At 62.9% G+C, this 57671-nt stretch carries 50 protein-coding genes (1 of these 50 running past the window's edge); 30 read left to right on the top strand and 20 right to left on the bottom strand.

Annotated elements, in window-relative coordinates; genetic code table 11:
- The 17 genes from CSC76_RS19020 to CSC76_RS07745 form a co-directional block, all read left to right on the top strand.
- On the top strand, positions 1 to 285 hold a 285-nt coding region (locus CSC76_RS19020; protein ID WP_238394907.1), incomplete at its 5' end, for a hypothetical protein.
- Between the two features lie 27 nt (positions 286 to 312).
- Positions 313 to 2049: a PHA/PHB synthase family protein gene (locus CSC76_RS07670; RefSeq protein ID WP_162109442.1), complete on the top strand. Its 1737-nt coding sequence runs from the start codon at positions 313 to 315 to the stop codon at positions 2047 to 2049.
- 1 nt (position 2050) lies between these two features.
- Positions 2051 to 2815 (top strand): enoyl-ACP reductase FabI, encoded by a 765-nt coding sequence (gene fabI / locus CSC76_RS07675; RefSeq protein WP_162109443.1) that lies wholly within the window; start codon positions 2051 to 2053, stop codon positions 2813 to 2815.
- Positions 2816 to 2911: 96 nt separating this feature from the next.
- Positions 2912 to 4297: an efflux transporter outer membrane subunit gene (locus CSC76_RS07680; RefSeq protein WP_274382090.1), complete on the top strand. Its 1386-nt coding sequence runs from the start codon at positions 2912 to 2914 to the stop codon at positions 4295 to 4297.
- Positions 4298 to 4311: 14 nt separating this feature from the next.
- A complete protein-coding gene (locus CSC76_RS07685) occupies positions 4312 to 5394 on the top strand; it encodes an HlyD family secretion protein (protein ID WP_162109445.1) in 1083 nt (360 codons plus the stop codon).
- A gap of 9 nt (positions 5395 to 5403) precedes the next feature.
- On the top strand, positions 5404 to 8157 hold the full coding sequence (gene rbbA / locus CSC76_RS07690; protein ID WP_162109446.1) for a ribosome-associated ATPase/putative transporter RbbA: 2754 nt from the start codon (positions 5404 to 5406) through the stop codon (positions 8155 to 8157).
- 1 nt (position 8158) lies between these two features.
- Positions 8159 to 9289 carry an ABC transporter permease gene (locus tag CSC76_RS07695; protein WP_162109447.1) on the top strand — a complete coding sequence of 377 codons (1131 nt, stop codon included), beginning with the start codon at positions 8159 to 8161 and terminating at the stop codon, positions 9287 to 9289.
- Positions 9289 to 9816, top strand: coding sequence for a phasin family protein (locus CSC76_RS07700; RefSeq protein ID WP_238394908.1), 528 nt, complete (start codon positions 9289 to 9291; stop codon positions 9814 to 9816). The genes CSC76_RS07695 and CSC76_RS07700 overlap by 1 nt, the downstream gene beginning before the upstream one ends.
- Positions 9817 to 9822: 6 nt before the next feature.
- A complete protein-coding gene (phbB, locus tag CSC76_RS07705) occupies positions 9823 to 10566 on the top strand; it encodes an acetoacetyl-CoA reductase (RefSeq protein ID WP_162109448.1) in 744 nt (247 codons plus the stop codon).
- A 65-nt stretch (positions 10567 to 10631) separates the two neighbouring features.
- Positions 10632 to 11810: an acetyl-CoA C-acetyltransferase gene (locus CSC76_RS07710; protein WP_162109449.1), complete on the top strand. Its 1179-nt coding sequence runs from the start codon at positions 10632 to 10634 to the stop codon at positions 11808 to 11810.
- Between the two features lie 11 nt (positions 11811 to 11821).
- A complete protein-coding gene (locus tag CSC76_RS07715; RefSeq protein WP_162109450.1) occupies positions 11822 to 14125 on the top strand; it encodes a DUF3141 domain-containing protein in 2304 nt (767 codons plus the stop codon).
- A 35-nt stretch (positions 14126 to 14160) separates the two neighbouring features.
- Complete coding sequence (locus tag CSC76_RS07720; RefSeq protein WP_162109451.1) at positions 14161 to 15579, top strand: bifunctional enoyl-CoA hydratase/phosphate acetyltransferase; 1419 nt, start codon at positions 14161 to 14163, stop codon at positions 15577 to 15579.
- A 76-nt stretch (positions 15580 to 15655) separates the two neighbouring features.
- Entirely contained in the window at positions 15656 to 16444 is a 789-nt protein-coding gene (locus CSC76_RS07725; protein ID WP_162109452.1) for an SDR family NAD(P)-dependent oxidoreductase, read from the top strand.
- Between the two features lie 120 nt (positions 16445 to 16564).
- Entirely contained in the window at positions 16565 to 17317 is a 753-nt protein-coding gene (locus CSC76_RS07730; RefSeq protein ID WP_162109453.1) for an SDR family NAD(P)-dependent oxidoreductase, read from the top strand.
- Positions 17318 to 17341: 24 nt separating this feature from the next.
- Positions 17342 to 18562 carry an acetate/propionate family kinase gene (locus CSC76_RS07735; protein ID WP_162109454.1) on the top strand — a complete coding sequence of 407 codons (1221 nt, stop codon included), beginning with the start codon at positions 17342 to 17344 and terminating at the stop codon, positions 18560 to 18562.
- 31 nt (positions 18563 to 18593) lie between these two features.
- Positions 18594 to 18788: a hypothetical protein gene (locus tag CSC76_RS07740; RefSeq protein WP_162109455.1), complete on the top strand. Its 195-nt coding sequence runs from the start codon at positions 18594 to 18596 to the stop codon at positions 18786 to 18788.
- Between the two features lie 147 nt (positions 18789 to 18935).
- Positions 18936 to 19943 (top strand): Lnb N-terminal periplasmic domain-containing protein, encoded by a 1008-nt coding sequence (locus CSC76_RS07745; protein ID WP_162109497.1) that lies wholly within the window; start codon positions 18936 to 18938, stop codon positions 19941 to 19943.
- A gap of 102 nt (positions 19944 to 20045) precedes the next feature.
- On the opposite strand, the gene CSC76_RS07750 is transcribed toward CSC76_RS07745, so the two are convergent.
- From CSC76_RS07750 to CSC76_RS07765, 4 genes are all read right to left on the bottom strand, one after another.
- A complete protein-coding gene (locus CSC76_RS07750; RefSeq protein WP_238394911.1) occupies positions 20046 to 22049 on the bottom strand; it encodes an esterase/lipase family protein in 2004 nt (667 codons plus the stop codon).
- Between the two features lie 794 nt (positions 22050 to 22843).
- Entirely contained in the window at positions 22844 to 23323 is a 480-nt protein-coding gene (locus CSC76_RS07755) for a glutathione peroxidase (RefSeq protein ID WP_162109457.1), read from the bottom strand.
- 24 nt (positions 23324 to 23347) lie between these two features.
- Positions 23348 to 23833 carry a MarR family winged helix-turn-helix transcriptional regulator gene (locus tag CSC76_RS07760; protein ID WP_274382088.1) on the bottom strand — a complete coding sequence of 162 codons (486 nt, stop codon included), beginning with the start codon at positions 23831 to 23833 and terminating at the stop codon, positions 23348 to 23350.
- Positions 23830 to 24255, bottom strand: a complete 426-nt coding sequence (locus tag CSC76_RS07765; RefSeq protein ID WP_162109459.1) for an organic hydroperoxide resistance protein — start codon at positions 24253 to 24255, stop codon at positions 23830 to 23832. The genes CSC76_RS07760 and CSC76_RS07765 overlap by 4 nt, the downstream gene beginning before the upstream one ends.
- Before the next feature lie 390 nt (positions 24256 to 24645).
- On the opposite strand from CSC76_RS07765, the gene CSC76_RS07770 reads away from it, so the two are divergent.
- Positions 24646 to 24867 (top strand): transposase, encoded by a 222-nt coding sequence (locus tag CSC76_RS07770; RefSeq protein WP_162109498.1) that lies wholly within the window; start codon positions 24646 to 24648, stop codon positions 24865 to 24867.
- 168 nt (positions 24868 to 25035) lie between these two features.
- Here the strand turns inward: CSC76_RS07770 and CSC76_RS07775 are convergent, their stop codons facing one another.
- The 7 genes from CSC76_RS07775 to CSC76_RS07805 form a co-directional block, all read right to left on the bottom strand.
- The gene (locus CSC76_RS07775) at positions 25036 to 25461 is read right to left on the bottom strand and encodes a hypothetical protein (RefSeq protein WP_162109460.1); all 426 of its coding nucleotides are present in this window, start codon (positions 25459 to 25461) and stop codon (positions 25036 to 25038) included.
- Positions 25462 to 25518: 57 nt separating this feature from the next.
- Complete coding sequence (locus CSC76_RS07780; RefSeq protein ID WP_162109461.1) at positions 25519 to 26529, bottom strand: hypothetical protein; 1011 nt, start codon at positions 26527 to 26529, stop codon at positions 25519 to 25521.
- Between the two features lie 184 nt (positions 26530 to 26713).
- Positions 26714 to 26986 carry a DUF4282 domain-containing protein gene (locus tag CSC76_RS07785; protein ID WP_056879360.1) on the bottom strand — a complete coding sequence of 91 codons (273 nt, stop codon included), beginning with the start codon at positions 26984 to 26986 and terminating at the stop codon, positions 26714 to 26716.
- Between the two features lie 68 nt (positions 26987 to 27054).
- Positions 27055 to 27360 carry an LPS-assembly lipoprotein LptE gene (locus tag CSC76_RS07790; RefSeq protein WP_162109462.1) on the bottom strand — a complete coding sequence of 102 codons (306 nt, stop codon included), beginning with the start codon at positions 27358 to 27360 and terminating at the stop codon, positions 27055 to 27057.
- A 1-nt stretch (position 27361) separates the two neighbouring features.
- Complete coding sequence (locus CSC76_RS07795) at positions 27362 to 28180, bottom strand: hypothetical protein (protein WP_162109463.1); 819 nt, start codon at positions 28178 to 28180, stop codon at positions 27362 to 27364.
- Complete coding sequence (locus CSC76_RS07800) at positions 28158 to 29108, bottom strand: hypothetical protein (protein WP_162109464.1); 951 nt, start codon at positions 29106 to 29108, stop codon at positions 28158 to 28160. The genes CSC76_RS07795 and CSC76_RS07800 overlap by 23 nt, the downstream gene beginning before the upstream one ends.
- 58 nt (positions 29109 to 29166) lie before the next feature.
- Positions 29167 to 29373: a hypothetical protein gene (locus CSC76_RS07805; protein WP_162109465.1), complete on the bottom strand. Its 207-nt coding sequence runs from the start codon at positions 29371 to 29373 to the stop codon at positions 29167 to 29169.
- A gap of 256 nt (positions 29374 to 29629) precedes the next feature.
- On the opposite strand from CSC76_RS07805, the gene CSC76_RS07810 reads away from it, so the two are divergent.
- The 5 genes from CSC76_RS07810 to CSC76_RS07830 all read left to right on the top strand — a co-directional run bounded on the left by CSC76_RS07810 (position 29630) and on the right by CSC76_RS07830 (position 35873).
- Positions 29630 to 32365: a protein kinase domain-containing protein gene (locus CSC76_RS07810; RefSeq protein ID WP_162109466.1), complete on the top strand. Its 2736-nt coding sequence runs from the start codon at positions 29630 to 29632 to the stop codon at positions 32363 to 32365.
- Positions 32366 to 32720: 355 nt separating this feature from the next.
- Positions 32721 to 33644: a hypothetical protein gene (locus CSC76_RS07815; protein WP_162109467.1), complete on the top strand. Its 924-nt coding sequence runs from the start codon at positions 32721 to 32723 to the stop codon at positions 33642 to 33644.
- A gap of 209 nt (positions 33645 to 33853) precedes the next feature.
- Positions 33854 to 34135, top strand: coding sequence for a helix-turn-helix transcriptional regulator (locus CSC76_RS07820; RefSeq protein ID WP_162109468.1), 282 nt, complete (start codon positions 33854 to 33856; stop codon positions 34133 to 34135).
- The gene (locus CSC76_RS07825) at positions 34132 to 34440 is read left to right on the top strand and encodes a hypothetical protein (RefSeq protein WP_162109469.1); all 309 of its coding nucleotides are present in this window, start codon (positions 34132 to 34134) and stop codon (positions 34438 to 34440) included. The genes CSC76_RS07820 and CSC76_RS07825 overlap by 4 nt, the downstream gene beginning before the upstream one ends.
- Complete coding sequence (locus CSC76_RS07830; protein WP_162109470.1) at positions 34437 to 35873, top strand: YfjI family protein; 1437 nt, start codon at positions 34437 to 34439, stop codon at positions 35871 to 35873. Before CSC76_RS07825 ends, CSC76_RS07830 begins: the two co-directional genes overlap by 4 nt.
- Before the next feature lie 140 nt (positions 35874 to 36013).
- Here the strand turns inward: CSC76_RS07830 and CSC76_RS07835 are convergent, their stop codons facing one another.
- The 4 genes from CSC76_RS07835 to CSC76_RS07850 form a co-directional block, all read right to left on the bottom strand.
- On the bottom strand, positions 36014 to 36724 hold the full coding sequence (locus CSC76_RS07835; protein WP_162109471.1) for a MobA/MobL family protein: 711 nt from the start codon (positions 36722 to 36724) through the stop codon (positions 36014 to 36016).
- Between the two features lie 405 nt (positions 36725 to 37129).
- Complete coding sequence (locus CSC76_RS07840) at positions 37130 to 37684, bottom strand: hypothetical protein (RefSeq protein WP_162109472.1); 555 nt, start codon at positions 37682 to 37684, stop codon at positions 37130 to 37132.
- 98 nt (positions 37685 to 37782) lie between these two features.
- Entirely contained in the window at positions 37783 to 38136 is a 354-nt protein-coding gene (locus CSC76_RS07845; protein ID WP_162109473.1) for a hypothetical protein, read from the bottom strand.
- A 44-nt stretch (positions 38137 to 38180) separates the two neighbouring features.
- A complete protein-coding gene (locus tag CSC76_RS07850) occupies positions 38181 to 38408 on the bottom strand; it encodes a hypothetical protein (RefSeq protein ID WP_162109474.1) in 228 nt (75 codons plus the stop codon).
- Positions 38409 to 38705: 297 nt separating this feature from the next.
- Between CSC76_RS07850 and CSC76_RS07855 the strand changes: the two genes are divergently transcribed.
- Positions 38706 to 38930, top strand: coding sequence for a helix-turn-helix domain-containing protein (locus CSC76_RS07855; protein ID WP_162109475.1), 225 nt, complete (start codon positions 38706 to 38708; stop codon positions 38928 to 38930).
- Between the two features lie 95 nt (positions 38931 to 39025).
- On the opposite strand, the gene CSC76_RS19255 is transcribed toward CSC76_RS07855, so the two are convergent.
- From CSC76_RS19255 to CSC76_RS07870, 4 genes are all read right to left on the bottom strand, one after another.
- Entirely contained in the window at positions 39026 to 39508 is a 483-nt protein-coding gene (locus CSC76_RS19255; RefSeq protein WP_379606268.1) for a JAB domain-containing protein, read from the bottom strand.
- Positions 39509 to 39534: 26 nt separating this feature from the next.
- Positions 39535 to 40488, bottom strand: a complete 954-nt coding sequence (locus CSC76_RS07865; protein WP_162109477.1) for a DUF932 domain-containing protein — start codon at positions 40486 to 40488, stop codon at positions 39535 to 39537.
- 86 nt (positions 40489 to 40574) lie between these two features.
- A complete protein-coding gene (locus tag CSC76_RS19260) occupies positions 40575 to 40697 on the bottom strand; it encodes a hypothetical protein (protein ID WP_274382089.1) in 123 nt (40 codons plus the stop codon).
- A 561-nt stretch (positions 40698 to 41258) separates the two neighbouring features.
- Entirely contained in the window at positions 41259 to 42068 is an 810-nt protein-coding gene (locus CSC76_RS07870; protein ID WP_162109478.1) for a hypothetical protein, read from the bottom strand.
- A gap of 1133 nt (positions 42069 to 43201) precedes the next feature.
- On the opposite strand from CSC76_RS07870, the gene CSC76_RS07875 reads away from it, so the two are divergent.
- The 4 genes from CSC76_RS07875 (at position 43202) to CSC76_RS07890 (ending at position 52639) form a co-directional block, all read left to right on the top strand.
- Positions 43202 to 45292, top strand: a complete 2091-nt coding sequence (locus CSC76_RS07875) for a tellurite resistance TerB family protein (protein ID WP_162109479.1) — start codon at positions 43202 to 43204, stop codon at positions 45290 to 45292.
- Complete coding sequence (locus CSC76_RS07880) at positions 45289 to 46629, top strand: ATP-binding protein (protein WP_162109480.1); 1341 nt, start codon at positions 45289 to 45291, stop codon at positions 46627 to 46629. The genes CSC76_RS07875 and CSC76_RS07880 overlap by 4 nt, the downstream gene beginning before the upstream one ends.
- A complete protein-coding gene (locus tag CSC76_RS07885; RefSeq protein WP_162109481.1) occupies positions 46604 to 48973 on the top strand; it encodes a DEAD/DEAH box helicase in 2370 nt (789 codons plus the stop codon). The genes CSC76_RS07880 and CSC76_RS07885 overlap by 26 nt, the downstream gene beginning before the upstream one ends.
- 108 nt (positions 48974 to 49081) lie before the next feature.
- The gene (locus CSC76_RS07890; RefSeq protein WP_162109482.1) at positions 49082 to 52639 is read left to right on the top strand and encodes an AAA domain-containing protein; all 3558 of its coding nucleotides are present in this window, start codon (positions 49082 to 49084) and stop codon (positions 52637 to 52639) included.
- A gap of 198 nt (positions 52640 to 52837) precedes the next feature.
- On the opposite strand, the gene CSC76_RS07895 is transcribed toward CSC76_RS07890, so the two are convergent.
- Entirely contained in the window at positions 52838 to 55450 is a 2613-nt protein-coding gene (locus CSC76_RS07895) for an AAA family ATPase (RefSeq protein ID WP_162109483.1), read from the bottom strand.
- A 449-nt stretch (positions 55451 to 55899) separates the two neighbouring features.
- Here CSC76_RS07895 and CSC76_RS07900 point away from each other — a divergent pair, with 449 nt between their 5' ends.
- Positions 55900 to 56796 carry a BRCT domain-containing protein gene (locus tag CSC76_RS07900; RefSeq protein ID WP_162109484.1) on the top strand — a complete coding sequence of 299 codons (897 nt, stop codon included), beginning with the start codon at positions 55900 to 55902 and terminating at the stop codon, positions 56794 to 56796.
- 245 nt (positions 56797 to 57041) lie between these two features.
- Positions 57042 to 57671 carry the 5' portion of a hypothetical protein gene (locus CSC76_RS07905; RefSeq protein WP_162109485.1) on the top strand. Its footprint extends 210 nt past the window's final position, so 630 of the gene's 840 nt are visible here — the first part of the coding sequence; it begins with the start codon at positions 57042 to 57044; its stop codon lies off the right edge, out of view.

The raw sequence follows: 57671 nt of genomic DNA on the forward strand, positions 1-57671 counted from the left end.
AACCCGGCCCTCCCGACAAACAGGCAGAACGAAACGAACGTCGAGTCGTTAAGGTGTGATATGCTCTCTAAAACGACCAAATGGTCGTTTTATGCTTGGCCGGGCGCCGAACCTGAACGGCTCGATCCCCCAGTCATGGCCGTTGGCGGACTGGCATGCATGCGCGGACACCTTCTGGAGCAGCACATCCAGCACGAAAGCACCATCCTTTACAGCATAAAACATACGACCATTCGTTTTTTTGATCCAAATCAATGCCTGGGCTGTTCTGAGTTGCGAAGCTGATTTTTCTTGGACAACAAGGGTCTGGAAATGCCCCCACAAACTCAGGCCCCCAACCCGCTGGACATACAGGCACGCGCCGCTTTGGCGGACGCGGCCGCCTCGATGTCGCCCCAGTCGGCGTTGCTCGCCTGGGCCGATTGGGCCTCTCATCTGGCCATCTCGCCCGGCAAGCAATCCGAGTTGGCTGCGCTGGCCCTGGAACAGGCCGCGGCCCTGGCCGGATATCTGCGCGAATGCCTGATGACCGGGCCGGGCGAGGCCCGCGACTGCATCGCCCCCCCTGCCCAGGATCGCCGCTTCGCCGAACTGGAATGGCGCCGCTGGCCATTCAACCTCTGGCACCAAGGATTCCTGCTGAACCAGCGCTGGTGGGAGGCAGCCACCCACGGCGTGGCGGGGGTGGAACGCCACCATGAGAACGTCGTCGCCTTCGCCGCGCGCCAGTGGCTGGATCTGTTCTCCCCCGGGAACCAGTTAGCGACCAATCCCGTGGCGCTGAAACGCACGGCCGAGGAGGCGGGCGCGAACTTGGCGCGGGGCCAGGCCATCCTCGCGGAGAACCTGCAACGGGCGCTCGCCGGGATGCCGCCAGCAGGCACGGAGAACTTCGTGGTCGGCCGCGACGTGGCCGCCACGCCCGGCAAGGTGGTGCTGCGCAATCGCTTGATCGAGCTGATCCAGTACGCGCCGACGACGGCGCAGGTGCGTGCCGAACCGGTGCTGATCGTCCCGGCCTGGATCATGAAGTACTACATCCTGGACCTGTCACCGCACAACTCGCTGGTGAAGTACCTGGTCGACCAGGGCCACACGGTGTTCTGCATCTCGTGGAAGAACCCCGGCGCCGGGGATCGCGACCTCGGCATGGACGATTACCTGGACCTGGGCTTCCGTGCTGCGCTCGGCGCGGTCAACGCGATCGTGCCCAAACGCAAGGTGCACGCAACCGGCTATTGCCTGGGCGGCACGTTGTTGGCGGTGGCCGCGGCGGCCATGGCCCGCGATGGCGATGACCGCTTGGCCTCGATGACCTTGTTTTGCGCGCAAACCGATTTCAGCGAACCGGGTGAACTGGGCCTGTTCGTCGACGAGAGCCAGGTCGCGCTGCTGGAGGCGCAGATGCAGCAGAAGGGATACCTGAGCGCCGAACAGATGGCGGGCGCCTTCCAGATGCTGCGCTCCTACGACCTGCTGTGGTCGCGCATGGTCAGCGAGTACCTGCTCGGCGAACGCAGGCCCATGAACGACCTGATGGCCTGGAACGCCGATGCCACGCGCATGCCAGCGCGGATGCATTCGCAGTACCTGCATCGACTGTTTCTCAACGACGATCTGAGCGAAGGCCGCTATCCAGTAGACGGTCGACCAGTGTCGCTAGGCGACATCACCCTGCCCGTTTTCAGCGTCGGCACCCTCAGTGACCACGTCGCGCCCTGGCGCTCGGTCTACAAACTGCACTACCTCTCTCCGGCACGGATTACTTTCGTCCTCACGAGCGGCGGCCACAACGCCGGCATCGTCAGTGAGCCAGGGCACCCCAACCGCAGCTTCCGCATCGCCACGCGACCAGCGGGCGGCAACTACATCCCCCCCGACCAATGGCTCGAAACCACGCCTTCGAAGGACGGCTCGTGGTGGCCTGCCTGGGTCGCGTGGCTGCGCAAACATTCCGGAGCGTCCGTCCCGCCTCCGCCCATCGGCGCGCCGCGCAAGGGCTACCAACCCGCCGGCGATGCGCCGGGTTGCTATGTGCTGGAGAACTGACATGGGCATACTCAAAGACAAGAAGGGTCTAGTCATCGGCATCGCCAACCAACGCAGCATCGCCTGGGCCTGCGCCAGGGCGTTCTACAAAGCCGGCGCGACGCTCGGAGGCACTTGGCTCTCAGACAAGTCCCGCCCACATGTCGAACCACTGCTCGATGCTTTGGGTGCGGACATTCGCCGGCCGCTCGATGTATTGGACGATAGCCAGATGCAGGGGCTGTTCGAGGAAGTCCAACGCCGCTGGGGTCGCCTGGACTTCCTGCTCCATTCCATCGCTTTCGCACCCAAGGCTGATCTGCTCGGCCGTCTCGTCGACAGCTCACGTGATGGTTTCGGCGTGGCCATGGATGTCTCCTGCCATTCCTTCATCCGCCTGGCACGCCAAGCCGAGCCGCTCATGACCGAGGGCGGCAGCCTGATCACCATGAGCTATTTGGGAAGCAGCGAAGTCGTGCGGAACTACGGAATCATGGGACCGGTCAAGGCCGCACTGGAATCGGCTACGCGCTATCTCGCCGCCGAACTCGGCCCTGCCGGCATACGCGTCAACGCCATTTCGCCTGGACCGATCCCGACCCGCGCCGCTTCCGGACTGAGCGACTTCGACGCCTTGGTGGCGGACAGTGCGGCACGCGCGCCGATGCGCGGGCCGCTGACCATCGACGACGTCGGTCCGCTGTGCGCGTTCCTCGCCAGCGACGGCGCCCGCGCCATGACCGGCTCCACGCTGTTCGTGGACGGCGGCTATCACATCCTCAACTAGCAGACGGATCTTCAGCCAGTGGCCGCGCAAGCCCCAATCACGCCTTCTCCCGACACGCATGCGGAATCCCATCGTCTCGGCATCGCAGCAGGACTGCTGGCCGTTGCGCTGTCCGGTTGCGCGTCGATGGCCCCCCCTCATGCCACGCCACCGCCTCCCGTACCCGACCACTGGCTCGGCTATGTCGCCGCGGATGCATCGGGTGCCAATGCCGCGGAACTCTCATGGCAGGCGTACTTTCGCGACCCGGGGCTCCAGCGGCTGATCGAAACCGCGCTGGTCAACAACCGCGACCTGCGCGTCGCCGCACTGCGAGCCGAGGAAGCGCGGGCCGCCTTCCGCATCCAGCGGGCCGACCAGTTCCCGGGCTTCGGCATCGACGCGCAGAGCGCGCGGGCGCGGGTGCCGGGCGACCTCAGCGCCACCGGCCAGTCCGTCGTCGCAGGCGAATACCGCGCCGAAGTCGGCCTGAGCAGTTGGGAGCTCGACCTGTGGGGTCGCGTCCGCAACCTGAAGGAATCGGCCCTGCAAAGCTGGCTGGCCACCGACGCCGGGCGCCGCGCGGCCGAGCTCGCATTGATCGGACAGGTCGGCGACGGCTATCTCGGCCTGCGCGAGTTGGACGAGCGTGTCGCCCTGGCGCGTCGGACGGTGCAGACCCGCGAGGAGTCCTACCGCATCTTCAGCCGTCGCCACGAGGTCGGCGCGACCTCCAAGCTGGAACTGACCCAGGTCCAGACCCTGTTGACCCAGGCACAGGCGCTGCTTGCGCAGCTGGAACTCGCGCGAGCCCATCAGCTGCATGCCCTGGGGCAATTGCTGGGAACCCATCCAGGAGCGTTGCCAGAGGCGACACCCTTCGACGAAACCCTGATGCTCGCCGAACTGACGCCGGGACTGCCTTCGGCGGTACTGGCGTCACGGCCGGACGTCGCCGCCGCCGAGCATCTGCTTCGCGGCGCCAATGCGAACATCGGCGCGGCGCGTGCCGCGTTCTTTCCACGCATTGCACTCACCGGCAGCTGGGGCAGCGCGAGCGCGGAACTCGATGGCTTGTTCGAGTCTGGCAGCCGGACCTGGACTTTCATACCAACGTTGTCGCTGCCGATCTTCGATGGCGGCCGGTTGCGCGCCAGCCTGGCGCTAACCGAGGCGCGCCGCCACATCGCCGTCGCCGAGTACGAAAAGACCGTCCAGACGGCGTTCCGCGAGATCGCGGACGCTCTGGCCGCACGCCGCTGGCTGGCCGAACAGCTCCAGATCGCCCAGACCACGCTGGAGGCTCAGTCCGAGCGCACTCGCCTGGCGCAACTGCGCTACGACGCCGGCTCGGCCACCTATCTGGAAGTGCTGGACGCCCAGCGCGACCTGCTCGCAGCCGAGCAGCAGCTGGTGCAGGCACGGCGCGCGGTGCTCTCGAGCCAGGTCGCGCTGTACACGACGCTGGGCGGCGGTTCGGCCGCTCCCTCCTCCAACCAATGACGACTTCCGACGCCATGGCCCTCACCCCTCCCCTGAAAAAGAAACTGCTCACGGCGGCTGTCCTGGCCGGTGTCCTCCTGCTGGCCTGGTGGCTCTGGCGCACCCTGTCCGACGATGGCCCGGGCGAGGGCTTCGTCAGCGGCAACGGCCGCATCGAGGCGACCGAGATCGACGTGGCCACCAAGCTGCCTGGGCGGATCGAGGAAGTCCTGGTAAGCGAAGGCGAGTTCGTCAAAGCCGGCCAACCGCTTGCGCGGATGCAGATCGACACGCTGCAGGCACAGCGCGAGGAGGCAGAAGCCGGCCGCCAGCAGGCGCTGCATGCCGCCGCCGCTGCGGAGGCACAGGTCGCACTGCGGCGCAGCGACGTCGCTGCCGCACAGGCACTGATCGTCCAGCGCGATGCCGAGCTGGACGCCGCGCAACGACGGCTGGCGCGATCGGAAACACTGGCCAAGGAAGGTGCCGCCTCCGGTCAGGAGCTCGACGACGATCGCGCCCGGGTGCGCGGCGCCGAAGCCGCGCTGGCGGCCACCCGTGCCCAGGCGACCGCCGCCGAAGCCGCCGTGAAGGCCGCCGAGGCGCAGGTCGTCGGCGCGCGCTCCAGCGTGGAAGCCGCGGCCGCAACCGTGGCCCGGATCGAGGCCGACTTGGCCGATAGCGTGCTCAAGGCTCCGCGCCGCGGCCGGGTGCAGGTGCGCGTGGCCCAACCCGGCGAGGTGCTCGGTGCCGGCGGTCGCGTGCTCAATTTGCTCGACCTGTCCGACGTCTACATGACCTTCTTCGTGCCCGAGACCGCGGCCGGCCGGATCGCACTCGGCACCGAGGTACGGATCGTGCTCGACACCGCCCCAGACTACGCGATCCCGGCTCGGGTGTCGTTCGTCGCCAGCCAGGCCCAGTTCACGCCCAAAACCGTCGAGACGGCCAGCGAGCGCCAGAAGCTGATGTTCCGAGTACGTGCGCAGATTCCGCCCGAGCTGTTGCAGCAGTACATCGAGCAGGTCAAGACCGGCGTCCCCGGCGTGGCCTGGGTGAAGCTGGATCCGGACGCCGCATGGCCCGCCTCCCTGGCTACCGTCGTAGCGCAGGACTGAGACGCCGCCATGCCGCGTGAGCCCGCTTCCGCCGTCGCACGCTTGCAGGGCGTGCGCCTCCGCTACCACAAAGTCGAGGCACTTGCCGGTATCGATTTGGACGTGCCATCAGGACGTATGGTTGGCTTGATCGGCCCCGACGGTGTCGGCAAATCCAGCCTGTTGTCGCTCATCTCCGGCGCGCGCCGCATCCAGGAAGGCCGCGTCGAGGTGCTGGGTGGCGACATGGCCGAGCGGCGCCATCGCGCGGTCGTCTGCCCACGCATCGCCTACATGCCGCAGGGCCTGGGCAAGAACCTCTATCCCACGCTCTCAGTGGAGGAGAACCTGCAGTTCTTCGCGCGGCTGTTCGGCCACGATGCGGCCGAACGCCGCCGTCGCATCAACGAGCTCACCCGCGCCACCGGCCTGCACCCGTTTCTCGCCCGACCGGCCGGCAAGCTGTCCGGCGGCATGAAGCAGAAGCTCGGCCTGTGCTGCGCGCTGATCCACGATCCCGACCTGCTGATCCTCGACGAGCCCACCACCGGCGTGGACCCGCTGGCGCGTGCCCAGTTCTGGGACCTGATCTCGCATATCCGCAGGCAGCGCCCCGGCATGAGCGTGATCGTGGCCACGGCCTATATGGATGAAGCCCAGCGGTTCGACTGGCTGGTGGCGATGGACGCGGGCATGGTGCTCGCCACCGGCACGCCGCGGAACCTGCGGGAGCGCACCGGCGCCGAATCGCTGGAAGCGGCCTTCATCCGCCTGCTGCCGGAGGAGAAGACCCGCGGCCACGTCGCGGTGGCTATTCCTCCACTACGGACGGACGAGGACGACATAGCCATCGAGGCGCAGGACCTAACCATGCGCTTCGGCGACTTCGTCGCAGTCGATCACGTGTCCTTCCGCATTCGGCGCGGCGAGATCTTTGGCTTCCTCGGCTCCAACGGCTGCGGCAAGACCACGACCATGAAGATGCTGACCGGCCTGCTGCCGGCAAGCGAGGGCAAGGCCTGGCTGTTTGGCCGCGAAGTCGACCCGAAGGATATCGGTACGCGCCGCCGCGTTGGCTACATGTCGCAGGCGTTCTCGCTGTACGGCGAACTCACGGTGCGCCAGAACCTGGTTCTGCACGCGCAGCTGTTCAACGTTCCCAAGACGGACATACCGCAGCGGGTGGACCAGATGGTGGAGCGCTTCGGCCTGGCCGGCGTGCTCGACAGCCTGCCCGAGAGCCTGCCGCTGGGCGTGCGCCAGCGGCTCTCGCTGGCGGTGGCGATGGTGCACCGGCCCGAGCTGCTGATCCTGGACGAGCCGACTTCGGGCGTGGATCCGGTGGCGCGCGACGCGTTCTGGCGTCTGCTGGTGGAGCTGTCGCGGCGCGACAAGGTCACCATCTTCATCTCCACCCACTTCATGAACGAGGCCGAGCGCTGCGATCGCATGTCGATGATGCACGCCGGCAAGGTACTCGACAGCGACGCGCCGGCTAGGCTGGTGGAGAAACGCGGCGCCAGGACGCTGGAGGACGCCTTCATCGGCTACCTGATCGAAGCCGGTGGCGACGCGCCTGCCGGGGATGAAGAAGACGGGGACACGACCGTGCCCACACCGGCGGAAGCCAGCGGGCACGCCGCCGTCCACGACAAACGCCGCCCGTTCAGCCTGCAGCGCATGGTCGCCTACCTGTGGCGCGAGGCGCTGGAACTGCGACGCGACCCGGTCCGGGCGACCCTGGCCCTGGGCGGCTCGATCCTGCTGATGTTCGTGATCGGCTTCGGCATCAGCATGGACGTCGAGGACCTGCGCTTCGCGGTGCTCGCCCGCGACCAGACCACGCTCAGCCGCGACTACGCGCTGCAGCTGTCGGGCTCGCGCTACTTCATCGAACGCCCGGCGATCGTCGACTACGAGGACCTGGACCGGCGCATGCGCAGCGGCGAGCTGTCGCTGGCGATCGAGATCCCTCACGGCTTCATGCGCGACGCGCTGGCCGGGCGCCAGGTGGAGATCGGCGCCTGGGTCGATGGCGCCATGCCGATGCGCGCGGAGACCGCACAGGGCTACGTACAGGGCATGCACCAGCACTGGCTGGCCGCGCAGGCCGCCGATCGCGTCGGCACGCTGCCGGCCGGCGCCAACGTGCAGACCCGGTTCCGCTACAACCCCGACGTCAGGAGCCTGCCGGCGATGGTGCCCGCGGTCGTCCCGCTGCTGCTGTTGCTGCTGCCGGCGATGCTGACCGCGCTGGCCGTGGTGCGCGAGAAGGAAACCGGCTCGATCAACAACTTCTACGTCACCCCGGTCACCCGTACCGAGTTCCTGCTCGGCAAGCAGCTGCCGTACGTGGGCCTGGCGATGATCAACTTCCTGTTGATGAGCTTGCTGGGGGTCACGGTGTTCGGCGTGCCGGTCACCGGCAGCTTCCTCACGCTCGCGCTGGCGGCGCTGGTCTTCAGCTTCGCTTCCACCGGCATGGGCCTGCTGGCGTCCTCGGTGACCCGGAGCCAGATCGCGGCGATGTTCATCGCGATGGTCGGCACGATCCTGCCGGCCACCCAGTTCTCCGGCCTGATCGATCCGGTGTCCTCGCTCGAGGGCGCCGGCAGGCTGATCGGCCAGGTCTATCCGGCCCCCCACATGGTCACCATCAGCCGCGGCGTGTTCAGCAAGGCGCTGGGGTTCGCCGACCTGACCGGCGCGTTCTGGGCGATGCTGCTGTCGGTGCCGGTCATCCTGGGCATCTCCATCGCGCTGCTGCGCAAGCAGGAGCGCTGAGATGAAGGCCCGCCACCTCGCCAACATCTACCGGCTCGGCGTCAAGGAGCTGTGGAGCCTGTGGCGCGACCCGATGATGCTGGTACTGATCGTCTACGTGTTCACCGGCGCGGTCTACATGGCCGCCACGGCGATGCCCGAGACCCTGCACAAGACCCCGATCGCGATCGTCGACGAGGACGACTCGCCGCTGTCCCGGCACATCGTCAGCGCGTTCTACCCGCCGCAGTTCATCGTGCCGGAGATGATCCCGATGTCCGGGATGGATCCGGGCATGGACGAGGGCCGCCACACCTTCGCCCTGTACATCCCGCAGGGGTTCCAGCGCGACGTGCTGGCCGGACGGTCCCCCGAACTGCAGCTCAACGTCGACGCCACCCGCATGAGCCAGGCCTTCGCCGGCAGCGGCGCGGTGCAGCAGATCGTGCTCGGCGAGGTCAACGAATTCGTCCAGCGCCAGCGCGGCGGTTCGGCGCCGCCGGTGGACCTGGCGCTGCGGGCGCGCTTCAACCCGGCGCTGGACAAGAGCTGGTTCGGCGGCCTGATGCAGATCATCAACTACATCACCATGCTGTCGATCGTGCTCACCGGCGCGGCGCTGATCCGCGAGCGCGAGCACGGCACCATCGAGCACCTGCTGGTGATGCCGGTCACCCCCACCGAGATCATGCTGTCCAAGGTCTGGTCGATGGGACTGGTGGTGCTGGTGGCATCGGCACTGTCGGTGAACGTCGTGGTGCGCGGACTGATCGGAGTGCCGATCGAGGGCTCGCTACCGCTGTTCTTCGCCGGCGCGGCGCTATGCCTGTTCGCGACCACCTCGATGGGCATCTTCCTGGCGACCCTGGCGCGCAACATGCCGCAGTTCGGCATGCTGATGATGCTCACGCTGCTGCCGCTGCAGCTGCTCTCCGGCGGCAGCACGCCGCGCGAGAGCATGCCCGAACTGGTGCAGAACCTCATGCTGGTCGCACCCACCACCCATTTCGTCGAAGTCGGCCAGGCGATCCTGTATCGCGGCGCCGGCATCGACGTCGTCTGGAAACCGTTTCTGTGGCTGGCGATCATCGGCGCTGTGCTGTTCGCCCTGTCGCTAGCCCGCTTTCGCAAAACCATCAGCCGGATGGCGTGATGGACCACATGCATGGATGCGCCAAATTCCACATCGAGGTGATCGACATGAGCAAGATGAATCTGCCGTTGGATCTGTACAAGGCGAACCTAGAATTGCAAGCCAGACTCGGCAAGCTGTTCCAAGAGGGCGGCAAGCAATGGCTCGACTACGGCTACCGGTTGGTCAATGACGGCATTGCAGAAACCGATGCCGAGATCGAACAGGTTCTGCGGTCCGAGGACTGGCAGAAGCTGGCGACCCTGCCGGCCGAATCGTTCTGGCGCCAACTACAACAGCGCTTTGGCGACAGCCAAGCCGCCACTCAGATGGCCGTTACTGCGCAGACCGGCTTCGTCCGCGGCCTGCAGGAAGCCGTGCAAGCATGGCAGAAGCAGACTGCGGAAGCGTTGGGAACTGTTGCGTCGACCACCGTGTTCGGCGACCCCGCATGGAGCAATCTGATCAAACCGTGGGAGCAACTGCTGCCGACCGGTTCCACCGGCCAGACAGCATCAGGAAAGCCTGCCACGAAAGGCAGCAGGTGAACGATCATGGGACACCCGCGCACTGCTTTGGTTACTGGTGGGATGGGGGGACTGGGCGAGGCCATCGCCCGGACCCTGCATGACGCCGGCCACACCGTCCTTGTCACGCACTCGCGCAGCGATGAAGCCGCCTCGACCTGGCTGAAAAAGGAAGCCGATGCTGGCTACACCTTCGTGTCCTACGACGTGGACGTGTCCGATTGGATCTCGTGTCGGCGTATGGGTCAGCGCATCGTCGCCGACGGCCACGGCGTCGACATCCTGGTCAACAACGCCGGCATCACCCGCGATGCCACCTTCCGCAAGCTCAGCAAAGAGAACTGGGACGCGGTACTGCGGGTGAATCTGGACTCAATGTTCAACGTCACCAAGCTGGTCATCGACGGCATGCTCGAGCGCGGCTGGGGCCGGATCGTCAACATTTCCTCGATCAACGGCGACAAGGGCCAATTCGGCCAGACCAACTACTCCGCCGCCAAAGCCGGCATCCATGGCTTCACCAAGGCGTTGGCACAGGAGGTCGCCCGCAAAGGCGTGACCGTCAACACCGTCTCGCCGGGCTACCTCGCAACCCAGATGGTAATGGCTGTTCCCGAGGACGTCCGCAACCAGATCGTCGCCGGCATCCCGGTCGGCCGGCTCGGCCGGCCCGAGGAAATCGCCGCGCTGGTCGGCTTCATCGCCAGCGAGCCGGCCGGGTTCCTGACCGGCAGCAACCTCTCGATGAACGGCGGCCAGCATATGCGTTGACAGCCTGGGCGCCGCACCGAACCGGCGCGGCCCATCCTCTCCTCCCCCTCACATTCGAGTCTCCCATGCGCGACATTGCCATTCTCGCTGCCACCCGCACCGCTATAGGCGGCTTCCAGGGCGGCCTGTCCACCCTGCCCGCCCACACGCTGAGCGCTCATTTGATCCGCACGATCCTGGAAGACATCGGCGTGCAACCGTATCAGATCGACGAGGTGATTCTCGGCCAGATCCTCACCGCCGGCAGCGGCCAGAACCCAGCCAGGCAAGCCGCCGTGCAGGCGGGCCTGCCCTTTGAGGTCCCGGCGATGACGATCAACAAACTGTGCGGCTCCGGCCTCAAGGCCGTGCATCTGGCCGCGCAGGCGATCGCGCTGGGCGACGCCGACCTGGTACTGGCCGGGGGGCAGGAAAGTATGAGTCTGGCCCCCTACGTGCTGCCCAAGGCGCGCACCGGGCTGCGCCTGGGTCACGCGCAGTTGGAGGACAGCCTGATCCGCGACGGCTTGACCGATGCCTTCCACGACTACCACATGGGCATCACCGCCGAGAATCTCGCCGAGCGCTACGGCATCACACGCGAGGCGCAGGACGCGTTTGCGGCGGGCTCACAGCAGAAGGCGCTCGACGCCATCGCCGCGGGCCGCTTCAAGGCCGAGATCACCCCGATCGAGATTCCGCAACGCAAGGGAGATGCGGTGGTGGTCGATACCGACGAGCAGCCGCGCGCCGGGACGACTGTCGCGTCGCTGGCCAAGCTCAAGCCCGCGTTCAAGCCGGACGGCACGGTCACGGCCGGCAATGCCTCGACGATCAACGACGGTGCGGCCGTGCTGCTGCTGGCCAGCGCTGAGAAGGCCAAGGTTCTCGGCCTGCCGGTACTGGCGTGGATCAAGGCTTGGGCGAGCGCTGGCGTCGATCCGGCGGTCATGGGTATCGGCCCGGTGCCGGCCACCAGACGCACGCTTAAGGAAGCTGGCTGGATGCTGGGCGAGTTGGATCTGATTGAGGCCAACGAGGCGTTTGCTGCGCAGTCGCTCGCAGTGGCCAAGAACCTCGAATGGGACATGGACAAGGTCAACGTCAATGGCGGCGCCATCGCGTTGGGCCATCCGATCGGCGCATCCGGCGCACGTGTGTTGGTGACGCTGATCCACGAAATGATCCGGCGCGACCGACACAAGGGCCTGGCCACGCTGTGCATCGGTGGCGGGCAAGGCGTCGGCATCGCGATCGAACGCTGAAGGAGGTGGTCATGGACAAGACATCCGCCGCATCCGGCCAGGACTGGAGCCGCTGGCTGATGGATCCGGCCGGACTGGGCGCCGCCGCCGTCGAATACGCCGTCGATTCCTGGCAGCGTACGCTGCTCTATGCCGATGTGCGCCGCGAGCGCGGCAACCAGTACCGGGAGCACCTGCGTGAGCGCGCGCCCAATGTGCTGGGCTTCGAGGCCGAACCGGTGCTGTCCGGGCTGGACCTGCCGCGACCAGTGAACTACGGGCGCGCGCGCATCCTGCCGCCTGAAGGCATGCCGACCGATCCGACCAAACGGCCGTTCGTCGTCGTCGATCCCCGTGCCGGCCACGGTCCGGGCATCGGCGGCTTCAAACCCGACAGCGAGATCGGAGCTGCGCTGCAGGCGGGCCATCCGTGCTACTTCGTCGGCTTCCTGCCCAACCCGGTGCCGGGGCAGACGGTCGAGGACGTGATGCGTGCCGAGGCCGCGTTCGTGCGCGAGGTCGGCAAACTGCACCCAGACAGTACCGGCAAGCCTGCGGTGATCGGCAACTGCCAGGCCGGGTGGCAGATCCTGATGACCGCCGCTGTGTGGCCCGAACTATTCGGCCCGATCATCGTCGCCGGCGCGCCACTGTCGTACTGGGCCGGCGACAACCCGATGCGTTACGGCGGCGGATTGACCGGCGGCAGCTGGCTGACCGCGCTGGCCAACGATCTCGGCGCCGGCCGCTTCGACGGCGCATGGCTGGTGCAGAACTTCGAGAACCTGGATCCGGCCAACACCCTCTGGTCCAAGCAGTACAACGTTTACGCCCACGTCGATACCGAGGCAGCGCGCTATCTCGGATTCGAGAAATACTGGGGCGGCCATGTACTCCTCGACGGCGGCGAGATGCAGTACATCGTCGACAACCTGTTCATCGGAAACAAACTCGCGACAGCCGAACTGGTGACGTCCGACGGCGTACGCATCGATCTTCGCAACATCCGATCGCCGATCGTGGTGTTCTGCTCCTACGGCGACAACATCACCCCACCCGGACAGGCGTTGGGCTGGATCACCGACCTGTACCGCGACGATCGCGACCTGATCTCACACGACCAGACCATCGTATATGCCACCCACGACAGCATTGGCCACCTGGGCATCTTCGTTTCCAGCAACGTCGGACGAAAGGAACACCGCAAGCTTGCCAGCAACATCGATCTGATCGATATGCTGCCCGCCGGCGTCTTTCAGGCTGTGGTCGGGGATGCACCACCCGGCATGGAAGGTGAATTGGCTGACGATCCGTTCCTGCTGTCGATTCGTGGGCGCAGCGTCGAGGACGTGCGTGCGATCGTGCAACCGGACACCGCCTCCGAGCGACGCTTTGCCGCGGCCGCACGGGTGTCCGAGATCAATCTGGCGCTGTACCGGAACTTCCTGCAGCCCTGGGTTCGTTCGCTGTCGACGCCATGGTCGGCACGCTGGTTGCAATCGCTGCACCCGATGCGTACCGGCTATGAAGCCTGGTCGGACGAACATCCGCTGGCGCCAATGGTCGCCGGACTGGCCAAGCGCCTGCGCCAGGAACGCAGCCAGGTCTCGCCGGACAATCCATTCCTGCAGACGGAAGCAGCGATGTCACAGGCAGTCGAGCAATTTCTCGATCGCTACCGCGACCATCGCGATCAGATCTACAGAACCGCATTCGAAACGATCTACGGATCGCCCTGGATGCAGGCTTTGGCAGGCCAGAGCGTGGACGAGACGACCCCGCCACGACCGCATCCCGGCGATTCGCCCGAGCATCGCGCCTTTATCGAGCGCACCATCGTGCAACTGCACGCCTTGTTCGACCAAGGCGGGCTGAACGAGGCAGGCTTGCGTGCGCTCACCTTCGTGCTGCTGGCGCGTGGCGAGGCCGACGAGCGCCTATTCCGCTACGCCGCGAACCTGGTGCAGGCGCATGGCGGGACAAACCTCGCGCACGATGACGTGCGCGAGCGCGTCCGCACCCAGGCTTTGCTGATGCGCATGGATGTGGAGGCAACCATCTCCGCCCTACCGGCGCTGCTTGCGGACGCGACAGCCGAACAGATCAGGGCGACCGCCATGGCGGTCCGCGACATCGTCGAAAGCGGCGGCGCACTGCCTGCCAACGAGCGCCAGCGCCTGGACCGAATGCTCGCAATCTTCGAGACCGCGTGCAGCGCCGCGACAGTGCGTGCGCAAGGCCTCGCCAAGCGCAAGAAGGCTCCGGCGCCACCCCAGACAAAGACCGCGCGACGCCGCGCGAAGCAAGGCGTTCCTACGCGTCGGCCACGGCGTTGACCCGCCACATATCACCCGTCGACTGGACCCGCACCATGACACGACCCGACAACGGCCTACAGACGCTCAGCAACCGTACGTTCGACGAAATCCAGCTTGGCGAAAGCGCCAGCATCGAGCGCATTCTGACCTCCGAAGACATCCAGCTGTTCGCACTGCTCTCGGGCGGCGTTGATCCCGATCGCATCGACCAACGGGATGCGGCATCAGACCACTCACAAACAGTCATCGCCCACGGGATGTGGGCCGGCGCGCTCATAGCGTCCGTCATCAGCTCACGACTTCCGGGACCGGGCACGGTCTATCGCGCCCAGACGCTGCGCTTCCTGACATCGGCCCAGGTCGGCGACCAGCTGACGATACTTGTCACGGTATCCGCCAAGGATTCGGCGAGGCGGGGCCTGACGCTGGCCTGCACTTGCAGCAACCAGGACGGGCAACCTGTCGTCGAGGGTGAGGCGGACGTCATCGCACCGAGCGAGCGTATCATCCGCAAGCGCATCACTCTGCCGGAGGTCAGGATCAGCGTCGCCGGTGATGACGGGCTCGAGCGCCTGCTCGCGCACGTGCGACCGCTGGCGGCCGTCCGCGTGGCCATCGTGCATTCCTGCGACGCGGCCAGCCTGTCGGCCGCTCTCGATGCGCGCGCTGCCGGCTTGATCGATCCGGTACTGGTCGCCCCGCGCGCGAAGCTCAAGGCGATCGCCGCGCAGGAAGGCCTCGATCTGTCGGATATCGCCATAGAGGATGTCCCGCACAGCCACGCCGCCGCCGCACGTGCCGTAGAGCTGGCGCGCGATGGCGCGGTCGAGGCCTTGATGAAGGGTAGCCTGCACACCGACGAACTGATGGCCGCGGTCGTGGCCTCGACATCGGGGCTACGCACCAAGCGCCGCGTCAGTCACTGCTTCGTGCTGCAGACGCCGCGATACCCGCGGCCGTTCATCGTCACCGATGCCGCTATCAACCTTGCGCCGACGCTGGAACAGAAGGCGGATATTGTCCGCAACGCAATCGACCTCGCCCATGTCATCGGCGTGGCTAAGCCAAAGGTGGCGATCCTCGCCGCGGTGGAAACCGTCAGCCCATCGATGCCCGCCACACTCGACGCTGCCGCGCTGTGCAAGATGGCGGACCGCGGTCAGATCGAAGGCGGCGTACTTGACGGTCCACTCGCGTTCGACAACGCGGTGTCCATTGCTGCCGCGCGGATCAAGGGCATCGAATCTCAGGTCGCGGGCCAGGCGGACATCCTCGTCGTGCCGGATCTAGAGAGCGGCAATATGCTCGCCAAGCAGTTGATGTACATGGGCGATGCCGCCAGCGCCGGCATCGTGCTCGGCGCAAAGGTGCCCGTCATCCTGACCAGCCGCGCCGACTCGCGCGAATCGCGCATCGCCTCCTGTGCCATCGCACTGATGTTGGCGCATCGCTACCGGTCCGTACCGCCATGAGTTTGGATCCCCGTCCCGCTTCATGTGCGGCGCCGGATCGCTTTTAACCCTCACACCTTCCCTCAGGAATAGCGCCATGAACAATGCCCAGCCCACAGCGTCCCCTGGCCGAGTCGAGCCCTTCGTTCCAGGCCGCTTTCAATGGCTGCGTGTGGTCGTCACCGGCGCCGGTTCCGGTATCGGCCTGGCCACCACGGTGCGCATCGCCCAAGAGGGCGGCAGCGTTCTCGCCACCGACGTAGATCCCGCAAGACTCAAAGCGCTGGTCCGGGCCCACCCGGAACTGGATATCACGCCCATCATCGGCGACGTGCGGGACGACCTGCACATCGCCGCGATCGCGGCCGCCTGCGGCGATGTACTCGATGGCTTGGTGAACAACGCCGGCATCAACGACGGGTTCACGCCGCTAGACGAAGTGACCGACGCGCTGTGGGATCAGATCCTTGCGATCAACTTGACGGCGCCGTTCAAGCTCACCCGTGCACTGCTGCCCGCATTGCAGCGCTCGCCCCAGGGAGCGATCGTCAACGTCTCCTCCGAGGCTGGACTGCGCGGCTCGTGCAGCGGCACGGCCTATACCGTCTCCAAGCACGCCCTGCTGGGGCTGACGCGCAGCATCGCCGTCCTCTACGACACGCCACGCTGCAACGCCATCGCACCCGGCGGTGTGGCCACCAATATAGACGGCAAAGTGCGCTCCGAGCGTGGCGCGCAACGGCTGATGCGCGTCAACGAGGCCATTGCCCCGCCGCTGGCGCAACCCGAGCAGTTAGCAGCGGCCATCGCCTTCCTGCTAAGCCGCGACAGCAGCAACATCAATGGCGTGACGCTGCCCTGCGATGGGGGCTGGAACGCGCTATGAGCCGGGGTCTCGTCCTGGCACTGGATCGCGGCTCGTCGAGCATGTTGTTGGTGCATCGCTATCTACCCGCAGCGCCATGAGACGGCACGGTTACATTACTTCCCGTCAAGGAGACTCCCCATGAAGTATTCGTTCGCCGGCCATTCTGTCCTTGTGACGGGCGCAGCATCCGGCATCGGCGAGGCTACCGCCCGCCTGTTGGCCGCCAATGGCCTGTCGGTGGTCGTTTCGGATCTGGACGCCGATGCGGTGCAGCGCGTCGTGGACACGATTGTCTCCGACGGCGGGCGGGCGGTGGCCAACGTCGCCGACGTCGCCAGCGCCGATCAGGTTGCAGCGGCGGTCGACCGCGCGGTGAGCCAGTTTGGTGCGCTGCACTTCGCGGTCAACAACGCGGGCATCGGCGGCAACTCCGGGCCGGCCGGCGAACTGTCACTGGACGCATGGCAGCACGTCATCGACGTCAATCTCAGCGGTGTGGCCTACGGTTTGCGCTATCAGATCCCCGCCATACTGGATGCCGGCGGCGGCGCCATCGTCAACATGTCGTCCATCCACGGCTTGGTCGGCGACGCCACCAGCGCGGCGTACGTGGCCTCCAAGCATGGGGTCACCGGGCTAACGCGTTCAGCGGCGCTGTCCTGTTCGGACAAGGGTATCCGCATCAACTCGATCCATCCGGGGTACGTAGAAACGCCGATCCTCGGCAGCCTCGACGCCCAGGCGCGTGAAGCCTCCATCGGCCTGCATCCAATCGGCCGGCTGGGCCGTCCCGGGGAAATCGCTCACGCCATCGCCTTCCTGCTCTCGGAGGGCGCGAGCTTCATCACCGGCGCGACCCTGGTCGCCGACGGCGGCTACACCGCACGCTGAGCCCTACCCTTCCGAGCCTTCCCCATGTCCAGCTCTTCTTCCGACGACCTCATCCTGGTCCTGAACTGCGGCTCGTCGAGTATCAAGTTCGCGGTGTTCGACGCCAATGTCGATCCGTTGCCGCGCACGCCGCTCTGGAACGGAAAAGTGCAGGGCATCGGCGGCGGACAACCGGATTTCGGCGAAACCGGCGTCACGCCATTCCCCATCGAACTCGATGCCGAAGATCCTTACCGTACCGCCCTGCAAGTGATTCGCAAACAGGTGGCAGCGCGCATGGGGCGACACCGCATCGTCGCCGTCGCCCATCGCGTGGTGCATGGCGGCAGCAAGTACTTCGCCTCGGCGGTGATCGACGACGACGTGCTGCGCGATCTCAGGAGCTATGTCCCGCTGGCGCCTCTGCACCAGCCATTCGCCCTCGAAGCCATCGGAATTCTGCTTCGCGAACGCCCGGACATCCTCCAGGTCGCCTGCTTCGACACGGCCTTCCACCACACCCTTCCCAAGGTCGAGCAAATCCTGCCGCTGCCTTATGCCGCCTGGCAGCACGGCCTGCGTCGCTACGGCTTCCATGGCCTGTCCTATGCCTACATGGCCACGGCATTGGCCGAGCGCCATGGCGACCTCGCGCGCGGCCGCGCCGTCGTGGCCCACCTCGGCAGCGGCGCCAGCCTCTGCGCCATGCGCGGTCTCCAGAGCGTTGCGACGACCATGGGATTCTCCGCGCTCGACGGGCTGATGATGGGCACCCGTACCGGCGCCCTCGACCCCGGCGCGGTGCTCTACCTGATGGAGGTCGAGAAACTCTCGCTAGATCAGGTCGCACAGCTGCTCTATCGCCAATCAGGCTTGCTGGGAGTGTCCGGTGTGTCTTCCGAGCCGCGCGTGCTGGTCCAGCACGAGCAGGATGAAGGCGAAGCGGGCGAGCGTGCCCGCATCGCGCTCGCACTCTATGTTCGCCGTATCGTCCGCGAGATCGGCGCATTGGTCGCGGTGCTCGGCGGCCTGGACCTGCTGGTCTTCACCGCCGGTGTGGGCGAGCACAGCGCGCCCATTCGGGCACGGATCTGCGCCGACCTTGCCTACCTCGGCTTACGTTTGGATACCAATGCCAACGCCGCCGACGCCGCTGTCATTTCGGGCGAAGACAGCGATGTAATGGTCGGGGTCGAACCTACCAATGAGGAATGGGTTGCCGCAGTCGAAGCGCGCGCAGCTATCTCCCATAGGGCTAGCCCATAACCATGCCTTTTTCTGGTAAGAGAGGACGACTATGCTGACGGGACTGGATGCATCGATTTGGATGATGCTGCTGGTGACTCTGCTGCTCCCGATCACTGCGATAGTGCTACTCAAAGTTGTTTTTCGAAAGCGTGGCGGGATCGGCACAGGCTGGGGTGGAATTCTGGTCGTTATGTTTGCCGGATTGATGGCAGTGGTGGTGATACTCGACAAGGTCGGCCCATGAAAGCGCCGCGCCGGAGCCCGGCATGTCAGTTGTGGTGATGGTGGATAAGAGCGAGGCGCCGTCCTCCTCGGCGGCGATACGACGATGAGTACCTACCGCACGACTCACTGGCATTCGTTCGGGCCACGCTTCAAGCGACTCCTGGCCATGGCAGCCGGCGCGGCGCTGTGGCTGCTCATTGCCGGGTTCACGCTGTGGGGCCTGCTGGCGATACGGTTCCAGACCGAGGGCATCGTCCGATGGGCGGTGCTTGCGGCGTGGTGTTCGGCCAGCATCGCGATGCTGGCATGGCTGGCTAAGCCGAAATGGCGCGATCGCGCGCGCTGGCCCGCCATCGTGTTCGCGATCAGCGGCCTGGCGTTGCTCGGCGGCTGGTTGGCTTTGCGACCTAGCCACGACCGCATCTGGGCCGACGATGTCGCACGCCTGCTGCGTGCCGAGGTGGAAGGCAGCCGGGTGACGCTGCACAACGTCCGCAACTTCGAGTGGCGATCCGAGGACGATTACACGGCTCGCTGGGAAACCCGCGAGTACGATCTCGACCGGGTGGCATCCGCGGACCTGTTCCTGTCGTACTGGATGGGACCGCAGATCGCCCATACGCTGATCTCCTTCGGCTTCGACGACGGTCGCCAGGTCGTTTTTTCGCTGGAGATCCGCAAGGAGCGCGACGAAAGCTTCTCGGCCATCGGTGGCTTCTTCCGCAAATTCGAGCAGATACTGGTCGCCGCTGACGAGCGCGACATCATCCGCACCCGCAGCAATGTACGAGGCGAAGATGTGCATCTGTACCGGCTGAAGATGAGCCGCGACGATCTGCGCCGCTTGTTCCTGGGCTATCTGGCGGACGCGGAAGCACTGCGCCGGGAACCCCGGTTCTACAACACCCTCACCAGCAACTGCACGACGATCGTCTACGACCTCGCACGCAAGATTGCGCCCCGACTGCCGCTCGACTACCGCCTGGTGTTATCGGGATATTTCGCCGAGTACGTGTACGATTTAGGCGGCCTCGCCGATGGTCACGAATCCGCCGAGCTGCAGTTCTCTGGCCACATCAACGACCGCGCCCTCGCTTCGGACTTGTGCGGGGAGGATTATTCAGTGGCGATCCGGCGCGGGGTGCCCGGGATACCCAAACCGAACGAGGAGTGAGATCGCTTCGCCAACCAGACTGCGTGCACTTGAACTGGATCATGCATCCCGACAGGCAGGTCGTCTGTCGTCTGGCGCAGCCGGAGCACGTTCCGGTCCTAACTAGTCCCGGCATCCAGCCCTCTCCTCCGCTGCGGACGATGCAAAGGAGCGCCCGGCGCGCTCCGCGATGTCCTCATGCAGGATGCGGCGCATCTCGAGGATCGCCGGGGCGGTCTCCTGCACACTATGCGCGGAGCGGACGACCTTCTCAGACACCGCGCCTTCCAGGTGTGCGCTCCAGTAGGGCACCAGACCATCGTCGGACTGGGCCAGCGGCACCTTGGGATCGGGTTGGCCGATGATGGAGTGGTAGCTCACGCAGGGCGAGATCGGCAGGTTGGCGGCAGCCTGCACGAACGGGTCGGACCGGTCGAGGTTGTCGATGCTGTTGGGCAACTTCGGCCGCGCGTCGCGCCCCTGCTCCCGGCCGCCATGCGCCAGATCGTCCAACACGTCACCGAAGTTCTCAAACAGTGTCAGTGGGAGGCGTACCATCCGTCCGATCCACCGCGCCATGCGGCCACCGGCCACCTCGGTGCCCCGGTGCGGGGCTGCGATGAAGATCACTCGCTCCACCCCGGGAACGGGCTCGAACCTCAGCATCGGACCGATTCGCTTGCGCACCCTTTGCTCGCGGCTTTCGTCCATATGGCGGTCGGCCACCAACTGATCCCACAGATCTTCGCCGGAGGACGACACCATCAACCGAGAGATCACTCCACCCATGCTGTGGCCGATCAGCACCAGATCGTGCGAAGCCGCTTTGACGCCGTCGGGATCGAAGTGTCGCAGCGCGCCTTCCAGCGTCCTGCGCATGGCGTCCTGGTTGTATGCGATCGGGAGGTTCGTCGGGTAGTAGAACTGCCAGACCTGGAAGTGTTGGCGGATCTCCTCGTCGCCCATCAGTTCGTTGGCCACATTAACCCAAGCTTCCGGGCTGCTCGCCAAGCCGTGGACCATCACAATGACTCGACGGTCCGGATCGTAGGGCTGCATCAGATACAGATGTGGGCGGTCGATGCCGCGTTCACGGCCCAACAAGCTGCGCAGCGACTGCCGATTGAAGCCGGAGCGCGCCAGCCATAACCCATAGCCCGCAGTGAAATTGGCCGACAGCGGGACCTCCTGGCCGTGCAGTTCCACCCGCGACTCCCGATAGGGATCGTGGGTGGTGAGCCGGGCCTCGCGCGCGGACAGCACTTGGGCCAGATCGTCACCCGGAAATTGAAGGAGCGCGGTGACCGCGGCCGCCGGCATCTCGCTCCAGGCAGGTGATCGTTCCAGCGAATGCTCGTCTTCTGCTGCGGCGGTACTTGTGACCGGCATTGTAGTGACTGGGTCGCTCGCCATCACCGCCACCAGTTCGCCACCGAAGCCGTCGCGACGGAAGGTGCTGCGCAGGCCGGCGAACGACAGTGACGACGCCGGCAGCAGTTCCTGCGGCATCGCCAGATATCCCGACCTGCTTTCACCGTCTGGCAAGGCAATCCGCACGCGCCACTTGCTGTCGGCTAGTACGCCATCGCCAGAAAACGCCTGTCCATCACGGTATCGGACGAACAACAGCGATGCCGCTTCCTGCACTGCAACGTTGTAGTAGTCGCGTACCTGGGTCTGGCGATCCTCGAACGCGCGCGTGTCCGCAGCGCGTTCGCTGAAGAACAGGTACGCGTAGGCATGCCGCGCGACTTCCAGCCATGCGTCCAAGCGCGGGTCGCCGTCGCCCGACGCTTCGGGTCGGGCGGCGACCGACAATGCCTGCGCACGATGTAACCACAACTCCGACAGCGCGGACAGCCGCCGCTCGTTGGAAAGACCGGCGACGTCCGCCAAGGCGTCGATGCACTGCTGGCCCCCTAGGTCGGCGCAAGTACCTTCGCTATCCAGGCCGGTGCTGCGTATCGTTTCTGTCGTCGCCGCGCTGAACTGGCCGCTAGTCAGGATGTCGCCACGCTTTAGGGCGATGTACTCGCCGGGCGTCATCGCCTCGACCGTAACCGCCGGTCGGAACTCGCGCAGGATCGCGCAACCGTTAAGCAGCAGCAAGGCTGCCAACACCAACATCAGCCGCACGTACCGACGTCTCATTGGCCTACCCTCACGAACGGCCACGCATTCATTGGCATTCCAAACACCGTTCCAAGATTTCCCGTTTACGTACGACAGCAACACTGAGGTCCATGAACCTAAGGGGCTCCGGGCGGGCGGATCGGATTCCAAGCTTCACGGCAGCCTCCATTGAAAACGAACGAGCGTTCATATTTACCCACTATAGTGCATAATCAACTCGTTGGTTGTTCCTCATGGCTGCACTTGCTTTGCATTGGCTGCTGAATTGATTCAATAGTTGCTACGACGACTCATACTGACTCCCAAGCCGTGTTCCCCACGGCAGAGACGCCAATCGTCGCTGACGTATTGCATACTCTGGTCGCAGCGGATGACGACCTCCGAAGTAGCTCGACGGCGCCAGATGGCCATCGGCAGTGCATCCATCGCCAGTTCGCATGCCAAGCGGGAATTATCGACCACCCAATGGCCCTGCGCGAACAGAGGTCGATCAGCACGGCCAATTTCAACCAACCTTCAGCGGTGTGCCGGATGCGCGAAGGCGTCTTTCCGTGGCCATATAACCTTTTGCGGATTTTTTCTGCGGAGCGAGCGAGGCTTCCATACCCCATTCCTTGCGGTCAATCTCGGACCGTGGAAGAGCAGGTCCAACTCCAGGCGGATGCTGTTGTCTTCGCACCGAAAACCGTGGCGCTCAGTGCGCTCTCTGCGGAGTGCAGTGCGAAGCGGGCAAGGTCCGTAGTGGACAGATCAACACCACACTGCGCTGCCGATGCGCGCCTCTCAGCTCACAGTAGAGCTTCGATTTCCGAGCGCAGACGAGCAGGCGGGGTCATCGGGGCAAAGCGCCGGACCGCATTCCCCTGGCGATCCACCAAGAACTTCGTGAAATTCCACTTGATGGCCCGGCTACCGAGGAGACCTGGCGTCGCGCTTTTCAGCCAGTCAAACAGCGGGCTGGCTTTGGCTCCGTTGACGTCAATCTTGGCGAACATAGGAAAACTAACGTCATACTGGAGCTTACAAAAGGTTGCGATCTCCTCTTCATCACCAGGTTCCTGCTCACCAAACTGATTGGAGGGAAAGCCCAGCACAACAAAGCCACGTGCGCCAAGGTTGCGGTAGAGCGACTCAAGACCGTCATACTGCGGCGTGAAGCCACAATTGCTGGCGGTATTGACGATCAGGAGAACCTTGCCACGATAGTCTGAAATCGGCACGTCACGTCCGGAAATATCAAGTGCATGGAAGTCATAGATCGTTGTCATTACCGTGTTCCCCTCACTTCCGGTTCAATCCAGTGAACGTGCCATAGTGGCGACAAGCGACTGCGTCAGTGACCGCAGTTGCAGCATGTCGGCATGATCGGAATCGATCCGCGCCGCGAGCGTGCGCGGAATTTCGTTGGCTTGATGTTTGAGTTCCTGGCCATGCTCGGTCAGGGTCAGAAACACGCGGCGCTCGTCATGGGGGCTGCGTGTGCGAGACACGAGATCGGCGCGCTCCATGCGCTTTAGAAGTGGGCTCAAGGTGCCAACATCGAGATGCAGGCAGGCCTGAAGCTCGCCGACTGTCGCCGTCTCCCGCTCCCAGAGCACGAGCATGACGAGATACTGGGAATAGGTGAGCCCGAGGGGCGCAAGCAGCGGCCGGTAATGTCGTTGGATCAGATTGGTCGCCGCGTAAAGCGGAAAGCATATCTGCTGGTCGAGGTGCAGCATATCGTCGGCCTGATCGGCCGTCGCCCCTGGAACTCGTTGGCGGCTATCGCGGCTCAACATGCTTCCACGATCAAAGCGACGTCGATATTCCCCCGCACAGCGTTGGAATAGGGGCAGGTGCGATGTGCTTCGGCGACGATCGCTTCGGCGGACGTCTGATCAACACCGGCGATGATCACCTTGAGTGCGACACCCAGCCCAAAGCCGCCACCTTCCCGAGCGGACATCCCGACCGTAGCAACAACGCGGACGTCATCATCCTTGATCTTCTTTTCTTTGTTGCGGGTGACGTGAATGACCGCATTGCCAAAACAGGCGGCGTAGCCTGCGGCGAACAGTTGCTCCGGATTCGTCGCGTCGCCTTTGCCGCCAATGCCTTTGGGTAAGGAGAGCTTGAGATTAAGCAGGCCATCGTCACTGGTGGCAACGCCATTGCGCCCGCCAATCGCGGTCACTGTTGTCGAGTACAAAGCAGACATTCAGAATCCTCCTGCGTTTAAGTTGCTAGCAATTCTATTGCTAGCAATATGTCTCGTCAAGAGTCTGAGAGCGGGCCCTTTTGCCGGGGCGATTCAACTTGACCACTCCTGTGAAAGGCAGGTTCAGCGGATCGGGAGTCTTTACGATCCATAGGATCTGGCAGAAAAACCCAACGGCTGCCGGCCAAAGTGCGCCACGGCGTCGATTTGGTGCCAGAACGGTTCGCGCCCAAAGCACCTTGTCAGATCTTGCAAAAGCACTAGCTGCCCATACCGCGTGCTTGTGACCTCCCCCTGTAATTCGGAACAGCCAGCGTGGAGGATTCGGCGACACTCAGGTCTCAGAGGAGGCCCGTCGCCGTGAAGAAGTCGAAGTTCACCTAAGAGCAGATCGCGCTTGCACTGAAGCAGGCCGAGAGCGGAACGACCGTGGAGGAGATCTGTTGCAAGATGGGCATCAGCCAGACCGCGTTCTACGCCTGGCACAAGAAGTTTCGGGGGGCTTGGCGTGGCCGAGCTTCGCCGACTGGCTGCATGGAGAAGGAGAACCGCAAGCTCAAGCAATTGGTGACCGACCCGAGCCTGGACAAGGCGATGTTGCAGTATGTATAGCTATAGCGCCGGTGCGATTCGCTCAGGCCCATGAGCCTGTCGATGCCGCAGAGTAGATGGTTTCCTGCAACGTCCTCTTCCAGTAGAACAGTGGCGCTTGGCCGACTTCCTGACGCCCCCCTCATCGCGTGGACTCAGCTCTATCTATGGGACGTCAGTGGAGCAGCTTCAGACGATTGATACAACCGAGTTTTTCAACGGAATAGGTTGCGCGGTCATGTAGCTCACGCGGGCGCAGATGCCCTTGGCGTTCTGCTCCTCGACCGTGCGACCCGAACACTCGGGCTGGAGCACAGGAAACCGGTGGGTACGGCTTTCGGCGCCGGCATCCAGATACACGCCGCACAGGCGCTTGGCCTGTTCGGGTGTCTGGACAACGAACGATGCCGGCCCGTGTCGTCCTCCCCAGGAACTCTCGAGTACTTCGGCCAGCAGCAGGTACTGGCCGGAAATGCGCCCCTCGACTTCGCCCGGCCGATCATCACGACGCTCCGCTTCGACGTCCTTCCTCACCTGCTCCACGGTCGGGTAGTACCGCAGGATCGTTTCGTCCGGCCTTGCAGCCTCCACCTGACTGGCCACCAGAAGCGCCACCAAAACGCCCGGTGCGTACCTGCGTACATCGCGGCGGAGAAACGTTCGTCATTGGGGTCACCGCCTCACATAGCCCACTGCACCGTCGGCATACAGCACGATCTGGTCCCAGACATGCCCGCCATGCTCGACCACGCCGCTGCGCCGGTAGCGCTCGCCGGGTTTCAACGTTTCCAGCACATGGGCGTCGCTATCAGGGAATTCCCTGACCTGCACCACCGCCGGCGCCTGCCACTGTCCGCCCTGCGGCCTGACCCGGTAGTCCAGCAAGGCCATGCGCGCCATCAGCGGGTCGTGCACGTAAGCCTTGCGCTTGTCCAAGCCCCACGGGGCCACTTCGATCCAGCCCGTCGTTCCCACAATGCCACTCACCGGCACCAGGAAATCCTTCGCCAGATCGTCGATGGGGGGTGCCTGCGGCGATGGCACGGCGCGGAAGATCATCGGTGTGTCGTTGAGGTGCGCCCATTTGGGCAGGTTGCGACTGCGAAGAAGCGTGGGTGCCTGTGCAGTAAGCGCGATGCCGGCCGGCACCAGGGATGCCGCGCGCGGCTCGCTCGCCACCTCGGCCGCAAGGGTGGCGAGGTTGCGGGGATTGCCGGCGACGACCTTGACGCTCTTGCCGCTGCGATACACCAGCGTCGGGAATGCGAACGTCTTCGACCGGTCGTAAGGCCGCAGCTGGTAGGTGATGCTATCCATCACGCCTTGGTTGTAGGCCACGCCGCGTTGGGCCTTGGCGTCGACAGCGCGTGAAACCCGGCCGGCGAACGCATTGCCGACGCTCGCACTATCACGTCCCGCCACCACGGACGCGGCCGTTGTGCCCGCCACGGGAATCCAGCGTAGCTGCACATTGCCTGCCAACGCGCGGGTTTCGTCGAACAGGCGCTTGCTCCAGGCGCAATCGGTGCTGTAGACCACATAGACCGCCTTGGACGCTGGCTTGCCGTCGGCCGCCCAGATCGCATTCTCCACCGCATCCATCAACCCGGCGGCATCGTCGGGTTTGGTCACCACGACCTGCCTGCCGCGGTCCACCGCCAGGCCGGGCAGAGGCAACATCATCAGCAGCGTCATTGCCCACAGGCAGCGTACACGCCGAGTCGTCCGCCTGGTCTTCATCATGCATCGTGCAGGCAGCAAGGATTCATTACTCCGATGAAGTACACGTAGTGCCATGGCGCGTTTCCCCCTGTGGTTGAGATGGCGGCAGCGAACCCGAATCCGCTGCCCGATCGCCGAGCACGTCCTACTTGCGGCGGATGTCCTGGAGCGCTTCGTTGATCTTGAACAGAACGATCATGATTTCGCAGTAGATGCGCGCCAGTAGCGCGGAAAGCACGGCCAGGATCGGGGCGGCCACGATCATGCCGAAGCCCGCAAACCCGGAGTAGCGCATCAGGCCGAAACCCTTGACCATCAGCACCAGACCAGACACCACGGCACCGGCCAACAGGATCCAGTAGATGAAGGTGATGATCTTGGGTGTCACCATCGTGTCGAAGTAGAGCCAGTCTCGCATTTCATTTCTCCTCTTTGAAGTCCATGGTTTGTTCGTGCAGCTCGCACCGATGACAGCGGAACGCGGCTTCAGTCGCTCACGCGTTGGTAGGTCACGCCCATCGGTCCGGACAGCGTCTTGTCGTCGACACGGGTGAGTACCAAGGTTGCGCCGTCTACATCGGGATGGCGCACGCGTATGCGGTCGCCATCCAACTCGTAGCGCATCTGTCGCTCTACCCCGCCCAGATCCGATGACTGCACCACTACCCCGCCACGCTCGAAGCGCAGTTGGGTCAGGCCCATCGAGTCTTCGTAGGTACCCGCCAATCCGCCGCCACACGCAGATAGCAGCAGCGTGACGCCAATCAACAATCCCTTGGCTCGCCATGTCATCTCAGCGCTCCCCTTGACCATCGAAGTTGACTTCGCCAAACGTCGCCGGGCGGTTGTAGTGATCGCTGCCGATCGTGTATCCCAGCAGGCGGGCCTTGATGACCAGACCCTCGCTACGGCGACTGGCTCCGGTGATCAGGAACCGACTGTCCAGGACCACGCTGCGCAGGCCGCTGTTGCGCGTCAGTACGTCCTGTGCCCGCGCGGCATCCAGTGGCCAAAAGTTGAGCTCCTCCGGATTGTCGACCTGGAGACTGATCCGCTGTCTCTGGATCTCCGGCGATGGCTGCGCGTCGAAACTGAAAGCGCTGCCCGGCATGAACGCATCCAGGTAATACCCGCCCCGACCGGCGTCGTACTCGCCGAACTGCGCGTTGACGTTGAGTCGCAGGCGGCCAACCTCGGCGGTCCCGTCATAGACGCCTTGCAGGCGCTCCTGCTCCTCCTTCAGCAGGCTCGGACGCTTGAACTCGTCCGCATACTTCACGCGATACTGCGCTGAAGCCCACTCGTCGATCGGTGGTGTACGGCCCTCCAGCCGGTAGGCGAGCATGAGAATCTGTAGATCATCCGGATGATCCAACTGGCGATCGCCAAACCGATCCTCCGATGGCGTAGCGTCGATGACGCTACCAGCAGGTGATGCGGCCTGAGTGGTGCCCGCGGGAGAAGCTGTATCGGCGGCTTCTTGCTGCGGCATTGTTTGGCCCACATCACGCGCTGGCTGCTCGCCCTCGCAGGCGGCAAGCGTGAACGCACACAGGAGTGCCAGACATACGCTGCCGTAGCGGCGCGACTTAGAGGCGTACATCGCTGGCATCGCCGGCCTCCTTCACTTCCGCCTCGCGCCTTGCCTGACCGATGCGCTGCAGCTCCGCCTGCATGCCCTCGATGTAGGTGTAGGTCGTGCTCTGCTGGATCATCGCGGTGTGCAACTCCATCACCAGCCCCGGGTTGTTGCCGCTCAGGACGACCCTTGCACTGATGTTCAGCCCGCATCCGTCGGTCCAGCTGGCCCCTGTGTTTTCTCCCCCGGCGTAGACGCCATTGCGGCAGCGCCCGAACAAGGGGTTGGCTTCGGACAATGGATTGCCCGCGCGGTCGTAGACCCACTGCAGGTCGCGCGTGCCGGCTGAGTAGCCACGTGGCGAATCACTGCTCTCGCGGACCTGCGGCTGTCCGTACTTGGCGGTCAGGGCTTCCAGCGTGGCGTCCACCGAGGGCATCTGGCCGTCACGGAATTTCTGGGTGCGCCAGACAACCATCGCGGTCTCCTTACCTGGCACACCCGGCGTGGCGACCCGCACGATTTCGTCGGTGTGCTCCCACTTGAACTTGCCGCGGCACTCCTGCCACTCGCTGGCGAAATTGCAGGGCCGGTAGCTGCCCTTCTCGACCGTGAAGAATTGCGTGCCCAACGCGACGCCGTTCGTGTCAAGGCGATCGAGCCACCGATTCTCTTCCGTGACGACGGCTTCCTCACCTAGGCTGCAGCGTGTCGTCGCCATGGCTTCCGGCCGTGTCATGCCCAGACGCAACCCGATGATGTCCGGGCCGCTGAGCTCCTTGCGGACCTTGGCGGGACACCGCAGCGGCGCAGGGCCGTCCGGACCTGCCATGGCGGCCTCTTCCAACTCGTCCAAGGGGACGCCGCCCTCCTCCTCGCCCTCTGCCAGCTCGTTGCCACCGCAGGCAGACAGCACCAAGGCTGACAGCACGAGCAGGGTTCGATGAGTCTTCATTCGCATCGTTACTTTCTCCAGGTTGATTGGGCGTGGCCGACCTCATCGGCGCGCATCGGACCGCTCAGTCCAGCAACATGATCTGCACGCGACGGTTGACATCTGCCGCGGTGCGTCCGGACGCTTCAGTCCTTCTGAAGCGACCTGTCGGTATCCGGGGGTTGCGCTGATCGGCATGAGAGTGGAACCGCGCCTTGACCTGGGTGGCCACGAGCCCGGTGATGCTCCTCTTCAGGCCCATCAGACCCAGCACGCCCTTGTGGGCCGCCACCCTGATCGTCGGTAAGGGCACCGCCGTACCCAGTCCGGCCCACCCGCGAGGTCCCCAATCCACCTGTCCGCTGTTCCTCATCCGCTTGCCCGTCCCCGTGGTCCGGCGGCTGTCACGGCGCCGCACCGGTATGGAGAGAGCGTCACGGCACGGGCGGTCCCGCGTCCTCACGGAGGTTTCAAGAAACCTTCAAGCCCGCCGGGACGGGCTTTTCGCCTGCCCAATCGGGCCTATAACCGGCGTTATCATCGATCGCATGCCACCTACCCCGCCTCCCGACGCCCGCCTCTCCCGCTGGCGCTTCGGCACCGTAGAGTTCGACGAAGCCCGCCACGAGCTGCGTGTAGCCGGCCTGGCTGTCGACATCGAGCACAAGCCACTGCAGGTGCTCTCTGTGCTGCTGCGCCACGTGGGCGAGGTGGTGACCAAGGAGGAGCTTTTCGACCAGGTCTGGACCGGTCGGATCACCGTGGACCACGTGCTGGCTACGGCCGTGGGCAAGTTGCGCAAGGCACTGGATGCCGCTGGCGAGGATCGGATCGCCACAGTCCCGCGCGTCGGTTACCGGTTGGAAGGTCCTGTCGAGCGCGTGGCCCAAGGCCAACGGATGGAGGCCGCGCTGACCTTCACCCCCGGGCAACCGGTACCTAGCCGGGAACACTTCCTGCTGGAGAGGCCCCTGGGTCGCACGCTGGGCAGCGAAGTCTGGCTGGCGTGCCAGCCACGCACGCGGGACAGCCGCGTCTTCAAGTTCAGCGTGGGCGGCGAGCGACTTGCGGCCATCAAACGCGAAGCCACGCTGATGCGCGGGCTGCGGGACACTTTGGGTGAGCGGGACGATTTCGTCCGCGTGCTTGATTGGAATTTCGAGAACGAGCCGTTCTTTCTAGAGTGCGAGTACGGCGGGCAAGCCTTGCCCGAATGGGCCGAGGAGCACGGAGCACTGCAGGGCTGGAACCGCGAGCGCAAGCTGGCGTTCTTCCTGCGCATAGCGGCGGCGGTCGACGCCGCCCACGGCGTGGGCGTGCTGCACAAGGACATCAAGCCGGCGAACGTACTGGTTCGCTCGCGGGGTGACGACGCCTTTCAACCCTGCCTGACCGACTTCGGCAATAGCCGCCTGCTCCAACCCGAGCGCTTGGCAGAACTCGGCATCACCGGCATGGGCATGACGGTGACGACGGCCCACAGCGGTGACAGTTCCGGTACACCCCTTTACCTGGCGCCGGAACTCATCGCCGGACAACCGGCCACCGTGCGTAGCGACGTGTATGCACTCGGCGTGCTGCTGTACCAGTGGCTGGTCGGCGACCTACGGCGCCCGATGGCCCCAGGGTGGGAACGCGATATCGAGGATCCGCTCCTTGTGGAGGACATCCGCCGCGCCACCGATGGCGACCCTGCGCAGCGCATGGGCAGCGTGGCGGAATTGATCGAGCGGCTGTCGTCGTTGGAGCAACGCCAAGCGCAGGCAGAGCACAGTGCTGCAGCGGCGGCCGCCGCGCAGCAGGTGCAGCGCGCGCTGGAGCATACGCGAGCCCGTAGGCCCTGGGTGATCGCCACGATCGCCATGTTGAGCGTGGGCCTGCTGGCCAGCTCGGCACTCTGGTGGCGAAGCGAACAGCAACGCCGCACCGCCGAGATGCAGGCCGCGCGCGCCGAAGCGGTGACACGCTTTCTGAGCGACGATCTGATCGGCGCCCTGAGCCCGGGCGGCTCCGGCTTTGAGCGCGACCCGACGGTACGGGAGATGCTGGAACAAGCGGGCAAGCCCTTGGCACAGCGATTCGATCAGGATCCTGCGGTGCGCGGCGGCATTCATGCCGCGCTGGGCGATGCCTGGCGGACGCTGGGAGATCGCGAGCGTGCCGCCAGCCATCTGCGTCAGGCCGTACAGGACTATGGCCGCGCCTTTGGGGTGGACGACGCGCAGACGCTGATCACGCGTTACGGATTGGTGCGCACCCTGGCCTATGCCGGGACGCCCGAATCATTCGCAGAGGCTGCGCGTCAGCTGGAGGAAGCGGACAGGCTAGCGGGTAAGCGACGGCTGGACGGAGAGAACGAGGTAGCCCTCTATGCGGCCATTGCGCGTGGACAGCTTCACTTTCAGCAACTGCAGATAGAGCCCTCGCTGGCAGCGCATCGGCGGGCCGATGTTCTACAGCGGGCGCTGCGCCCGGACGATGCCTCGATGGCGGCGTTGATCCGCTCCAATATCGCCGACGGCTTGCTCAGATCCGACAAAGCCAACGAGGCCATTCCGTTGCTCCAGAGCCTGCTGGCCGATCCCCTGCTTCGCCCCGAGCGCATTGGCGAGTCCACGGTTGCGGGCTATCGCGTGATGCTGGCACGCGCACTGCGCAATCTGGGGCGTTACGCCGAGGCCCTGCCCATCGCCGAGGCGGCTGCGACAACGACCGAGCGCATCCTCGGCCCCGACGACTACACCACCTTGGTCCAGATGTCGCTGGTGGCGAGCATCCATGACTATGCCGGCGATTGCGCCAAGGCGCTGCCGATCGCGCGCACGGTTCGCCAGCGCATGGCCAAGCGGTATGGCGAGGAGCGCCAGGCCACGCTGATCGAAACGGGCAATCTAGGATTCAAGGAGTACGACTGCGGTGATCGCGACGCAGGCTTGAACTACCTGCACCTGGCCGAAAGCGGGCTTCGCAAGCACTTCGGCCAGGACAACGTCGCTGCCCACAGCTTCCGATATGCCTTGGCAGGCAACCTGGCCGAACAGGGGCGATATGGCGAGGCTCTGGAGATGGTCGAAGGGTTGAGCGTGCCGGCACTGACGGCCGGGGACTCCACGCCAGGTTGGGAGCATCGCCTGCAAGCACTGCGTGGCCAGATCCTCATGCAGTCCGGACGCGAGGTAGAGGGTCGCCCCCTTCTAACTTCCGCGGTCACTTCATTGTCACAGCTAGAAGTCGCCGATGAGGAACAGCTCAAGACATGGCAGGCGTTGCTTGGATCCCCATAGATACCTAGGACCGTCCTACTCAAGAAGCGCACGGCCGCTAGCAGCTATTAGCAGGCATGGAAGTCTACACAGGGAACTCAGGGCGGTTTCAGACCTAGGTGGTGTGCAGGTAGCCAGCTTGGCTAGCTCCTCAGCGCTCGTCCCTGTGCCTTACACTCCTCTGGCCGTGCACCATGCCGCGATCCCGGAGGCTAAGCACTCGCTTCGCTCCTTTGATATCTCGCGATTCTGTGGCGTGATGCAACGGTAGACAGCATGAGTTTTCCTACTATGGAGCAAAACTTTGAGCGAACGTGGCAAACGGACCGCCGCAAGGCCCTTCTACCTTCCCCTAAGATCCTCGTCCCAGAAGCTGGTGACAACTGCGTACGCGCCCACGTGGCCCCGCGACACTGGAAGGTATGACAGCAGCGAACGGCTCCCCGATATCGAAGCACTGTTTGATCGGACACTCAATCAGATCCGACACATCCATGAGGTTAGGCAACGCAACCCCAAGCCCTTCGACAGGTTATGGGAGCAGGTTGTCAAAAGGCTGAAAGAGTTCGGTAATGCCACTGCCTATGCGCACTGGAAGCAACGCGACATTATTCGAAACGCGGAAGAATTTGCCGAACTTGACGCGAAGCTAGGAGAGGCGTGGGCGAGCTTACTGGAAGCAGGAAGCGCCGACGACGCGGTACGCGAAGCTGCTGATGAGGCATTCCGCAAAGTACACAAGGATCGTGCAGAGCTGACCGCTGTGGTCAAAGGCGCCATTGATGACGCACTGGAGATCGCGATCGCCTACTGGATCGAAGCCAGGAACGCGCACAACAATGGAGATCCGCTTCGCGCACTGAACTGCCTTGTCGAGTGCCACTTCTTCCTGGGCATTACGTACTCGCCCAAGACGGACTACGAGGCCAAGAGCGAGGCCGGCGAGAAGTCTGGAAAAAAGGAAAGAGACGCGATCGCGGCTGCGGCACTGGAGGTCATGGGCAGGATCAAGATCGACAGAACGTTGCGTAGCCCTGACTTCCTACTCGGAAAAGTAGTTCAACTGATTGAGGCAGATCCAGTCCACGCCAAGGCGCTGGAGGATTTCAGTCAGTTGACCGCCAAGGGAAGGCGTGTCCAGAACTCACCTGCTGACCGGTTCTCCAATACGTTGAATGGTTGGATCACCGACAAGGAACAGCCCTACCCCCGAATTACCGCCCTGTACCGGTATCTGTGCAGCCAGATCGAGGCAGCAGCCCATAACAAAAAAGGAACTCCACGTAAAGTCAACGGCTAGGCGCTCGATTCAGGGCTGGGCCGGCCTTGACCAGACTTCTCCGCACCGCGGCGCACTTCGCACCGCGCCAACCGGAGAAATCCATGTCTTGCCAAGTTTCGTCCACCCCCTCGCCCTCCCGCCCCATCCCTCGCCGTAGCCGCCTGGCTCAGGCTACGGCCAACCCCCACCCCGCCCCAGCGGGGACGGCTTCGTCCCTCAGTCGAGAGATGCTGGAACGGCTAGAGACCATCTATCGCGCCGTCCAGCAGGCCCCGATCCTGGATCAGGCCATTCGTTTGCCCGAGGTGCTCACCATCGCCGGGGTCAGCAAGAGCACCTGGTACGCCCGCCTCAACCCGCGCTCGCCCTCGTATGACCCCCGAGCACCTAGGCCGTTCAAGCTCGGCACTTCCGACCGCTCGCCCTCCGTGTGGTGGCGCTCGGCCGTGGCGGCCTACGTCCAGGCATGCGCCGACGCATGTGCTACCTACGAAGGAGGTAATGCATGAGCGTCAACGACACCTCCACGAACCCGGCCGGCGGCCATCTCGCGGCCAAGGCCCTTCAGGCCAAGGAAGCCCTGCTCACCCTTCAGCCCAAGGCTCAGCACCAGAAGGCCGAGCTCTTCACCTTGCTCTACCCGACCATCGTCGAATTGTTGAACAAGCACGTCAGTCAGAAAGCGATCCTGGACATGCTTCAGACGCAGGGATTGAAGCTGCACCCCAGCCGCTTCAAGGGTCTGATGGCGGCTCACGCAATGGCTGCGAGATCTTCGCAGGACCATCGCTCGGACGAGGAGGGAACAGCATGAGCATGATGTTCACCCCGCCCCCTTATCCCGTCAACGCCATGTACTCGCCCGTGCGCGACGCCATCTGGGAAGTACAGGCTCAGGTGCAGGCCCCGGATGCGATTGTGGCCGGTTCTTTCCTGACGGCCATGGCTGTGGGCTGCCAAGGAAATGCGGATGTACTGCTCCCGACAGGGCTCGTGCGCCCGGCCAGCTTGTGGCTAGCCATGTTCGGGCAGTCTGGCGAGCGCAAAACCACGGTCGATGGCTTGGTCTGCGCCCCCATCCATGAGCATGACAAGAAGTACGCTGCTGCCAACGCTGAAGCACTGGCGCAGTACGGGGCAAAACTTCGCATCTGGCAGGCGGTCGATACCGCCTTGCGAGGCAAGCTAGCCAAGGCCGTGCAGGACGAAGCGGACCTGGAGCAGTACAACGACGAGCTGATAGCACATGCCCGTCGCGAGCCCAGCAAGCCTGTTCCTCGTCGCATCATTCATCAGAACATCACCGAGCGCCCACTTGTCGAGGCGTTGCATGGTGATGGCAAGTGCGTTGCCATCCTGAGCGACGAAGGCGAACTGGTACTTAAGGGTGGAGCGTTGACAAAGCCATGCATCCTTAACAAGGGATGGGATGGTACCGGCACATTGCCTTTAGCGCGCGCCGATGGCCAGTTCGTTGCCACGAACCCCCGCGTCACCGTTAGCTTCATGGTCCAGGAAGAAGTCTTCGAGCAGTTCATGGACAAGCGAGGCCGCATCACCCGTGGCTCTGGCCACCTCGCTCGCTACCTGGTTGCATGGCCAGCCTCGACGGTCGGATTCCGCCGTATGACACTTGGAGATCATGTATGGGTGCACCTGCCAGCATTCCATCGGCGGGTCAGCGAGCTGCTGGAACAGGCGGATCAGCGCGCGGCCGACGGCCAATCGCGCACGCTGTTGGAATTCAGTGCCGAAGCAAAGGAGCTCTGGGTCAACGTGCAGAATGGCATCGAGACTCAGCTCCGACCAGGCGGCCAGTTTGCCAGCATCAAGGACTTCGCAGGCAAGTCTTTGGAAATCGCGGGCCGCCTCGCTGCGATCCTCCACCATTTCAATGGCCTGGAAGGGCTGATCAGTCAGGAGACTCTCCAGCGCGCGCTGGATGTCGTCGAGTGGCACCTGCTCGAGTTCCAGCGCTTGTTTGGCGAACGGGATGAGGTCCCCCAAATTCAGCGAGACCTGCGAAAGATCGGCATGTACCTGCATCGTCGCTACTGGTCCCAACGCCTGAGCAAAGCGGCATGGAACGAAGTGCGCAAGCACAACCCGATCAGAGACCAGGACCGCTTCGAAGCCACCATGTGGGAGCTGCACCGGGAGGGGTCTATCCAGATCACCTATGAGGGAAAAGGAAAGCGATTTATCCTTCTCAATCCCGCCGTGTTCAGCCAAATATCTCACCTTTAACGCATAGTCAAAGCCGCCCCCTCGGGGGGCGGCTTTTTGTTCTGCACGCCATGCACTCGCTACGAATGAAGCGGCGTGCAACTCATGCAGAGTATCCAGGCCAACCGCAACCAGTGGCCTGCCCCCATCTTCCCGCCGCGCTAGCCAAGCGCCGCCCGCGCCCCGGTGTAAGCCACTCTCTGCTGAGGTGACATCTGCCTGATCCGGCCCGGCCCCAAGTGACGCTCTGGCGCACGTAGTACGCCTTGCTCCCGCAGGCTCCTGTGATCAACCCGCGCCGCGTAGCCATGCCTTGCCAAGTGAAAATTCTGGATGTCTGCCGCGAGCTTGCGCATCGCAATGAGGTCATCACGCACCTGCATCCGGGTGCGGCCACCACCCATCTTCCTGCACCCTCCCTGCTCCGGCCAGAACGGATTGAAACGGGCGAACGTCTGCTCAGGCGAACGCTCAATCCCGTCCGGCATGCGATCGGAGTACATCAAGTGCATGTGGACGTTCTGTTCGCCTTGCAGGGATGATCGCGGCGAGTGGACTGCGTACTGATAAGGCCGCGCTCCGACAAGCTGGTGGACCAGGTCCGATACCAGTGGAAGCAATGGCGGTCCTGTCAACTCGTTCGGGAGCGCGATGACAAGCTCACGGTACGTCGCGCCGTTGGCGCGCTCATGCTCGTCGGCCGCCCGCCAGAACTTTTCCGGATCTGCGCCCGCCCATGGAGGCAGGTTGCCATACCCGGACAGAACCAAATCCGCTCTGGCACCATGATGGCCCCGACGCGCCACGTACCTTGAGTGCCCGAGAGCATCTCCCTTTCCGCCACTCTTGATTTGAAAGCTGAAACTTGCCATCTGTGCACTACCCTTTCCGGTCCAGACAAAAGAATGCCGACGAGGCTTCTCTCATCGGCGTGTTTGGACAGGATCGTTAAGCGGCAATCTATGCTGATGCGAAGAAACGGTAAGTGCGCGTGGGGCTTTGCCCCCCCCTACTGATACCCACTAGCAGCTTCTGCTCCCTTCAGCTGATCTACCAACACTCAACATGCCTGTCTCATACAGGTAGGACTGATGACGTAAAGATTTACACGACCGGTCTGGGATCATTCCGTGGCGAGGCTGCAGTAACGACAAGGGCGCGTGGGCGTAGCATGTACTCGGAGCCGGCGTGGGACGATGCCGATATGCTCTGAAAAAAGAAATTGGATCGCACATGAAGGAAGGGGAGCCAGCGGCTCCCCTTCCTTACCTAACGACTCAACGGCAGCGGGCAATGCCGTATTGTTCCCAACGACAGTTTGCTTCTCGCCAGGCCTGCATGGCTTGTGACACGTGCCCGAGCACGTTGCCATCATCGTCCACACACACGATGCCGCAGGTCATACCTCCATGCAGGACATGAAGATTGCGGATCACCGTGGTGTGGGCCTGCAGGTAGGCCTCGTCTACCACCTCCCCGCTAGCCAGCGCGCATTCGGCGTGATCAGGATAGAAGCTGCAGTTCGCCGGGTAGACCGGATATCCATTGGCGCTTACCTGTGTTGGAACGCCCACGAGGCGGCCTGGATTGCCTGTGCGCGCTGCAGCCTGAACCTCCAGCAGATGGGCTTGGTACTCAGGCCCGTCTGGCGGGAGATCGGTAGACGCCATGACTAAGCGTTCGTCGGCCGCCTCCGAAGGAGCATCTGACCACTCAGCGACTCCATCCGGCCCCTCCTCCGGGGCGACCGATACGTCATTGGCTGATACCGGCTCGCCGATGATGGTCGTTTGGCTTGCAGGTGCACTCTCCTGCTTGCGTTCGGCCGGCATCCCCAGACTGGCTCCAAGCTGGTCACATCCTGTGAGCAAAGCCAGCAGTACTGCGGTGACGCATATCACACACAGAAAGCTACGAACGCCCTTCCTCGTCATCCCAGATCTCCGCCCGGCAAGCCGGGAACCACTTTCTCCTGCACTACCGTGATCTGACGGGCCTTGATCTGACCGGACAGCAGGGGGCTGAGCACCATGTACACCAGAATGACCAATGCCGACAGCCACGCCTCGATGGCGATCGTCCAGAAGAAGAGGAAGACGTGCAGGCCCCAGAACAGGATCGGCGACAGCACTCCAATAGCCTTGCGCAGCTTGATCCGGTTGACCACCACATTGTTCTGAAAGTACGGCAGTGGGAAGCGACCGTTCTTGAGGCTCAGGTAGGCCCGCAAGCTCACGGGGATGATGAAGAAGATCAGTGCAAGTGTGTAGATGAAAACGCCCATTTGAATGTTGCTCCTTTGTTGAATGGGTAGTGGTAGGGAATGCGTCAGAAGCCCATGGCGTAGCCAAGGATCGGGTTGAGCATCTTGTTCTGGTACTCGATCAGGGTTTGCCCACTTGCCTGGTCGGTATCGATGCGGTAGGTGAAGTCGACCGACCGCTCGCGGTCGTGGTAGACGTAGGTGATACGGGCATCGCACTGATAGCTGTCGATGGCCTCGTCGTAGTCCAACGTGCGGATGTTGGAGATCTCGTAGGTATCCAAGATCCCCATGAACTCCTCTGCGGTTCCCCGTTGAGTCTGTGGGGCGTACTTCTCCACCTCGGCCTCAATGGCCTCGTCCAGCACGGACAACGTGTCCGTGTCGCCGCAGTCGGGTGTGCCGCCTGCACATCCGGCCAAGAGAGCAGATGCCAGCAACGCGCTGGCTAACGTCATTTTCCTCATGTTGTTCCCCGTTTTGGCTGACTCAGTAGTCAGCTCTAGTGACCGTGTGGTGCTGGCCCAACCGCCCCCTTATGCTAATCGTAGTATGTCGAATAGTAGTATTCAAACCGAGACCATCCCTCGATGGCTCGGGCGGCTCACGAAATTCGGTTGGTTACTGTCTTTGCCGGCAATGTTCGGCGGCTGAGAAAAGAACGTGGACTGTCTCAGGAGGACTTAGCTGAGGCGGCTGGAGTCCATCGGACTTACATCGGCATGATCGAGCGCGGCGAGAAGAACGTGACGATCTACAACATCGAGCGCATCGCTGCGGCGCTCAAAGTGCGCCCCGGGTCACTCTTGGACTAACGGCGCAGAGCCGCCCCTCACTTTGCGATCCGGCAGCGAACAGCCCCGGCAACCATGCCGGGGCTGCATTGTTGCTCGCTACCTGGGCCGCCTCCCTACACCCATTCCCGGGGAGCCATTGAAGCCACTCCATTGGCGGTGACCACGAAGTGATCCAGCAACCGGATCTCCACGAGCCGAAGCGCACTCTTGAGCTGCGTGGTGACGGCCCGATCCGCCGCTGATGGTTCCACGTTTCCACTAGGATGGTTGTGGGCCATCAGCACCGATACCGCATTCAGAGCCAGCGCGCGCTGGACTATGACGCGCGGACGCACTTCGGCACCGTCCACCGACCCAGAGAACAAGCGCTCCACCGCGATGAGCCGATGCTGGCTGTCGAGGAAGGCCACCTCCAGGTGCTCTCGCGTTTCTCCGCCGAGCCGCAGCCGGAAGAACGCTTCGCACGTGGTTACGTCACCTAGTGCCTGCCCAGGGGTGCCGGCTCTCCGTTCCAGAATACGCAGCGCCCGAGCGATGGCCCGGTCGTCCCGGATCTGGAGAGTCTCCTCTGACAAGAGCCTCCGGCTATCGGCCACCGCAACTCCTCGTGAGCGTACCGCCCTCACGCGACCAGCCCCATCACTTCCTCCCACGCGCGCTGCTTGATCCGAGCACCCTCTCCGAACCATGCCGCATCCCGTCGATGGTCATCGCTCCGCGCCCGCCGATGATGGTCGACGTACTCGGTGATGCCGTTGAGCAACCCCCAGGCCGTCCCCCGACTGGAAGCCAGCTGGGAACCTCGGCCTCCCCCTCCATACAGCGCGCGCACGCCGGCGACAGCATGCTCGTTGACCACAGGAGCCGCGTTGGGAACGGCATAGGTCAGGACACGGCGCAGCAGGGCTTCTGCCGTATCCGGGTCCACGGGCCGAGCGCAGAGCACCTTCATCCGCTCCACGAACCCATCCCATGCTGCAACGGTGATCCCGAGTTGGCGCTTGACCTGAGTCGCGTCGAACTGACTCCGATGGGGCACCTTGATGGCCCCCTCCCCTTGGCCCACCGCAACCGCTAGGGTGTTGTTGCAGACCACCCGGACCGAGGTGAACTGGGCAGTGGTGGCCAATGTCCCATCGCAAGCCGTGGCCAGCAGCAAGTAGCCATCTACCCGATCCCGGCCCCGGAGCAAAGTGCTCTGCCCGGTCCTGGCCAGTGCCCAGAACTTCCGTCCTTCCCTCAGGACCCCGGCCGTCTCCAACTCGAACCCGTTGTCAGCTGTAAGGTCCCGGTAAAACTCCAGGATCTCGCCCGGCTGGACGACCTGGAAGCGCCTGGAGACCACGGCCAGCGGGGCCTTGGTGTCGGAGCGATACAGGACCTTGTTCTCGGGAAAGGCATTGATGGCCCCGATGTTGTGGCTGCCGGTGACGTATCGGACCTCGGCCTCTTCGATCTGCCAGTCCATGCCGGCTTGCTGCTTCCAGACCTCGATCGGCTGCTGCCGGGCGAGCTTGTTGCCCAGCCCATGCCAGGGCTTCTGGCCCACGTAGGCCATGGTTTCAACCAGGTGCATTGTCATTTCCTTGTAAGTGGGCGGCATAAACGCACAAGGCCCGGACGAGCCGGGCCTTGTGAGGGATGCCAGTAAAAGGGGACGGATTAGGGATCAAGGAAATCACCGCAGTTGCCGCACGTGGTGGCGGCAGTGCATTTGACGATGCCGGCCATCACGGCCGTGGCGACCACCATGATGCAGTAGATCAACTCGACCTTGTTTTTCATCATTGCGAACGTCTCGGATGAGCACTTCGTTGCGGAGTGCCGGACGCGAAGCCAGTTAGCTCCAACTTCAAACAGGTAGTATGTGTTTGAAAAATATTTGCTTGACCATGCTAACTCTGCGTATACCCGTTTGACCCGGGCGCTCCCTACTTCCAGATCGTTCGCAGAAAGCCGAGTGAATGTGCCGGCAAGAACGCCAGCAAATCACCCGAATGGCTGATCCTGATTGCTGACCATTCATCTTGCTGCATCAGGCGCCTCTGTACGCGAACAATCCCGCTGCTAGCGCACCATATGCCGATGCGCAACGCGCGCTATCGCGCAGATCCTCGTGCGTGGCGACTCATGGCCTGGGTGGAGATCGCCCGACTAGATTCTGGCTTGGCTTCGCCCGCGCTTCGTGTCTTCGAGAAGCATGGACATGGGCGCGAGCTGACCGTCTCATCCCCCCGATTCACTTGATACTTCCCAGCCTGCCCACCGGCTTCGGGGGCGGGCCTATGGCTATTGCAGTCAGACCCAGGAAGACCAGTTCGGCCCAACGGGACGACGCGAAGCCGACTAGGGAGCTCCGTCCTTCACAAACCTTCCTTTCTCTAGAGAAGAGTCATCTGTCAGCTCAAGTATCTCTTCAGTCAGAAGGTCCCACATGCGGTCCAACGACATAGGCAAGGCCCTTGTCGGAATCCTGAAGTGATGAGAAAAAACCAGGAGCAGGTGTTCCTTCCAAGCGAAGGATGAGTTGGCATGCAGGCCCATAAGACTCAGTAGTTCATCCGGCCCCTTTGCCTTGATGAAGCCTGCGATAGGGGCATCGACCCTTTCGGTTCCGATGCCACGCCTTGCTTCCGCGATGCACTTGTCTACAGCCTTTCTGCTCGCCGGGTGCTTCCGCGAGATCACTCCGCAGTGGAACGCTGAAAGAACAAATACATCGGTATAGGAGTACTCAACCTCTAGCTTTCCATTAACATCCTTGAAGCGCATGAGGATGACGCCACCTTCGCTTCCCTCACCCGCGGGAGAGCCTCCAAATCCAAGCTGCTCTCCTAGATACCAACCAGGCCTTAGGATCTTCTTGTGAATCTCCCAGGAGGCTGTGGAAGCCGAAGCCGAGACTGATTTGACCTGGATCTTCCGCAGACTGTCTTGATCATCGAAGATGACGTCGAAGCCATCTCGATCTACGTCGTCAAAGTAGGAGTTGAGGTAGTAACCTCTCCTGGCAGCCGCCAGCTTTAAGTCGTAGGAGAGCTTGCTCATCAGAATTGCTTCGCGTGCATGCGAGTGATTTGGCTCGTCCAAGAACGCCTCAAGCTCTGTCTTCTTATTTCCCATGTCCAATCCCACAAGGTTGCCTGCTTCCAGCATGCCCTAGCTCGACCTCAATCGCTGGGTACGAGACGCCACCAAAACACCTGACCGGGTGTCGATTCGGGGGGGAGCCTCTCTTCCAGCCCCAAGGAGACCAACACTAGCTTGATCGTCCAACTCAACCAGGGCGAGCTGGGTGTAAAGTAAAAAGGGGGGGGAGATTTCCGGCTAAGGGATAGCAGGAGCCTAAGATGGGGGGTCGCAAGGGAAATGGGGGCGGTATCGGCGCATTGTTGCTGGGCGCCTTGGTGGTCATTCTGTTGATCCCCAAAGAGGTCTGGATTGCGCTGTTCTGGGTTGCCGTAGTGTCGCTTTTGGGTTGGGTTGGCTGGCGCCTGTTCCGCCACTGGCAGTCAGTCAAGCACGCCTCGGTATTGCCTCCTCCACCCGAGGACCCGGGTAAGACCCTAGCGGAAATCCTGAGTGAGTCATCGGCAGCTAGTCCCGCGGCGACACGGCACGTGGTTGGACCTGTCCCCGTCCCGCAGACTTCTGCTCCGCCTCCCCCCTCGAAGCTGGCAATTACGCCGCAAGCTGCCGAGCCCAGCCGGCCCGTCCCAGCGCACGAGCCCGTCCCCATCCGGACGACTTCACGGTCTGGCGATTGGGCCGACAATCGGGACACACTTGCCGCAGCTAACCGTGCACGCACAGACGAACTCCGCGCCAAGATTGCCGCGAGTGAAGCAAATCACAAGTCCCGGACGACTCAGCCTCCTGTAGCAGAATTCGTACAGTCGCCCATCGTTGCCGATCCAACGCTGGATGCTGCACCTAGCGTGAGCTTGCAGCAAACATCCTGGGAGATTGAACGAGATCATGTTGCCAGCGAAAATCGCCAACGCGCCGAGAAGCTGCGAGCGAAGTTTCCAGATGTCCGCACCGTGTCGGAGGAATCAATAAGACTTTCGCCCGTGCCCAAGCCGGACGAAGGCGCCCGAAAGGCATTGGAGCCAGCCGGCTTTGTTCCGGCGGTGACGCAGGCACCCTCCCCTCCTCCCCTGCCCTCAAGACCCGTTGAGCCGCCACCGACCAGAAGCCACGTCGCGGACCCTGTCGCTCCAGCCGCAGTTCCTTCCAGCCGTCCTGTTCCTGTGCAAGATCCCGTCCCGGTTCGCACGACCTCACCGTTGCGTGCACTGGTCGACCTGGCCAGCCCCATCCGGCAGCCGGTGCCGCCACGCTGGGTACCTTTTGGCGAGACGGTTTCCATCCGTGGACAAGAAGTTGCCGGTGGCGGCTTCTACCTTGGCACACCGCGTAGCTACCAAGATGGCCGCTTGGCCGCGATTGATCCGACCCTACCCTTTTCGGGATTGGCAGATTGGCGTGGTGAAGGACTGGGTTACTGGCCAAGGTATGCCGCGCTCAATGATCGCGAGCGTGGGACCTTCCTGGCATTTCTGAACTCAGAGCGCCGAGCAGCTACCGTCGGGATCGGCTACGTGTTCCTGTACTTCTACGGTCTTGAGTACCGTCTGCTGCGCGGACTGGCCGCCGGCGAGGATGGACGAGCCGAAGGCCTGCAAATCCTGGAAGAAGTGGCGCGCCTGCAACTGCACTATGGCAGCCAAAGTTCATTCGGTCCTTACAGCCAGAAACTCTTGGCAGTGGGACGCTTCAAGTTAGGAGTGCCTGATGAGGTCACGGACCCGACCAACGACTGGGGTTTGGCCCAACACATCCAAGCAGCCCAAATGGTCGCGCGCCACCAGGCACTGAGTGCGGATCTGGCCTTCGCTTGGGCTCAGGCACTGACCGATGAGGCACGGTCCACTACTTGGGACGTCGTTCGGCCGGAAATCAAAACCCGCTTTGGTCAACTGTATGCGCAACGCTTTGGCGAGGGGCTGGTGGTCAAGCCCGGGCGCTCCAGACTCACCTTGAGCTATCGTTGGGCAGGTCCAGAGCTAGGCATGGAGACCATCCAGACGGACCTGCCGGATATCACCCGTAGCCAGGCTCCGATCCGTCCTCTCGTTGCGCTCGTTCAACAGGCCATGGGTGAGCTGGAGGCGCTGCGCCGGGTGCGACGTAGCAAGAGCGGCACGCCGATGGCGGAACTGGCGGCCATGCCCGATGCGCTGCGTGGTAGCCTGGTTCCCGCAACCTTCCGCGCCTTGGCATCAGAACTGGAAGGCCTGTTGGCGGACCAGCCCGTTGTCTGCCTTGCAACCTCGCGATTGATTGCTGGTTGCGGCATGGGCGCACCCGAACGACTGGGCAAGCGGGAAGCAACGTCCCTGATCCAGGCATTGGAGGCCTTGGGCTTTGCTATCGAGCCGGATGTGCGCTTTCACGGGCATCCGCCTGCGCTCGATGGACAGGTGGTGGTGTTCCGCCTACCGGAACATGCTGCGCGTACTCCCAGTGCAGCCTATGCCGCCGCATTGTTGATGCTTCAGGCCGCCCTCGCGGTGGCTGGACAAGGCAGCGAGATCATCCAGTCCGAACTTGATGTGGCGGTAGCGGCCATCGAGCGTCAGTTCGCGCTGCCGGAGAGCGAGCGGCGGCGCATCGAAGCCCACCTGCGGTGGCTGCAGCTCAACCCCATCACGTTGGCACGCCTTGAGAATCGAGTGCGTCTGCTGCCGGCATCCGAGCGCGAAGCTTTCGCGGGCGTGCTGCTGGAGATCGCGGCTGCTGATGGTCATGTCACCCCGGCCGAGGTGCGTGTGATCGAGCGCTTCTACCGGGCACTGGAGTTGGATCCTGCGCGGGTGCCAGCCGACCTTCACCATGCCAGTGTCGGCGGTCGTCCCAAGGCCAGCACAGGCGCTACCCTCAATGCCGATGTGATTGCCCAGAAGCTGGCAGAAACAGGACGAGTGCAATCAGTGCTGGCGCAGATCTTCAATGAGGCAGAAACACCGATGGCCGCGAGTGCACCCTCGCCCATACCGCCGGCGGCTCAAGCAGCAAGTCCTACACCTACCCCGTCCCAGCCGCAGGAGCTGTCGATCCCGGGCCTGGACGCAGAGCACATGACGCTTCTGCAGCACTTGTTGGGCGCGCCCGAAGACCAATGGTCCAGAAGTGACTTCGAAGCTGCGTGTGAGAGCCTGGATCTGTTGCCCGATGGCGCTGCGGAGATGCTCAACGAAGCGGCTTTCACGGTCGCTGGCGAGCCACTGTTGGACGGAGACGATCCGATGTACGTGAACGACTATGCGCGCGAGCAAATCGTGCAAATCCTGACCGATGAGAAGCCAAGCCCATGACAACTGCTGTCCGAATCCCACCCCGTGATCGCGATGCCGTGCTCCAGGCGCTACGCGCCGGCGTAGTGCCGCGCCGCGGCCTGCAATATATCCAGGTTGGTCGCGCTCGCGAGGTCGAGGCGTTGATCAAGGATATCGACCGCATCAATGCTGCGGGCAGTGCGATTCGCTTTGTGATCGGTGACTTTGGCGCGGGCAAGACCTTCTTCCTGAGCCTGATACGCGCGGTGGCCCTTGAGAAGGGATTGATCACGATGACCGCGGACCTGAACCCCGATCGCCGCTTGTACGGCAGTGGCGGCCAAGCCCGGTCCCTGTACAGCGAACTCACCCGCAACATTGCCACGCGGACCAAGCCTGAAGGCGGCGCCATGGCCAGCGTCGTGGAGCGTTTCATTACCACCGCGCTGCAGCAGTCCAAAAGTACCGGCGAGTCGGTGGAATCGGTGATCCAGCAGTGTCTGCAGTCGCTGACCGAGTTGGTGGGTGGCTACGACTTTGCCCAGGTCATTGAGTGCTATTGGCGCGGACATGACCAAGGCAACGAGCAGCTCAAGGCCGATGCGGTCCGATGGCTGCGCGGGGAGTTCACCACCAAAACCGATGCACGCCAGGCCTTGGGTGTTCGCACCATCATTGAGGATGACCAGGTCTATGACGGGATCAAGCTGCTGGCCCGGTTTATCCGACTGGCCGGCTACGGCGGCCTGCTCGTCTGCCTGGATGAGCTGGTAAACCTTTACAAGCTGCCCCACGCAACCGCGCGCAACACCAACTACGAGCAGATCCTACGCATCCTCAATGACACGCTGCAGGGCAGTAGTGAGGGCTTGGGCTTCGTCTTCGGCGGGACGCCAGAGACCTTGTTGGATGCGCGCCGCGGTCTATACAGCTATCAGGCCCTGCAGTCCCGGCTATCTGAGAATGCTTTTGCCGCCCAGCAGGGACTACAGGATTTCGGTGGCCCAGTGATCCGGTTGGCCAACCTGACGCCGGAGGATCTCTACGTGCTGCTGACCAAGCTGCGGCATCTGCACGCCAGCGGAGATGCGGCCCAGTACGCCCTGCCCGATGACGCCTTGCCGGCGTTCCTGGCCCACTGTAATCAGCGAATCGGCGCGGCGTACTTTCAGACCCCGCGCAATACGGTCCGCGCGTTCCTGGACCTGTTGAGCGTGCTGGAACAACACGCTGATCTGGACTGGAACCATCTGATCGAGGAGTTGGATATCGGTCTGGAGGTCAATACCGATCGCGATACCGAGGACGAAGGCGCAAGCCCTGGCCAGGCTCGGGCTACCGATCCTGACGATGAGCTCTCATCGTTCCGGCTCTGAGCCTGCGATGGATCCGTTTGAGCTCCTACATCCCGGCATCCAGCGCTGGGTGTGGCAACAAGGTTGGCCGGCATTGCGGCAGATCCAGGCACAGGCTATTCCCTTGGTATTGGGCCGGCAAAACGATGTCGTCATCTCGGCACCGACGGCTGGCGGTAAGACCGAAGCGGCCTTCCTGCCGATCATGACGGACCTGGCCCAGTTCGAGAGTCCTGGACTGCGCTGCCTTTGCGTCTCCCCGCTGCGCGCCCTGATCAATGACCAGACCCGTCGCCTGACCTCGATGGCCGAAGCAGTCGATCTGCGTGTGCAACCTTGGCATGGAGACGTATCCGCTGGGCGTGCCAGTTTCTGGAAGCGCCCGGCCAATATCCTGATCACCACGCCGGAGAGCCTGGAAGCGCTGCTGATGCGCCGTGGTGCGCAGTTCGGCGGCCTGCTCGGAGAACTGCGCTACCTGGTGGTAGACGAGCTGCATGCGTTCTTTGGCAGCGAGCGCGGCGCACAACTGCGCTCATTGCTCCAGCGCGTCGAGCGCCTGGTACCGCATCCCCTGCCCCGAATTGCGTTGTCGGCAACCCTGGGCGAGCCAGCGCGCGCAGGCGCCTTCCTGCGCCCACGCGGTGGCTTTCCCAACCAAATGCTGACTTCGACATCCGATGGCGGCGAGGTGCGGCTGCAGGTACGTGCGATCCAGCAGCACAGGGACCAGCAGGACGACCAGATCCAGACGATGGAAACCGCAGGTCATGCAGTAGAGCAACTCCTGGCGCAGATCGCCCGACAGCCAGTTGACGAGCATGTGCCCCTTCCGGCGCCCCCCGAAACGTTTGAAGAGCTGGAAGACAGCGAGCAGGCCCCGGCCGACCGCTACACGACCGCCCTGAACGAAATCTCGAACCACCTGTTCGAGCGTCTGCGAGGCGAGAGTCACCTGGTCTTCGCCAATGCACGGGCCCAGGTGGAGATCGTGGCGGACCAATTGCGCGAACGCGCAGAGGCCAAAGCGCTGCCCAACGAGTTTTTCCCACACCACGGCGCGCTTTCGCGCGAGCTGCGCCTGAGCGTGGAAGAGCGACTGCGCGACGGCAAGCTCCCTACGACGGCGGTATGTACCTCCACCCTGGAAATGGGCGTGGACCTGGGCGATGTCGTATCGATAGCCCAGATAGGTCCTGCCCCGTCGGTGGCCGCACTCAAACAGCGCATTGGCCGCTCCGGACGCCGGCCGGGCCAGCCACAGATCCTGCGGCAGTACGTTGTCCTGCCGGCACTGTCCTCGCGCAGCCATGCGGTGGACTGGCTGCGCCTGCCGTTGTTGCAGGCCATCGCCGCCATCGAGCTGATGCTGGCTGGTCGATTCGAGCCGCCGACGCAGGGCGACTTGCACCTGTCGACGTTGGTCCAACAGATCCTGTCCTTCATTTCCCAGAGCGGTGGCTGCTCGGCCGCCGAGTTGTACCGTGAGCTCTGCCAGCGGGGGGCTTTCTCCAACATCGATCAGCCCACGTTCGCCGACGTGCTGCGCTCCCTGGGTAGTGCCCAGCTCATCGAGCAGATCGACGATGGAAGCCTGTTGCCGGGCGCGGTCGGTGAGCGGCTGATGGAGCACTTCAGCTTCTATGCCACCTTCTTCACCCCTGAGGAGTACCAACTGCTATGCAGTGGCAAACGGCTGGGCACCCTGCCGGTGATCGAACCACTGGTGCCTGGACACCTGATGCTTTTTGCCGGTCGGCGCTGGCGCATTCTGGAGGTCGATACACAAGCTCGCGTAGTGCTGCTCGCACCCGCCAAGGGCGGCAAGCCACCCACTTTTGGTGGAGGCGGCTTGGCTGTGCACGGCATCGTGCACCAGCGCATGCGTGAGCTTTTGGAGCAGTCCTCAATACCGGTCTACCTAGATGCGGTGGCCCAGCAGGGGCTGTTGGATGCTCGGGAGGCCTACAGCCTGTTCGGCTTTGATCAGAGTCCTCTCATCGCCTCCGGCGATGCAATGCACCTGGCCCATTGGGCCGGCGACCGCGTTGGCGTGACGATTGCACTGTGGCTCCAATGGCTGGAGATTGAGGCCATCAGTGCCGGGCCGTTTGTCGAAATAAACGGCGTGTCCGAAGTAGACATACCGCGCGTGCTCGAGGCCGCCCTACAGCGAGTTCCGGCCGATACGATGATTCTGGCAGCAGAAAAAGAAGGCTTGGAGCGCAACAAGTTCGATCATTTCCTGCAGCCCGAGCTACTGGTCAAGGGCTATGCGGCTGCCGAGCTCGACCTGGAAGGCGCACTGGAGGTGATCACGCAGTGGCATGGCGCAATAGTGCCTGGATCGCCCCACGCGACGTGATCCCTCAACGCACTCGCCAGATCCGCGCATTGAGCATGGCGACCGCTAGCCATGCTCAATGCTTGTAGGCCAGAATTCTTTCGATCCCATGGACGTGGAAAACTAAGGATGGCAACTGAAGTTCGACCTTATCTGAAGCTGAGAGTGGCGGAGCTGGAGTCGATCTTTGAGGCTTCGGCTTCAGATCCGGCTATCTGCCGGGACCTGATCGCTGAGCTTCGTCATCGCAAGACAGACAGGGCTGTCGCCCTGCTCGCGCGCGTGTCGATGGCAACCCATGAGACGGTCGCTGCACCTGCACCGCCGAGCGATACTTCCGAGCAGAAGACCCGTCCCCTTCCAGCTCCCCAGCAGCCCAGCGAGCGACCAGCGGCTCCCGAGACCACATCAGCTGTTCCGCCAATTCAGCGCGCGCCAGCACGTCCCGCACCGCCGGTAACGAATTCACCCGGTGCCATCCTGTCGGCTTGGACGGCGCTGGAAGCACTGTCCCCGCAAACCTATAGGGAACCGGCTGATCTAGCCAACGGAGACAAATACAACGTTGCGCCACTTGATGCCGGCACCCTGCCCTGGGAGCGTGGCGAGCGATCGCGACCGAACTTCCAACTCTATTATCAGATTGTCCTTGGCAGCATTCACGTCGATCGCGCCACTGATGAGCTGGTCAAGACCTTCGGCCAGGACGAGGAGTCGACCAGCAAGGCCCGGGAGCGCGCAGCCCTGGCCGCGGTACTTATCGACCGTCAGGGCATGCTGGTACAGGATAATGCGGTGGCGGTATCGAGCTTCGGCTGGGCTCTGCCCATTGCGCTGTCCGGCGATCTAGACAGCCTCGGCAGTTGGCCGGATGCCGAGCGGAACCTGGTGGAGGGACTGACCAAGCAACTGGGCGGCGCCAGGGATTCAGAGTCTTCCACCCCGCTCGACCTGGTCACCATCAACAAGGCATCCCAGTGGCTGGTCCAGACACTGGGACTGCCACCGGATCTCTATGAGTCGCCACAGTTCGCTGTGCGCGTGTACCACTATTACAAGTCGAAGAACCCTCCCGAAGTCGCGCTGCTCAATTCGTTCTATCTAACCGACCTCACGCGTGCATCGACACTGCTGACCCAAGGCCGGCCGGGGCAGGCGCTGGCGCGTTTCATTGGTCAGCAGACCGTCACGCCCAGTCCGAACCTTCTGGAGCGCCATGATCTGATCGAGGCTTTGATCGCACCCGAGAAGATGCCGCTTGCGCGTTGGCCCGCGCCGGGAGGGCACCCCCTTGTGACGTTGCAACAAGCGGCCGTCAATGCCGCGCGCAGTGAGTTGGCCGGCAAAGGATCCGGCATCGTGGCCGTCAACGGCCCTCCCGGAACCGGCAAGACCACCCTCCTGCGCGACATCGTCGCCGCGTGCGTCATGGATCGAGCGGACGCACTGTGCAAGTTCGACGATCCGTTGACCGCATTCAGGAATACCGGACAGAAGATGTCGGCGGGCGATCGGGCGTTTCTCCACCTTTACAGCTTGGACGACTCTCTCAAGGGCCATGAGGTCGTCGTTGCCTCCAGCAACAACAAGGCAGTGGAGAACGTCAGCAAGGAGCTACCGGCCCTTAAGGCCGTCGGCAGAGACATCAGCTACTTCAGGACGGTGTCCGACGCACTGCTGGTCCGCGGGAGCGAGGATGGTCAGACAGTAGAGGGTGAACCCAGCTGGGGGCTGATTGCAGCCGTGCTCGGCAACGCACTTAACAGAGCTGCATTCCAGCGCGCGCTGTGGTGGGACGATGATCGAAGCCTGCGCCTCTATCTAAAGGCAGCAAAAGGCGATGCCGTCGTTCGCGAAGAGAAGGATCAGGCTGGCAACGTTATAAAGCGCAGGGTGCCGCTCGTGGTCAGCGCCGAAGTTCCTTCATCGCCTGAGCAAGCCAAAGCCAACTGGCAGGTGGCGCGCAAGCACTACAACACCCTGCGCAAGGACATCACGCAACAGTTGGGCGTGCTGGAGATTGTCCGCCTGGCCTGTTTGGCGCTGGAGCCGGCCCGCTCGGCCAAGAATGCGGCCCTGAGCCGGCAGATGGCCGCCGCCGAAGCGCATGCCAATTGCGAACGCATTATCCATCGCACGGCCGATAACTGTGAGCGGGCAATCCAGGCCCACGCGATCGCGCATCGCCAGGAACAGCAGGTGCTTTTCGACCGTCCGTCATGGTGGCACCGCCTTTTCAACACTCGCCGCATGCAGCAATGGAATCAGGCACATGTTCCGCTGGTGGCCGCCGTAGCTTTTGCACGTGACCGCAGGGCAAAAGCCACCCAGGCCCATGAGCGGGCGACCGAGGCACTGCGCGAGGCGAACGGGGCCCTGCAGTCCAGCAAGCAGACGCTGGAGGCCTACTCCCAAAAGCTCGCAGCGCTGGAATCCACCATCGAGGCCCAACGACAGAGACTGGGCGATAGTCTGGTCGATGAAAATTTCTTCAAGCGAAGCCACGAGAACTGGAATCTGGCCTCTCCCTGGCTCCCGAAGGCACTGCACGAACAACGGGAGAACCTGTTTGCGGCCGCTCTGGCGCTGCAGAAGGCGTTCATCGATGTCACGGCACAGAAGGTGTCCCACAACATCGGCGTTCTGATGGGCGCAATGCACACCGGGGCTTTCCAGGACAAAGAGAAGAAGGCGCTGCTTCCCGACCTGTGGGCAACCCTTTTCCTTGTGTGCCCGGTCGTGTCGACCACCTTCGCCTCGGTTGCACGGATGCTGGGGGACATGGCGCCGGAGTCGATTGGCTGGATCATGATCGATGAGGCAGGGCAAGCCACGCCACAGTCGGCGGTGGGTCTGCTAATGCGCGCCAAGCGGGCCATTGTCGTGGGTGATCCTCTCCAGATCCCTCCAGTGGTATCCCTCCCGCATCGGCTCACCCTGGAAGTGGCAAAGTACTTCGGCATCGATGCGGGGGACTGGCTGGCACCGGAGGCTTCGGTACAGACGCTGTCCGATCAGGCGTCCCGCTTCAGGGCGGTGTTTGGCGGCGATGTAGCGGTCAGGGAGGTGGGGCTGCCGCTGCTGGTGCATCGGCGCTGCCAGAATCCCATGTTCGACATCTCAAATCAGATCGCCTACGACAGGCAGATGGTTCATGCAGCAGGACCTGCACCGGGTGGGCGTGTGCGTGCGGTGATTGGCCCGTCCAGCTGGTATGACGTGGACGGTGCTGCAGGCAGCAAATGGTGTCCCGAGGAAGGCGAGTGTGTCGTGGATCTGCTGCGGCAACTGGCTTCGGCGGGCGTGCATCAGCCGGACATCTATGTCATTACTCCCTTCAGGGTCGTGGCTTTTGAGATGCGCAAGCGCATTGCAGCCGAACCGGATCTGCTCAGTTCCCTCGGCGTAGATTCGAGGCAGTGGCTGCAGGATCGTGTGGGAACCATCCACACGTTCCAAGGCAAGGAGGCGGAGGCAGTAATCGCGATATTGGGCGCTCCCATGGCGGCGCAGCAGGGGGCACGGCGCTGGGCTGCAAGCTCGCCCAACATCTTCAATGTGATGGTGTCTCGCGCCAAGGATGCGTTGTATGTCGTGGGTTCGCATGCAGCGTGGTCAAGCGTCGGGTACGGGGTCGCTGTAGCCTCACACTTGCCGCATGTGGGAGCTCAATCGCTAAGAAGATGACTTTCAACCTGCTTTAACTGAAAGTCGTGCGATCTCATTGTTGATGCACTCCAGGATACTTCAGCTTTCCGCCACGGAAACCTCGTTTATCCAAGGATTCCCCGCCGCTGAGTCGATGATCCCCGCATCAGCTAGGTGATGATCGTCTACTCAGCAAAAGTGGGGACCTCCCTCAACCACTTAGCCACGCAACCTGCATCACCCGATTCTCCTGCGGATCGCGGTGAACAGTGCATTCACCGCCTCTATGTCCTGGAGCAACTCAGCAGGTTGCGTTACTGCACGCTGTTGGCCAGCAGCGTGGGAGTGCGCCCGTACGTTGCGGCAGCACTTGTCGTGCAGTCGCTGGACCTCGGCAAACTCACTGGCTTCGACCTCCTTCACTCCGTCAAGTCGTCCAACTGAGATGTTGTCGCGGAACCTCACGACCGTGCCATTCAGGATGGTCTCCTCGATTCCAACCTCAATTGTCACTCGCAGATCGTCGTACGCATTACGGGTAGCCAGTCGCTCCGCGTCTCCTGGCGGGTTATTGAACACCGCGGCAATCTGCTGTTGGTCGAGGCGATGCTGCGCAATGCGCTCCCTATGCTTACGCAGGTCGTATGGCAGACCGGCATCTATGTATCCGGGACCTTCAGCGCGGTAGGCAATGGACCGAACACTAGGCTCAGCACCCGCATCTTGCGCAAGCGTAGTCAATTCGCCGAAGAACACAGCGTCGTGCGTGAAAACAATCACCTGTCGAACTACGGACTCCGCCACGATACGACGTGCAACAGCAGTTCGATGATTATGGTCTAGGCTGGACACGGGGTCGTCGAAGACGACTCCTGAAGTCGAGCCTGACTGGTGGAGCTCGGCAAAGAAGTAGGCCAACGCACACATCCGCTGCTCAGCCTCGCTGAGGACAAGGTGGGGGTCTAACTGGCTGCCGGACAGGACGATACCCAGCCTAGTGGAACCCGCATCGCCCGTGGAGCTGATTTCAGCGCGGATGTGGTAGAGGTCCAGGCGTTCAAGCTCCTGGTTCATTCTGGCAGCAAGGGCGTCGCTGACGTGCCTCCGAGCGAGCTGCCCAGCGAAGGTGGTGATTGGCCTGGTGTTTCCGACGTCCGCTAGGCAGCTTTCAAGCTTGGCCTTGTGGACCAGGTTCCGCACAACAAGGGCGATACTCTCTATGTGCTCCGAGAGTACGCTTCTCGTCTGGAGCTCCCTCAGACGACGGCGCTTCGCCGCCAAGGCTTCTGCATCAAGATTGGCTCGCATGGCCGCAGCTTCGGCGCGCAGGTCATTCGCAATCTGACGAATTGCAGGAGCGGGGCTGACAACTCGGAAAGCGGGCCTATTATCCCACTGCCCACCTGATACGGCACGTTGGAGCCACCTCAGCCGAGAGGCCAGATCTTCTTGGAATGTGCGGATACCAGCCGGCAGAGTATCCACTCGACGACCGAGGCTTGTAGCCATTGTGTCAGAGAGAGTGAAGGACGCGCTTGCCTGCGCGACCTCGCCGACGATCTGCTGCCATCTCGTGCGCGCCTGCTGCGCGGTTGCAGAGGCGGAATCTCGCACAAATCGGTCGAACCTTTGCAGTCGCTCCTTCGCGACCGGCGACAGCTCCTGCTGGCATAGAAGGCACTGAGCCCCATCTCCTGTCACTGGGAATGCGTTCGCCACATACGCAGCGCGCGTTGAAAACTCGCGCGCCGCACTGAATAACAATGCCCAGGGCCCTTGCCCTGTCCCAGGGAGTAACTGCTCAGGGTCTTCCGACTGCAAGAGAGCCGCGGCAGCCCGCTCCGCAATCTCAGCCTCTCGCAGCATCAGGTAGGCGGAATGCTTGGCGTCAAGCAACTCGTCGGACACAACGTTAGCCGCTTCAACCGCACTGACCAACTCATCGACCCTTGTTGCCGCGTTCTCTAGAACGGTAGCCTTGGATGTAGGGTCCGCCTCGGCGATCTCTTGCGGAAGGCGAGCTAGCTCTTGCATCTCATCAGGAGACAGGTTGGCGAGCCTGCGCACTTGGTCCAAGTCGGTGCGCGTACTTACTGGATGCAGGGCACGCCCCGCTTCGGTGTCAACGGGAATGACATTGAACGGCGCTGTATTTACGGCGAGCGTATTGATCTCAGCTTGAAGTCTGGGCCGCAGCGCCTGATTGAGTCCGCTAGCTAGCTGCTGCAGTTGGGTCAAGGCCACCGGCTGGAAAGTCGCAACCTCTCTCGTCTGGAGATAGTGCCGCGCGCAGTCGCCGTCAAAAACTGCGATGGCTCGCAGTGCTGCGGGGGCGACGTGCCCGCGCCGACCACTCCAGTTCGCCTCATGGGGCTCATCGTCTACTAGGAAGGTGAGCGATGCGCTGGGTGTAAGTTGTTGGAACTGCGGATCATAGGCGTTGGGGTAGACCGCCCCAGGGCTCCTCGCACGACAAGCCTGCTTGAGTACACGTGCATACCCCGATTTGCCGGTGCCGTTGCCTCCATACGCGATGGTCAAGCCCTGTGCTGCGAACTCGAGCACCTGGTCGCCCGGGATTCTCCCGACGTTGTTCAGTGTGTGAAGGGAAGTGAGCGTTACCAGTGCGCCATCGGTCGCTTCTGCCGGGAAGTGATCCTCTGCAAATGGCGCTGGCTCGATGGCCGGCTCTAGTCCGCTCGCGACGCCGTGTTGCTGCTTGGCGAGATCCAGGAGCTCGTCCAAGTCTTGGTCGCTCCACGAGCCGTGGACGCATAGACGACGCAGCGCGTCCTGACGCCATATCGGCAACCTTCCAGACCAAGCCAACACTTCCTCGTAAATGGCCATGCCCTGCTCCCCATTCCACTCCCGTGTCTCCAGCATACGGATCAGCAGGCCCGCAGACGATCTACCTCCTGAGCCACGGCAAGTTCGCCCTGGCGGGTCCACCGCTTGTGCCGGTTTCACACGGGCTGTCAGTCGGGCTCAACCCTTGGCTCAGACCCGGAAGCCGTTGATTTTAACTATTATTTTCAGCCACTTAGTTGCAGCGAACCCTAACTCACAATGCAAGGGGCGGAGATTCGGCGGAAACGCGGACGAACCTCATTCCCCGCTACACCAAAGCTGAGCTAGAGGGGCGGGGGGGGGGCGGGGACCACGAGGCCTAGGGCCTAGACTTCCCTTAGCTTGCTTGACACTCCTTTGCAGGCGCAATGGAATGCAGCAAAGTCGGCGGCTTCAACAACCTTTGAGACGTCCTTAGCAGCGTCTAGTCCACTCTTGGAAGAATGATCATGCATCCAGATCAGCAGCCGTACGCTAAGTTCACAGGCAAGGCTCGTCTAGATAGATCAATCAACTCACTTCTTGGCATCATTGAGGGAATTGCCATTGATGGGCGCATCAACGAGCTTGAGGTCAGCTACCTCAACATATGGCTTGAAGAGCACGAAGAGCTGAGAGATCTACATCCGTTCAACGAATTTGGGCCGCTAGTATCGGCAGCCTTAAGCGACGGGGTACTCGATCCTGAAGAACGAGAAGACATTGTGTGGCTTTGCGAGAGGCTGCGGTCGCAAGAGTTCTACGATCAAACAACGTCCGATCTCCAGCGACTTCACGCAATACTTGGCGGCATAGTCGCGGACACTAAGATTACCGAAGAAGAGCTCAGGGGACTGTCTGAGTGGATGGAGCAGCATCCTCATTTGAGATCCTGCTGGCCATTCGATGAGATAGGTAGCTTGATAACCGGCGTGCTTGCGGACAAGAGGATAGATCCCCATGAGCACGACCTACTCAGCTCCTTCTTCGCTGAGTTCACCGCGCTTCTAGACTCTAAAACAATAGTGAAGGCACCCGTTACTGAGCCAGAGTCAGGCCAAGTCGTTGGACTATGCGCAGTCGATCCCGAGATTTTGTTTGAGAATCGCGGATTCTGCTTTACCGGAGCATCTAATCGATTCACGCGCTCACAGCTTGAACATATCGTCTCTCGCCTTGGAGGGACAAGCCATGCGAGTCCCTCAAAGAAAGTCCACTACGTGGTTATCGGAGCCGAGGGGAACCAATGCTGGGCTTACTCGTGCTATGGGCGCAAAGTGGAGAAAGCGATCAAGCTGCGCAAGGAGGGCGTACGAGTCGTAATTGTGCACGAACTGGATTTCCATGACGCTGTTGCAAACTACTGAGAGGTCGAACCAACGGGCGATGATTACGAAGTTCGAGTAACTACTGCGCGACAGTTCCCTCGCAGCGAAGTAACTCTAGGCTGTAGCGTTCGTAGTCGCCGATGATGCTTTCGCACGCCCGACACAAAAGATAGGGCATAGGCGCGGCGATCCTCAGAAAGATCAGGCAAATGTACTGCCGCCGATGTCACGTCTGCACACCTTAAACTACGTAGCCGGATTGCGCTCACCCCATTGGACCGCCAATGCTGACCAGCTTCACTCGCCGACACAAGCTCGACTACGAACCATGCAAACTGCGGTACAAATTCGTACCCGCCGCATTCCGCTACGACCTACTCAAGACCGTTCTGGAACGGATCCACGACAGCGAGGACGGGCACCTACGCGAATACGGCGTCTATCGCCACCTGTCGGTGATGGTCAACAAGGACTACGAGCGGTTGGTCGGCGAGGACACCATCAACGAGTTTTACAGCAGCGACCTGCTTGTGGACCTAGTGCTGACCGCGCAGTGGCATGAAGTGCTGAGCATGGTCGAGGCGCTCATCGCCATTCGGCGGCTGAAGCGAAGGGAGGCGAACGACCTGTTCGACTACCACCACATCGGCTACGAAGCCACGGATCACGGTGCCGGAACCGTGCAGGTCGAGGTCAAGTACGACGCATTGGTGGAAGAAGTCGATCGGGCGGAGGAGGCCGCGTCCCAACACCCGGCGATCGCCGCGCTGCTGCGCGATGCGCGGCAGGCCCTGGTCGCGCCGAAGGAAGTGTCCGCCGAAAACTCGATCACGAACTCGATGAAGGCCATCGAGGGCTACCTGAAGGCCTGGCTTGCCGAGAAAGGCGTCAAAGCCTCGACCTTAGGCGAAGCC

Source organism: Pseudoxanthomonas mexicana, assembly GCF_010093385.1.
GTDB lineage: Bacteria > Pseudomonadota > Gammaproteobacteria > Xanthomonadales > Xanthomonadaceae > Pseudoxanthomonas_A > Pseudoxanthomonas_A mexicana.

Excerpts from the sequence above, each read along its gene's own strand:
- CSC76_RS07670 (WP_162109442.1), top strand. The coding sequence starts at position 313 with ATGCCCCCACAAACTCAGGCCCCCAACCCGCTGGACATACAGGCACGC.
- fabI (WP_162109443.1), top strand. The coding sequence starts at position 2,051 with ATGGGCATACTCAAAGACAAGAAGGGTCTAGTCATCGGCATCGCCAAC.
- CSC76_RS07685 (WP_162109445.1), top strand. The coding sequence starts at position 4,312 with ATGGCCCTCACCCCTCCCCTGAAAAAGAAACTGCTCACGGCGGCTGTC.
- rbbA (WP_162109446.1), top strand. The coding sequence starts at position 5,404 with ATGCCGCGTGAGCCCGCTTCCGCCGTCGCACGCTTGCAGGGCGTGCGC.
- CSC76_RS07695 (WP_162109447.1), top strand. The coding sequence starts at position 8,159 with ATGAAGGCCCGCCACCTCGCCAACATCTACCGGCTCGGCGTCAAGGAG.
- CSC76_RS07700 (WP_238394908.1), top strand. The coding sequence starts at position 9,289 with ATGGACCACATGCATGGATGCGCCAAATTCCACATCGAGGTGATCGAC.
- phbB (WP_162109448.1), top strand. The coding sequence starts at position 9,823 with ATGGGACACCCGCGCACTGCTTTGGTTACTGGTGGGATGGGGGGACTG.
- CSC76_RS07710 (WP_162109449.1), top strand. The coding sequence starts at position 10,632 with ATGCGCGACATTGCCATTCTCGCTGCCACCCGCACCGCTATAGGCGGC.
- CSC76_RS07715 (WP_162109450.1), top strand. The coding sequence starts at position 11,822 with ATGGACAAGACATCCGCCGCATCCGGCCAGGACTGGAGCCGCTGGCTG.
- CSC76_RS07720 (WP_162109451.1), top strand. The coding sequence starts at position 14,161 with ATGACACGACCCGACAACGGCCTACAGACGCTCAGCAACCGTACGTTC.
- CSC76_RS07725 (WP_162109452.1), top strand. The coding sequence starts at position 15,656 with ATGAACAATGCCCAGCCCACAGCGTCCCCTGGCCGAGTCGAGCCCTTC.
- CSC76_RS07730 (WP_162109453.1), top strand. The coding sequence starts at position 16,565 with ATGAAGTATTCGTTCGCCGGCCATTCTGTCCTTGTGACGGGCGCAGCA.
- CSC76_RS07735 (WP_162109454.1), top strand. The coding sequence starts at position 17,342 with ATGTCCAGCTCTTCTTCCGACGACCTCATCCTGGTCCTGAACTGCGGC.
- CSC76_RS07740 (WP_162109455.1), top strand. The coding sequence starts at position 18,594 with ATGCTGACGGGACTGGATGCATCGATTTGGATGATGCTGCTGGTGACT.
- CSC76_RS07745 (WP_162109497.1), top strand. The coding sequence starts at position 18,936 with ATGGCAGCCGGCGCGGCGCTGTGGCTGCTCATTGCCGGGTTCACGCTG.
- CSC76_RS07750 (WP_238394911.1), bottom strand. The coding sequence starts at position 22,049 with ATGTTGGTGTTGGCAGCCTTGCTGCTGCTTAACGGTTGCGCGATCCTG.
- CSC76_RS07755 (WP_162109457.1), bottom strand. The coding sequence starts at position 23,323 with ATGACAACGATCTATGACTTCCATGCACTTGATATTTCCGGACGTGAC.
- CSC76_RS07765 (WP_162109459.1), bottom strand. The coding sequence starts at position 24,255 with ATGTCTGCTTTGTACTCGACAACAGTGACCGCGATTGGCGGGCGCAAT.
- CSC76_RS07780 (WP_162109461.1), bottom strand. The coding sequence starts at position 26,529 with ATGATGTTGCCTCTGCCCGGCCTGGCGGTGGACCGCGGCAGGCAGGTC.
- CSC76_RS07785 (WP_056879360.1), bottom strand. The coding sequence starts at position 26,986 with ATGCGAGACTGGCTCTACTTCGACACGATGGTGACACCCAAGATCATC.
- CSC76_RS07790 (WP_162109462.1), bottom strand. The coding sequence starts at position 27,360 with ATGACATGGCGAGCCAAGGGATTGTTGATTGGCGTCACGCTGCTGCTA.
- CSC76_RS07795 (WP_162109463.1), bottom strand. The coding sequence starts at position 28,180 with ATGCCAGCGATGTACGCCTCTAAGTCGCGCCGCTACGGCAGCGTATGT.
- CSC76_RS07800 (WP_162109464.1), bottom strand. The coding sequence starts at position 29,108 with ATGCGAATGAAGACTCATCGAACCCTGCTCGTGCTGTCAGCCTTGGTG.
- CSC76_RS07810 (WP_162109466.1), top strand. The coding sequence starts at position 29,630 with ATGCCACCTACCCCGCCTCCCGACGCCCGCCTCTCCCGCTGGCGCTTC.
- CSC76_RS07820 (WP_162109468.1), top strand. The coding sequence starts at position 33,854 with ATGCTGGAACGGCTAGAGACCATCTATCGCGCCGTCCAGCAGGCCCCG.
- CSC76_RS07825 (WP_162109469.1), top strand. The coding sequence starts at position 34,132 with ATGAGCGTCAACGACACCTCCACGAACCCGGCCGGCGGCCATCTCGCG.
- CSC76_RS07830 (WP_162109470.1), top strand. The coding sequence starts at position 34,437 with ATGAGCATGATGTTCACCCCGCCCCCTTATCCCGTCAACGCCATGTAC.
- CSC76_RS07835 (WP_162109471.1), bottom strand. The coding sequence starts at position 36,724 with ATGGCAAGTTTCAGCTTTCAAATCAAGAGTGGCGGAAAGGGAGATGCT.
- CSC76_RS07840 (WP_162109472.1), bottom strand. The coding sequence starts at position 37,684 with ATGCCGGCCGAACGCAAGCAGGAGAGTGCACCTGCAAGCCAAACGACC.
- CSC76_RS07845 (WP_162109473.1), bottom strand. The coding sequence starts at position 38,136 with ATGGGCGTTTTCATCTACACACTTGCACTGATCTTCTTCATCATCCCC.
- CSC76_RS07850 (WP_162109474.1), bottom strand. The coding sequence starts at position 38,408 with ATGGGGATCTTGGATACCTACGAGATCTCCAACATCCGCACGTTGGAC.
- CSC76_RS07855 (WP_162109475.1), top strand. The coding sequence starts at position 38,706 with ATGGCTCGGGCGGCTCACGAAATTCGGTTGGTTACTGTCTTTGCCGGC.
- CSC76_RS07865 (WP_162109477.1), bottom strand. The coding sequence starts at position 40,488 with ATGCACCTGGTTGAAACCATGGCCTACGTGGGCCAGAAGCCCTGGCAT.
- CSC76_RS19260 (WP_274382089.1), bottom strand. The coding sequence starts at position 40,697 with ATGAAAAACAAGGTCGAGTTGATCTACTGCATCATGGTGGTCGCCACG.
- CSC76_RS07870 (WP_162109478.1), bottom strand. The coding sequence starts at position 42,068 with ATGCTGGAAGCAGGCAACCTTGTGGGATTGGACATGGGAAATAAGAAG.
- CSC76_RS07880 (WP_162109480.1), top strand. The coding sequence starts at position 45,289 with ATGACAACTGCTGTCCGAATCCCACCCCGTGATCGCGATGCCGTGCTC.
- CSC76_RS07885 (WP_162109481.1), top strand. The coding sequence starts at position 46,604 with ATGAGCTCTCATCGTTCCGGCTCTGAGCCTGCGATGGATCCGTTTGAG.
- CSC76_RS07890 (WP_162109482.1), top strand. The coding sequence starts at position 49,082 with ATGGCAACTGAAGTTCGACCTTATCTGAAGCTGAGAGTGGCGGAGCTG.
- CSC76_RS07895 (WP_162109483.1), bottom strand. The coding sequence starts at position 55,450 with ATGGCCATTTACGAGGAAGTGTTGGCTTGGTCTGGAAGGTTGCCGATA.
- CSC76_RS07900 (WP_162109484.1), top strand. The coding sequence starts at position 55,900 with ATGCATCCAGATCAGCAGCCGTACGCTAAGTTCACAGGCAAGGCTCGT.